The sequence below is a fragment of the Labrys okinawensis genome, from assembly GCF_002982075.1.
In the GTDB taxonomy this organism is placed as follows: Bacteria; Pseudomonadota; Alphaproteobacteria; order Rhizobiales; family Labraceae; genus Labrys; species Labrys okinawensis_A.
Genome location: NZ_PUEJ01000001.1, coordinates 620,253 through 677,332 on the forward strand (window position 1 = coordinate 620,253; position 57,080 = coordinate 677,332).

Consider the following 57,080-nt stretch of genomic DNA (forward strand, 5'->3'; position numbering starts at 1 on the left):
TGCCGGCGCCGATCAGGAAGGCCAGCGGAGCGGAACCGACGCAGATGGCCAGCGCGGTGCGGATGCCGCCGAAGATGACGAACAGCGCGTTGGGCAATTCCACCCGCCACAGGGTCTGCAGCGGCGTCATGCCCATGCCGCGCGCGGCTTCCAGGAGATGGGGCGGGACAGCCCTGAGCCCCGCATAGGTGTTGCGCACGATCGGCAGCAAGGTGGCCGCCCACAGGCCGAACACGGACGGCAGGGTGCCGATGCCGAGCCAGGTCATCGACAAAGCGAGGATGGCGAGAGTCGGGATCGTGCTGCCCAGATTGAAGATCTGCATCACGAATTCGGAGAACCGCCGGAGGGCCGGCCGTGACAGCAGGATGCCCACGGGAACGGCGGTCAGGATGGCGAGCCCGCCCGCCCAGGCCACCAGCTCGACATGCTGCAGGCTCAGATAGGTGATGTCGTCCCAATAAGCGAGGATCTCGCCCGCCATGCCGCTGAGCCACAGCCAGAGACAGATGGCGAGCAGCACCGCCCACATCGCCAGCGGCACCCAGAGATGCGAACGCCTCGGGGCGCCCTGACCGGTCGCAATGGTTGCCGCCGGCCCGCTCATCCCGTCTCTCCGGCGTGGCTGAGGCTGGCGACGATCGAGCGATAGGTCAGGACACCCTTGAGCTGTCCGGCCTCGTCCACGCAGGGCAGCACCGGCATGTCCTGGGCGAACATCGAGGCCACTGCATTGCGCAGGTCCGAATGGAGCGAGGCCGTGGTCTCGACCGGACGCGCATGCTCGCCCACCGTTCCCGCCGCAGTCCTGGCGCGGTCGAGTGCGAGCAGGCCTTGAGGCTTGCCGTCCGCCGTGACCACGATGATGGCCTGCTGGCCCGAGGCCTGCATTTTCTCGAGCGCGAGCGCGATCGGATCCTCGGCCCGCACCGCATCGAACCGGGCGGTCATCGCCTCTCCCGCCGTGACGAGCCGCAGGCGCTTGAGAGCGCGGTCGGAGCCGAGGAAATTCTCGATAAAGGCATTGGCCGGCCTGGCCAGCAGTGCGTCGGGGCTGGCATATTGTTCCAGGCGCCCGCTACGGAAGATGGCGATCTTGTCCGCCATCTTCACCGCCTCGTCGAGATCGTGCGAGACGAAGATGATGGTCTTGCGGATCGCCTGCTGCATCTTCAGGAACTCGTCCTGGATCACCTCGCGGTTGATCGGATCGATCGCGCCGAAGGGCTCGTCCATCAGCATGACCGGCGGATCGGCGGCGAGCGCGCGCAGCACGCCGACACGCTGCTGCTGGCCGCCGGACAGTTCACGCGGATAGCGGCTGAGGAAAAGATCGGGCTGCATGCCCACCAGTTCGAGCAGTTCGCCCGCCCGGGCGCGCGATTTCCTGCGGTCCCAGCCGAGCAGATCGGGCACCACGCAGATGTTCTCGCAGATGGTCTTGTTGGGAAACAGCCCGATCTGCTGGATGACGTAACCGATCGAGCGGCGCAGCTGGATCGGGTCGGTCGCGCTGGTATCCTTGCCGTCGATATAGACCTTGCCGCTGGTGGGCTGGATCAGGCGGTTGATCATCTTCATGGTCGTGGTCTTGCCGCAGCCCGACGGCCCCAACAGCACGCAGATCTCGCCCGCCGGCAGGTCGAGATTGATGTCGTCGACGGCGACGAAGGGCTTGCCCGCGGTTTCGAAGGTCTTGGTGAGATGTTCGAGACGGATCATCGGCTTGCTCCGCCCTTGATGCCCTTGGAAGTCAGCAGCCACTGCACCAGAGCGAGAAGCAGGTCTGCGGCGATTGCCAGGAGAGACACGGCCAAGGCTCCCGTGATCAGCTGCCGCGGATCGGATTGGCTGATGCCGCGCGAGATGAAGGTGCCGAGCCCCCCGGCGCCGATATAGGCGGCGATGGCGGTCACTCCGATATTCATGACCACGGCCGTGCGCACCCCCGCCATGATCACGGGCACCGCAAGAGGTATCTCGACCTGGCGCAGCCGCTGGCCTGTGCTCATGCCCATGCCCGTCGCCGCCTCCCGCAAGGCCGGATCGACATTGGCTATGGCGGTATAGGTGTTGCGGATGATCGGCAGCTGCGAATAGAGGATCACGGCGATCACCGCCGGCACGTAGCCGATGCCGTGGCCGAGCGGCGACAGCAGCGGAATCATCAGTCCGAACAAAGCGATGGACGGCACGGTGATCATGATCGAGGCGAGATAGAGCACGGCGTCGGCAGCGGTTTTGGACTGTGTGATCGCAATGCCGATCGGCACCGCCGTGGCGATGGCGATGCTCACCGCCACGAAGACGATGGAAATGTGCTCGAGTGCCCTGGCACCGATCACGTGGAGATTGTCGGAGATGAAGGTCAGGATTTCCATCATGCCGATGCGCCGCGATCCTCGTTTGTCTTCGTCGTTCGAACCCGCAAACCGCTCCTCAAAGTTCCGCGTAGAGACCGGAGGCATTCTCATAGGTGAAACGCAGGGGCACCGAGCCCTGGACCTGCCAGGCCTCGACCGGCGTGCCCTCGATCAGGCGGCAGGCGTCGTCGGTCGATACCACCGCGCCGCCATAGAGCCGGTTCGCCAGATTGAGGATGGCGGTCTGGTGCATGGCGGTGCTGGCGGTGCCGCAGGCATCCTTGACCAGGAGCACGTGGAAGCCGAGCGCCACGGCATCCTTGACCGTCGCATCGACGCAGGCCTCGGTCCACACCCCCGCGATGGCCAGCCATTCGATACCCTTGCGCCGCAATTCTTCTGCCGGCGAACTGGCACCGAACAGGCTCGGCTCCGATTTGAAGACGACCGCCTCTCCCGCCGCCGGCGCCACTTCGGCGCAGATGGCGATGTTGGGATCGTCCTTGTCGCTGAAGGCCGAGCGTCCGTCGGGTTGCAGCGGATGGAAGGGACGGCCGGGCGCCGCGGGATCGACGATATAGGCGGCGTGGTAGAGTGGCACGCCGTGCCGGCGGGCCGTATCCTGCAGGCGGCGCGCCTGCGCCAGGACGCCGGCATAGCCTTCGACCAGATAGCGCGGATCGGCCCGATGCTCCTCCTGGAGATCGATGAAGATGGCCGCCATCTTGCCGGTGTCGATACGCAGCGTCCGTTTCACTCAGATTGGTCCTTCCAGGAATTCGTCTTCATAGGGAAAGCGCGACAGGAGTTCCGTGCCGGTCTCGGTGATGAGGATCTCGTCTTCGAGCTTGACGCCTTCGCGCCCGCCCTTCTCGCCGATATAGCTTTCCACCGAGACGACCATCCCGGGCACCAGGTGCCCGTCGCGGCCATAGGTTTCGTAGTCCATTGAATGGGCGATGAACGGCGTTTCTCCATGCATGCCGACGCCGTGCATCACCGAGGTATAGCGCTGGTCGACGAAACGCTCTGGGATCTTCCAGGCCTTCTCGGCGATCTCGCGGAAGGCCATGCCCGGCTTCACGACGCCGATATTGTGCTGCACCTGGTCGTAGGACATGCGGTACAGCATCTTCTGATAGGTCGTCGGCTTGCCCGGGCCGCAGCGGAAGGTGCGGGAGAAATCGGAATAGTAGCCGTAGCAGCCGATCGTGTCGGTATCGAGGGCCACCAGCTCACCCGGGCGGATCTTGCGCCCGCTCGCCTCGTTGAACCAGGGATTGGTGCGCTGGCCCGAGCTCAAAAGGCGCGTCTCGATAAATTCGCCGCCCTGCCGGATCACCTCGTGATACATGATGGCGAAGAGTTCGTTCTCCGAAACGCCCGGCTTGATCGCCTCCCGGACCGCGGCGACGGCCGCTTCGGCCCCCGCCATCGAAACCTGGAGGCACTTGACCTCCTCGGGCGTCTTGACGGCGCGCACCGCCAGGATCTCCCCCTGGCAGTCTCTCACATCGCAGCCGCGTTTTTGCAGCGCCAGCGCCTGCAGATGACTGCAGCGGTCGAGGCCGAGCTTCATCGACCCGCCGCCATGGCTTCGCAGAAGCTCGGCGATCTCGTCGGCGAAGGGGCCGGCCGTCTCGTCGTCCCGGCCGGAGACCGACGACCAGACCAGCTTGGAAGGCCTGGCTTCGTCGACCGTGTCGAGCACCATCGAGACATGATAGCTCTGCGGATATTCGAACAGGACGATCGGTCCCTCGGTGGGGACAAAGAAATAGCGCGTGGAGTTGCGTAGGAAATAGCCGAACATATTGCGCGAGCCGGTGGCATAGCGCTGGTTGTAGGGGTCGAACAGCACGACAGCCCCGTAGCCCGCCTCGGCCATCCATCGGCGCAGCCGGGCAAGACGGCCCTTGCGCAGGGCATCGGCGTCGATGAAGGAAGGCTCGGTGTCGGAAAGCCACATGCCGCCGGCCGGATCCGCGGCCGCCGGATGGCGCATGCGATCCTTGAAGTCGACATCCTCGACGCGATCCGGATCGAAAACCACAATGCTCATGAACAGTCTCCTGTCCGTGGACTGTGACCAACCGGCGCGCGCATTGTTTGCCTGCTTTCCGCGAAAACTATGCGCGATTCCGCTAGGCGGGATTTTGTGACCTTGCTGCCCGGATCCGGCAGAGCAGGCGTATATGGATCAATGTTGTCATCCCGGACGCGATGCGGCGCGCAGTGACGCTTCGCAGATCCGGGACCGCCCTCAAAATGGAGCGCCTTTCCCGTCTCGCGGCCCCGTGTCTGCGACGCAGCATTCCATGCTGCATCGCGCACGGGATGACGAGAAAGCTCCATATGCGATCGCCCTCTCATGCTCGCGGCGCCTCCCCCGAGATCGACTTGCGCTGGCGCACCCCCCGGGGCGCGTAGCCGAAGCTGTCCCGGAAGGCCCGGGAGAAATTGGCCGCATTGGCGAAGCCGCAGGCGAGCGCCACCTCGCCGACCCGCAGGCTCGAATGGGTGAGCAGGTCGGCCGCCCGCCTGAGGCGCAGGCTGCGGTAATAGTGGCTCGGCGTCACGCCGAGTTCGGCGCGGAAGGAACGTTCGAGCTTGTCGGCCGATACGCCGAGGCGCCGCGCCAGCGCGTCCATGCGCAGGAGATCCTCGACGCAGTCTTCCATGATCGCCACGGCGGCCAGCACGAGTTCGTCGCCGATCCCGGTGCGCAGGCGCAACGGCATCAGCCGCCGGTCCACGCTCGACCGCAGCGGGCTGTGCACGAACCATTCGGCGACCCCGGCCGAGAGCTCGCCGCCATGATCGCGGCCGATCATCTCCAGCATCATGTCGAGACTGCCCACCCCGCCTGCCGCGGTGAAACGGCGCCGGTCGATGACATAGAGGTCCCGCCGCATGTCGAGACCGGGAAAAGCCTCGCGAAAAGCGGGTTGGCTGGTCCAGTGCAGGGTGCAGGCATGGCCATCGAGCAATCCGGCCCGGGCCAGCAGGAAAGCCGCGTCGGCGACCGATCCGAGATCGGCGCCAGCGCGCAGGTTGCGGCGGATCCAGGCCATGGCGTCCTCGGCGACCAGATGATCGGCATCGCCGCCCGAGCACACCACGATGCGATCGACCACGGGGGCATTCCGAACGCCGAAATCGGGCTCGATATGAATGCCATTTGAGGCCCGCACCTTGGCACCGTCGGGCCCGACCGTGATCCATGAATAGCAGCGCCCGCCCGACAGCGTGTTGGCGGCGCGCAACGGCTCGATCACCGAGCTGAACGCCATCAGCGGAAAGCCCGGAAACATCAGCACGGCAAAGCGGATCGTCTCGCCGACCGGCTTTTCGTTCAGCCTCGTTTCCATGGCATCGATCCCTTCCGCTTTCGCATGCCGAGCCTTGCGCGGCATGCCTCAGGGTTCTCCGGCACCGATCTCAGCGCGCCGGCGGGTGATATAGACCTCGAGCTCCTCGCGAACGGCTTCGTCCATCGCGGGCTCCTGATAGTCCCGCAATGCTTGCTGCCAGAGGCCGGTCGCCCGCTCGAGCGCGTCACGCGCCCCTGCCTCCTGCCAGCTGCCATAGTTCTGCCAATTGGAGAGCATCGGCTGATAGAAGGCGGTTTCGTAGCGCGACATCGTGTGTTCGCTGCCGAAGAAATGCCCTCCGGCCGGCACGGCCTTGATCGCCTCGAAGCCGAGATCATCCTCCTCGAAGGGCATCGGCCGCAGGAACTCCATCATGTTCTGGAGGATCTCGACGTCGAGGACGAGCTTCTCATAGGACGCCGTGAGGCCGCCCTCCAGCCAGCCGGCGGCATGATAGATCAGATTGGCCCCGCCCAGGACCGCGCCCCAGGTCGCCATCTCCGTCTCATAGGCGGCCTGCAGGTCGACGGCGTTGGAGGCATTGGCATTGGAGGTGCGGTAGGGCAGGCCATAACGCCGCGCCAGCTGGCCGGCGATGATGTTGGCCTTGGTGTTCTCGGGCGTGCCGAAGGCCGGCGCACCCGAGCGCATGTCGACATTGGAGGTGAAGGCCCCGTACATCACCGGCGTGCCTGGATTGACGAGCTGCGTCAGCACGACCCCGAACAGGGCCTCGGCATTCTGCTGGCACAAGGCGGCTGCCAAAGTCACCGGCGTCATCGCGCCCATCAGCGTGAAGGGGGTGACCGTCACCGGCTGGCCATGCTCGGCCATGGCCATGAGGCCATCCGCCATGGCGTCATCGAAGAGCCGCGGCGAATTGACGGAGATGATGGTGATGACGCCGGGCGAGGCGCGCATCTCTTCCAGCGTGATGCCTCGGGCGATCGCCATCATATTGATGGCGTCCATGGCACGGCCGCGCCCGATGGCGCTGCAGTGAAAGCTCAGATCGCTGAGGGACAAATTGGCCCTGTAGGTGTCGAGATGGCGCGAATTGGCCGGCAGCTCGATCGGCGCGCAGACCTGGTTGCCTAGGATGTGGATGGCGTTGAAATAATGCGCCAGCCGGGTGAAGTTCTCATAGTCGACGAGATTTCCGGCTCGCCGGCCATTGATGCGGTCATGCACATTGGGCGGCCCGGCCACTAGGCCGAAGACCAGCGCATTGCCGCCGATCTCGAGCTGCTTGTCGGGGTTGCGACCCGTCAGGGTAAAGCGGCGCGGCGCGGTGCGGAGCGCCTCCTTCACCAACGTCTCGTCGATGCGGATGGTCTGGTTCTCCCGGTCGACCAGCGCGCCGGCCTTTTCGAACAGGTCCATCGCCCGCGTGCTCATCACCCGGATGCCGAGTTCGGAGAGGATGCGCATCGAACTGCGATGCAGCACCTCCATGCGCTCCCGGTCCAGCATCTGCATGGGTGAATAGGGATTCGACACACGCTGCCAGGGCAGCTGGGGAATGCCCCCGCCCCGCATGCTCCTCGATCGGCGCCCCCCGCTACGCCTGTCCTGTGTCATGCCCGGTACGCCCACCCTGTTTATTCATCCGACAACTCGGCATGATAGGTGTGGCGGGACAGGCCTTTCACGCGATTAGTTTGGCGGCATTGCCCAAAAAAATTGATGTCATGGCGAAAAGCGGCATTGAATAGGTCGGCGGAGCTGGACTAGCCTCCGGCAAACATCAAGAGCCGCCATGAAGCCTCCTCCTCCGCTCAACTACATCCGCTCCTTCGAATGCTCGGCCCGCCATTTGAGCTTTACCGAAGCGGCCAAGGAACTGGGCTACACCCAGGCTGCCATCAGCACCCATGTTCGGGCGCTGGAACACTATATCGGCCGGCAATTGTTCGTACGCTATCCACGCAGCCTCAAGCTGACGGAGATGGGCGAGGCCTTCCTGCCGACGCTTCGGCAGGCGCTCGACCAGATCGATCATGCCACCGAAGCCATCCTCGCCTCCGTCCGGAACCGGACGGTGGTGATTTCCTGCCCGGCCACACTGGCCACCAACTGGCTCACCGGCTGCATCGCCGCTTTCCACGCCAGGCATCCGGATATCGAGGTGGTCCTGCATGGCACGATCTGGGAGGATCCCAGCGAGCCGGCCGCCGATCTCACCATTGCCGCCAGGCGCTTCGATAACAAGCCGCCGGCGGCGCTTGCCCTGTGGGACGAAAGTCTCGCTCTGCTCTGCGCGCCGCAATTCCTGTCGGGACCGAATGCGATCCGCTCCCCCGCCGATATCCTCAAACAAGGCTGGATCTTCGTGCATAGCCGGCAGGAATATTGGCAATGCATGGGCGCGGCCCTCGGCATCGAGACGTCGGAGCACGAGAAATATCTCAGCACCAACTCCTCCAATATCGCGCTGGAACTAGCCGCCGCGGGGGCGGGCTGCGTCGCCGTGCAGCTCTCGCTTGCGCGTCCCTTCCTGAAGAGAGGGCTCCTGGCCGAACCCTTCAGCGTGCGCCCGCCAAGCCCCTGGGGCTACTATCTTTCCGACAACGCTTCATCCAAGGGCAGCGTGGTGAAAATCGTCAAGGAATGGATCCTGGCCCGCGCCAGGGCGGAGACAGCCTGATACCAAGTTTGACGATACCGCTACGCCGAAGGCGGGGGAGGCCTGGGATCGCCGGCATCCTGCCGGCTCTTGGATACGGGCCGTTGGAGGTGAGGAAGAGCCGGCAGGATGCCGGCGATCCCAGGAAGAGGCGACCTCAACGCCGCTTGGTCTGACGCGATCCGCCGATAGACTTCCCCGATCCGATCCTAGGCCTGACAGGTTCGGCAACAAGCGAAGATCGCGAGGCCAATGACCTCGTTTTATTTGGCCATTCATCGCCGAACACCGCGCTTTTGCCTGGAAGGCCGCCTACCCGCTCCGCCCGCCGCTGCCTAGACTTGGGCGGTCAGGCGAGCGCGCTGCTACGGACCTTCCGACGGCAACTGCTCTTCGCCGGACGAATGTTCATCGGGAAATTCGTTCCATGCGTAGCCATGCCCAGGCCGTCGTGATCGGCGGCGGTTTGATCGGTTGCTCGATCCTCTATCACCTCGCCAAGCTCGGCTGGACCGATGTCGTCCTGCTGGAGCGGGACGAACTCACCTCGGGATCGACCTGGCATGCAGCCGCCAATATCCATGGCCTGCACGATTCCACCAATATCAGCCGCCTGCAGCACTACACCATGGCGCTCTACAAGGAGCTGGAGGCCGAGACCGGGCAGGGCTGCGGCATCTTCCAGCCCGGCTCCCTCTATCTGGCCCAGACCGGCGAGCGCGAGCACCAGTTGCGGCTGCAGGAAGCCAAGGCGCGACGCTACGGCATGAACTTCTATGAGGTCTCGCGCAAAGAGGCCGAAAAACTGCACCCGCTCGTGGATTTCTCGGGCATACGCTGCATCATGTTCGAGCCTGAAGGCGGCAATGTCGATCCTTCGGGCGTGACGGCAGCCTATGCCGCCGGGGCGCGTCAGCGCGGCGCCGAGATCCATCGCTTCACGCCGGTCACGGGCACCGAGGCACAGCCCGACGGAAGCTGGATCGTGCGCACCCCGAAAGGCGATATCCGCACCCGATGGATCGTCAACGCCGCCGGCCTATGGGCCCGCGAGGTGGCGGCCATGGCCGGGCTGACACTACCGCTGATGCCGACCGAGCATCAATATTTCGTCACGCAAACCATCCCCGAGATCGCCGCGCTCGATCGGCGCCTGCCCTCGGTCGCCGACCGCGATGGCGAATACTACCTGCGCCAGGAAGGCCTCGGCCTGCTGGTCGGCGCCTATGAGCGCGACATGCGGTTCTGGGCCGAGGACGGCACGCCTGCAAATTTCGGCCATGAGCTCTTTCCCGACGACCTCGCCCGCATCGAGGACAATATGATGCGGGCGATCGAACGGGTGCCGGTGCTCGGCTCCGCCGGCATCCGGCGGGTGATCAACGGCCCGATGATCTGGTCGCCCGACAGCGCCGTGCTGTTCGGCCCGGTGCCGGAAATGAAGAATTATTTCTGCTGCAACGGCATCATTCCCGGGTTCTCCCAGTCGGGCGGCATGGGCAAGCTCGCCGCGGAGTGGATGATCGAGGGCGAACCCTCGCTCGACATGTTCGCCTGGGACCTCGCGCGTTTCGGCGCCTGGGCCGACAAGGCGTTCACCAAGGCCCGGGTGCGCGATCAATATGGCCATCGCTTCAAGATCCACTTCCCCAATGAGGAGCGCAGCGCCGGCCGGCCCGTACGCACGCGTCCCGCCTATGCGATGCAGCAGGACATGGGCGCCGTCTTCGGCCTGAATTTCGGCTGGGAGCATCCGCTGTGGTTCGCCGCCGAGGGCGAGCCTGGGGAGGAGACGGCCGGCTTCGCCCGCCAGAACTGGTGGGAGCCGGTGGGACGGGAAGCCCGCATGCTGCGCGAGCATGCCGGCATCATCGACATCTCCAATTTCGCCAAATATGAGGTTACGGGACCAGGCGCCCAGGCCTGGCTCGACGCCCTGTTCGCCAATCGCATGCCGGACCGGACCGGCCAGATCCGCCTCACCCCCCTGATCGGCCGGCGAGGCGGCGTTGCCGGCGACTTCACGGTCGCCAAGCTCGCCGATGACAACTACATGGTCTTCGGTTCCGGCATGGCGGAGCGCTATCACCAGCGCTTCTTCAATGCGGTGCCGCTGCCGGAGGGAACCCTGTTTCGCTCGGTGACGCAGGCGATGTGCGGCTTCAGCGTTGCCGGCCCGAAGGCGCGAATACTCCTGCAAAGCCTGACCTCCGAAGACCTTTCCAATAGCGCGTTCCCCTTCATGCAAGCACGCCATCTCAATCTGGCCAGCATCGAGGTGGTGGCCCTGCGGGTTTCCTTCACGGGCGATCTCGGCTGGGAGCTTCACTGCCAGGCCGCTGACCAGGAGCGGCTCTATCGCGCATTGCTCACGGCCGGAAAACAGATCGGAGCCGGCCCCGTCGGTGCGAGGGCGATGACGTCGCTGCGTATCGAGAAGGGCTATGGCAGCTGGGGGCGCGAATATTCGCCCGAATATTGGCCCCAGGAATCCGGCCTGGCCCGCCTCGTCAAGCTGGACAAGGGCGCCTTCCTCAATCGCGACGCCTATGCGGCCGTGGCCGGCAATCCGGCACGCGACCGGCTGGTCACGCTGGCGATCGAGGCCGAGGATGCCGATGCCACCGGCGGCGAACCGATCTTCCTGCCCGATGGCACTCCGCTCGGGCAGGTTACCTCAGGCAGCTACGGCTACTGGGTCGGCCAGTCACTGGCCCTCGCTTATGTCAAGGCCGATCTGGCCAGGCCCGGCGATATCGTGTCGGTGGCCATATTGGGCATCCCGCGCGAGGCACGTATTCTCGCCGAGCCCGCCTTCGACCCGGGCGGCGAGCGCCTGAGAAGCTGAAGCCTCGCCGACCCGCCTATTGCTTGCCGGGCAGGAGGGCGACGGCCGCTTCCGCCGTCAGCAGGCGGAAGGTCAGGCTTTCCTGGAAGTAGAGCTGGACCGATGTCGCCGAATGGCTGGCATAGCCGATGGAGATGTCCTGTCCCACGGACAATTCGAAATCCCCGCCCCGCGTCGTCAGCACCAGCCCGCCCTCGATGGCAGGGGCCCAGATGATCGGCCCGTCCACCAGGCGTTCCATATGCTGGAAGACCGGATAGCCGTCGTCGCTGCCGCCGGCTGCGGCCGTATAGGCATCGGCTCCCAGCACCAGCGCATAGGGTCCTTCCACCCCCGCCAGCCGCAACTGGCTCACCGCCTGGGCGACCACGTCCGGATAGGACTTCACCTGGACCGGAAGTGCCAGTGCCGGATTGCTGAGACCCTGGCGGATGCCCTCGATGCCAGCCGCGGCAAAGCCGTCGAAGACCGCGCGATCCTCGGCGAAGGCGAGCTTGCGCGCCGCTTCCTTCACCGGCGACCAGTCCGAGTCGACTGCCCCCCGCTCCACATCGTCGATCGCCGCGCGGGCGAGCTCGAAGGGGACGCGCAGTTCGACGAAGGCCTTCACCTCCCGCTGCACCGCCTCGACGCCCTCGCCGGGGCCCGCAAGCGGGCGGATATGACCGGTTCCCACCGCCGACGCCGCCAGGCCCTGCGGCCCCTGCAGATCGACAACGCGCCGGGCGGCCAGATGCCGCTTGAGGGTGCGCGCCGCCTCTTCCTCGATCTCGGCCCAGGCGCCGTCGGAGATCGGTGCCAGCTCCCGATGGAGATTATTCATGGTCTGCCTTCCTCTTGAGCGATCCAATACCGAGCGAACCATCGCCGCCGGGCTGCCGCGAACCGGAGCCTTGCGCCGCCCCGGCTCCGGGCGGAGCCGGTGTGAGGGCATCGGGCGCCACATCGTCCAGGAACGTCGCCGAGGGCACGAAGAACAGAGAGCCGGTCACCGCCCGGCTGAAATCCAGCAAGCGATCATAATTGCCCGGCGGCCGGCCGACGAACATGTTCTCGAGCATCTGCTCGATCCTGCGGGGCGAGCGGGCATAGCCGATGAAATAGGTGCCGAACTCACCCTTGCCGGCATCGCCGAACGGCATGTTGTCGCGCAGGATTTCCAAGGTCTCGCCGTTCTCCTCGATCGAGGTCAGAACGTTATGGGCATAGGGCGCCTTGAGCGCATCGTCCTGCTCGATGTCGGACAGCTTGGAGCGCCCTATGATTTTCTCCTGCGCCTCGACAGGCAGCCGGTTCCAGCCCGTCAGGTCATGCAGGTATTTCTGCACGATCACATAGCTCCCGCCGGCGAAGGCGCCATCCTCCTCGCCGATGATGGTCGCCTCCAGCGCCGCCTCGTCGACCGGGTTCTCGGTACCGTCGACGAAACCGATCAAGTCGCGGTCGTCGAAATATTTGAAGCCGTGCACCTCGTCGGCACTGGCGACGGCGTCCCCGATCCGCGCCATGATCTGCGTCGCCAGTTCGAAGCAAAGGTCCATGCGCTGGGCGCGAATGTGAAACAGGATGTCCCCCGGCGTCGAGACCGCGTGATGCCGCCCCTTTATCTCGCGGAAGGCATGCAGCTCCTTGGGCCGGGGTGTTCCGAAGAGCCGGTCCCACATCTGCGAGCCAAACCCCATCACGCAGGACAGCCGCCCCTCGAGATCCCGGAATCCCACCGCCCGCAGCAGTCCCGACAGATCCGCGCACAACGCCCGGATCGCCCCCTCGTGCTCCGGACCGGACTTGACGGTCACAACCAGGAAAATGGCACTGCGCGTAAGGGGAGTAACGACCGGCTGCGAAACGGTAGAGGGCAAACTCGACTCCATGCTTCTATTCATCCGCAGCCATCGCGTGAGCGGGCGATCAGAGACTCACGCCGACAACTCACCATATCCCGAGCCTTGCGCACAAGCCTCTCGACTCCTGGCGCTCATCGCGATGGGCCCGAGGTCGGTACCCCCGCAAGCCCCAGCAGCCCGGCGAGGGGCGACGGTTCCCTGGAGGCGGGCTCGTAGACGCAGGAAGCCGCCAGAATCGCCAGGCCCAGTATGCAAATCGTGATCCGTTTCATTGGAAACCTCACCGGGCGCGGCAATGCCGCGCCCTACGGGTTGCAGATGGAAAAGGCGGGCGAGACGAAGAGCTCCTCCCTCAGGCGAGGGAAAGCTCGACATTGATATTGCCGCGCGTCGCCTTCGAATAGGGGCAGGTCTGGTGGGCTTCCTCGACGATCGCCTGTGCGAGCTCGCGATCGAGGCCGGGCAGGCTGACCTTCAGGCGCGCCTGCAGGAAATAGGCGCCATCGGTGGTGCCGAGATCGACCTCCGTGTCCACGGCCGTGTCGGTCGGCAGCTTCAGCTTGCGCTTGCCGGCTGCGAGGCCCATGGCGCCGATGAAGCAGGCCGACCAGCCTGCCGCGAACAGCTGCTCGGGATTGGTGCCAGGCTGGCTGCTGCCGGGCGGCGACAGCTTGATGTCGAGCCGGGCATCGTCGCTGCGCGCAGCCCCATCCCGGCCACCGGTGGTGTGGGTCCGGCCTGTATAGAGAACCTTGTCGATCTTGGTCATGATACGCTCCTGTTCGTCTGGAGGCTGTCATGATCCATAACAGCCTCTGGGGTTGGCGATACCGCCATCTGCGGCATCGGAAAGACCGGAGTGTCTTGAAGGGAGCGTTTGTCCGCCATGTTTCCGAAAACCCCGGAAGTGTAACAAAGCGTAGCTTCCGGCGAGATCGACATGTTGGCATACCACGACGGCGGAAAATCGCGGCTGGCTCGGAGCGCCACGGGCCGACCCCGCCAACAAAAGGCGCAGCATTACGGTGAGGAGAAACACGTTCTCCCGATCGATACACCGCGAATGTCTTCAGAAAAACCTCGGGCCTTCACCGAATGGCGACTTCCGCCACCAGTCCCCCGCCGTCGCGGTTGTAGAGCCGGACCGTGCCACCGATGGTCCCTGCCAGTTGCTGGGCAATGGCAAGGCCGAGGCCCGTGCCGCCGGTCTCGCGATTGCGGGATTGCTCCAGGCGGAAGAAGGGCTGCATGGCCGCCTTCAGCATGTCTTCGGGTATGCCGGGGCCGCGATCCATCACCGCGATGACGGTCCGGCCATCGGCTTTGCGCTCCACGCCCACCTCGGCGGCACCGGCGAATTTCAGCGCATTGTCGATGAAGTTCGAGAGAATGCGCCGCAGCGCATGCGGCTTGGTCGAGGCGACGCCGTCGACATAACCGATGACGCTCACCGCCTTGCCGGTATCCTGATAGTCATAGGCGATGCTGTCGATGAAGGAGGCGAGGTCGATGCGGGCCGCCTTCTCGCCACTGCTGTGGGAGCTGCGGGCATAGGCGATGCCGTCCTGGACCAGGCGCTCGATCTCGCGCAGGTCTCGTACCAGCTTGTCCTTCTCCGGCGATTCATCGGCCATGTCGGCCCTGAGCCGCATGCGGGTGATCGGCGTTTGCAGGTCGTGCGAGATCGCGGCGAGAATCTGGACGCGTTCCTCCAGATAATGGGCGATGCGCTCGCGCATCCCGTTGAAGGCGCGGGCCGCATGGGCAACCTCGCTCGGGCCTTCCTCGCTGAGTGGTGCGCTCTTGCCGTTGGGATCGAGGGCCTCGGCGGCGGCGGCGAGAGCCCCGAGGGGCCGGATTGCCTGCCTGACGGCGAGCCAGGTACAGAGCAGCAGCAACGCCATCTGCAGGGCGAGGACGTAAGGCAGCCAGTCCGCGATCGGCATGACCCCGCGCGGCGTGATCTCGATGGTCAGCGGGCTGCCGTCGCTCAGGGTGAGATGGGCCTGCAGGCGCCCGCCCTCCCCCGGTATGGCTTCGATGCGCAGGGGGAAACGGGACCCTGCCGCGCTCTCCAGCTTGGCGGCGATCTCCTGGCCATGCCGGGAGGTGTTGGGCACACCGGCAAGGCCCGGCCCCAGAATGATGTTGTAATTGCCGCGGCTCAGCCAATCGGCCAGTTTCGGCCTCTCGCTCGCCGGCGTCCGGTCGAGAACCGCGATCGAGGTTGCCACATCGTCTTTCAACGTGCGCAGCATCATCTCCTTCGCCGATAAGTAGCGTTCGGCAGAAAGGACCGCGAAGGACAGGCCATTGGCGATCGCCAGCCCGGCGAGCAGGATCAGGAACAGCCGGGCGCGAAGGGTCGTCGGCCACAAGGCACGAAAGGCGCCGGCGATCACGTCCGGGGCTCCGAGATCTCGACGGGAACGGCGAGAACATAGCCTTCGCTGCGCACGGTCTTGATGTAGGTCGGCTCGCGGGCGTCGTCGCCGAGTCGCTGGCGCAGGCGGCTGACCAGAAGATCGATCGAGCGGTCGAACAGGTCCGCATCCCGTCCCTGGGTGAGGTTCAGGAGCTGGTCGCGGTTGAGCACGCGCTGGGGGTGATCGATGAAAACGCGCAGCAGCCGGTATTCGGCCCCGCTCAGTGCCACCTCCGTGCCCTGCCCGTCGAGGAGATGGCGGCCCACCGTGTCGAGCCGCCATTCACCGAAGGTCAGCAGCTGGCCGGCCTCGCTGATCTGCAGATTGGGCGGCAGCATCCGGGTTCGCCGCAGGACGGCGTTGATGCGCGCCAGCAACTCGCGGGCGGCAAAGGGCTTCGGCAGATAGTCGTCTGCGCCCATTTCCAGCCCGATGATCCGGTCCATCTCGTCGCTGCGGGCCGTCAGCATGAGGATCGGCGTCGCCTTGTGTTTTCCGGCCCGCAATTCGCGGCAGAGCACGAGGCCGTCCTGGCCCGGCATCATCACGTCGAGTACGATCAGGTCGACGGTATTGGCCTCGAGGAAGCTGCGCATCTGGCGTCCATCGGCAGCGACCGAGGCGCGAAGACCGTTTTTCTTCAGATAGCTCGACACCAGGTCGCGAATTTCGCTGTCGTCATCGACGATCAGTATGTGGTCGACATGTTCCATGCCCGAACTTCCTGCTTCCGCCGGTCAACTGATACCTGCACTCGAATGTGCCGATGCATTCGAGTCTGGCTATTACATTGCAATGCCGTGCCTTGCGAGCAATGCGCGTTTTGGTGAAGGCTCGTATTGCTCCAGCCCACCGGTTTCTGGCGAGGCAGTCGAATCGCAAGAAGGGTTTCGCCTGCTGAAAGCCCCACCCGATGCGCAGAAGCAGGGCCCACGGCACCGGACGGAACTAGACCAGCGCGATGTATCCTGGATATGTCCCACGCCGGCGCCTCCTGCATATGGATGTAGGATCCGGCGGGCACGGATACGTTGCGATACAATCGGAGCCCTTTTGGCGGCGCCTGACTTTTGAGCCCTCGCGTCGCCGCCGGGCCGGCGCCTACACTGCGGTACAAACGCCCACGGCTCCGGACACATTCACGATACTCGCGCACGCCACATCAGCCTCCTTGCTCGGCGGGCCTCCTCGCCCCCCGACCGCTCCCTCCGTTGCACAGGAGACAATGATGCTTCTTCTAGCCATTGCCTATTTCGGCGGCGTGCTGACCATTCTCAGCCCCTGCATCCTGCCCATTCTCCCTTTCGTCTTCGTCGGAACAGGGCTGCCTTTCCTGCGCGGCACGCTGCCCATGCTCTTCGGCATGGCCTTTACCTTCGCGCTGGTAGCGACCCTGGCCGCCGTCGGCGGGAGCTGGGCCATCCAGGCCAATGAGTTCGGGCGCCTGGCTGCGCTCGCGCTTCTGGCCATATTCGGCCTGAGCCTGATCTCGCCGCGCCTCGCCGGTGCTGTCACCCGGCCGATTGCCGACCTCGGCAACCGGCTGCACGGCACCTCGGCCGCCTCGGGAGCCCGGACGGCCGGCAGTTCGTTCATCCTCGGCGTGGCAACGGGCCTGCTCTGGGCGCCCTGCGCCGGGCCGATTCTCGGCCTGGTCCTGACCGGCGCGGCTCTTCAGGGTGCCAATATCGAGACGACGCTGCTGCTGCTCGCCTATGCCGGCGGCGCCGCCACCTCGCTGGCCGGCGCCCTCCTGGTGGGCGGCAGGCTCCTTGCAGGCATGAAACGTTCGCTCGGCGTCAGCGAGCGTATCCGCCAGGGTCTCGGCGTAGCCGTGCTCGCCGGTGTCGGCACCGTTGCTTTCGGCCTGGACACCGGCCTGCTGGCGCGGCTCTCCTATGCCAGCACGGCGAGCATCGAGCAGGCCATTCTCGACAGGCTGCATGTGGACCCGCAAACGGCCATGGCGTCTGGTCTCGCCAGCGGCGGCATGCTGATCGCGAGCGCCAAGGCACAGACGCCCTTCCGCAGCAATCTCCCCGTCGAGGGCCAGGCTCCCTCGCTCGACGGCGCCGTCGCCTGGCTGAATTCGCCCCCGCTCACCACGGAGCAACTGCGCGGCAAGGTGGTGCTCGTCGATTTCTGGACTTATTCCTGCATCAACTGCATCCGCACCACCCCCTATATCCGCGCTTGGGCGGACAGATACAGGGATCAGGGGCTGGTCGTGATCGGTGTGCACGCACCCGAATTCGCCTTCGAAAAGAAGCTCGACAATGTCAGGCAGGCGGTCAAGGATTTCGGCATCGTGTATCCGGTAGCCGTCGATAACGATTATCGCATCTGGCGCGCCTTCCAGAACAGCTATTGGCCAGCCTTCTACCTGATCGATGCCCGCGGCCAGATCCGCTACCACAATTTCGGCGAGGGCAATTACCGCCAGACCGAACAGGCGATCCAGGATCTGCTGCGGGAAGCCGGCAGTAGCGGGCCGGCGAAAGAGGCGGCCGCCCCGGCGGCGAAGGGGGCGGAAGCCAGTCCCGACCTCGCCAATCTCGGTTCGCAGGAGACTTATCTGGGCTATGGCCGGGCCGACAATTTCGCCTCGGCGGAGCGCGTGTCGCCTGACGCGGCCCGAGACTATTCGGTGACGGATCCCGGGCTCAATCAATGGGGCCTTCAGGGCACCTGGACCGTCGGCGCAGAACGGGCGGTGCTCGACAAGCCGGGAGGCGGCATCGTCTACCGCTTCAGCGCCCGTGACCTGCATCTGGTGCTGGGCCCCGGTGCTGCCGGCAAGCCCGTGCGCTTCCAGGTCACCGTCGACGGCAAGGCGCCCGGCCCCGACCACGGGGCCGATATCGATGCCCAGGGAAACGGCCTGGTCACCGAAACGCGGCTCTACCAGCTCGTGCGGCAGTCCGGAGGAGTGGAGACCCGGACTTTCGAGGTCCGCTTTCTCGACCCGGGTGTCGAGGCCTATGCCTTCACCTTCGGATGACCGCCTTCCGCTTCAGTCGCCATCCGCCGTCCGGACGCGCTGTTCCACGTCCCGATACGGGGTGACGCCGACGCGACGGCAAAAGCGGGGCTTCCCTTCAAAATTTTTCTTGAACATCCGTTCCCGAATGTTTAAAGGATCGACATGGCAAGATTGCGGGAATTCGATACCGACGCCGCGCTGGACGCAGCGATCGGCGTGTTCAGGGAACATGGGTTCGAAGGCAGTTCGGCCCAGATGCTCGTGGATGCCATGGGTATCGGCCGGCAAAGCCTCTATGCTGCCTTCGGCGACAAGTGGCAGCTCTATTGTTCGGCCGTGCGCCGCTATGGGTTGGGAGAATGCTCTGCCCATTTCGATGCCCTGCGCAGTGGCGCGCGCGGCATGGATGGCATCAAGGCGATGCTGCGCCGGGTGGTCAATACGGCCGATCAGGCCTGTCTCGGCACCGGTTCGGTCTGCGAGTTCGGTGCGTCCCGCGCCGATCTCGCCGAGATCAATGCATCGCTGGCCCGTAGCCTGAGCGGCGCCATTGCCGGCCGGGTGCGGGACGCCCAGCGCGAGGGCGACGTCGCCGCCGACCTCGATCCGGAAAGGACGGCCGAATTTCTGATCGCCAGCATCTCCGGCATACGCATTGCCGGGCGCAGTGGCGCCGACCGTCGGATTCTGGCCAGCCTGGCCGAAATGGCCTTGAGGGCCTTGCATTAGATTTTTTTGCTGAATTCAGGAACGATCATTCAACATTGGAGACAGGTAATGAAAGCCATCGTCATGAACGGAATCGGCGGAAGCGACAGGCTGTGCCATGTCGAGCGCGCTGAGCCGGTGCCCGGTCCCGGTGAAGTCCTGGTCGAGGTCGCCTTTGCCGGCGTCAATTTCATGGATATCGGCGTCAGGCAGGGCATGGCTTGGACCGAGATGCCTAATCCGAAGATTCTCGGTGTGGAAGGGGCAGGCCGCGTCCTCGCACGAGGTGACGGCGTCGAGGAGTTCAAGCCCGGTCAGCGCGTCGCCTGGGTCTACGCCCCAGGCAGCTATGCGGAACGGATCGCCATCCCCTCCCGTGCGCTGGTGCCTGTGCCCGACGCCATCGATGACCGGACGGCCGCCTCGATCATGATGCAGGGTCTTACGGCCAGTCACTTCGCCACCGACTTCTATCCGGTTCAGCCCGGCGACATCGCCTTCGTCCACGCGGCGGCCGGGGGCGTGGGGTTGCTGCTGACCCAGATCGTCAAGCTGCGGGGCGGCCAGGTCATCGGGCGGGTTTCGACGCCGGACAAGGTGGCCATGGCGAAGGCGGCCGGCGCCGACCATGTCATCGTCGATGCCGAAGGGCGGTTTGCCGAGGACGTCCTGCGCCTGACCAGGGGGGAAGGCGTCTCTGTCGTCTATGACGGCTCCGGCCCTGCCACCTTCCAAGGTTCGCTCGACATCTTGCGCCGGTCCGGCACGTTCTGCTGGTATGGCCCGGTTCTGGGCGGCCCGGGCCCACTCGACATCATGAACCTGCCGAGGAGCATCAAGATCGGCTACGCAGTCTTTTTCGATCATATCCATACGCCCGAACTGCTGCGCATGCGCTCGGCCCGACTGTTCGACTGGCTGGCCGAGGGCAAGCTCGCGATTCGGATCGGCGGCGAATATCGATTGGCGGACGCAGCCAAAGCCCATGCGGACATGGAAAGCCGCAGGACCACCGGCAAGCTGCTGCTCGTCCCCTGACACCGGGGGCCTGCCGTCCGAGGCTCCCCGGGCCTGATGCAGCAGCACCGGCCCGGCGGCTATCCGCAACTTGGTCTTTCCTTGCCGGGCCGCGCCATGCTTTGCTGAGACGAAGCCGAAAAGGAGACTGGCATGGGCGCAGACGGCATTTCCGCATTCGCAACAGCGGCCGAACTCGGCCGCCTGCTGGCAGAAGGGCGCACCACCTCCGAAGCCATCGTGGGCCGCGCCCTGGCGCGCATCGCCGCCCATGACGGCGCACTCCATGCCTTTGTCGGCGTCTTTGCGGAGGAGGCGCTCCAGGCCGCTGCCGCGTCCGATCAGCGCCGCCGTCGCAGCGAGACGCGGGGTTTTCTCGATGGCGTGCCCTATGCCGCCAAGGACTTGTTCCATGTCAGGGGCCGGCCGACAAGGGCCGGCTCCAGGGCTCTCGGCGCCGAGCCCCAGCCTGTGACGGCCAACGCCGTGACGCGCCTCTCGGAGGCCGGCATGGTGCTCGTGGGCAAGGTGCAGACCGTCGAATTCGCCTTCGGCGGCTGGGGTACCAACCATGTCACCGGCACGCCGCTCAATCCACGCGATCCGGACGTGCCCCGGGCACCCGGCGGCTCTTCCAGCGGCTCGGGCGTGGCGGTCGCTGCCGGCCTGGTTCCGGCGGCGCTCGGTACCGACACCGGCGGCTCCATCCGCAATCCCGCCGCCATGTGCGGCATCGTCGGCCTGAAGACCACCGTCGGCCGGATCGGGCGCGGGGGCCTCATGACGCTCGCCCCTTCGTTCGACAGCGTCGGTCCCCTCACCCGCTCGGTCGAGGACGCCGCTTTGCTGTTTGCCGCCATGGCCGGGCGGGACCCGCTCGATCCGGCGACATTCGGCGTGCCGCCGGTCGCCTTGTCGAGCGCACCGGAGCAGGACCTTGCCGGGCTTCGCCTGCGCATCCCCGCCGCGGCAGACCTTGCCGCCGTCGAGCCCCCGGTGCTCGAGCGGTTCCGGGCGGCACTCGCCGATCTCGCGGCACTCGGCGCCGATATTCGTGAAAAGGCGATGCCCCGGCCCCCGGAAGCCTATATGGCGCTGACCGGCGAGCTGATGTCAGCCGAATCCTGGCACCAGCTCGGCCGTTATGCCGGGCCGGACGACAGTCCGGTGCATCCGGACGTACGGTCGCGCATCCTCAAGGGCAAGGAGATCGACGGCGCCCGCTACCAGGACCTGCTGGAGCAGCGGCGCGCCGCACAGATCGAGTTCGCCGCTTATCTGGAGGGCGCGGACGCGCTGCTTACACCCACAGCCCCGATCCTGCCGCCACCGCTGGCCGAGATCGACGAGACGAAGACGCCGCTCGGCACCTTCACGCGCTTCGTCAACCTGATCGATATGGCCGCACTCAGCATCCCGACCGGCTTGGCCGGGAGCCGCCTGCCGACCGCCCTGCAGATAGCAGTGCCGCGTTTCGAGGAAGCGCTGGCCCTGCGCATCGGCCGGGCGCTGGAAATCAGCCGCGGCGGACTGTTCGAGCCGCCGCCCGCCTATCAAGCGCCCTGAGCCATGCCGTCGCGCGAAAGATCGACCGATCACCACGCGAGGCCGGGTGTTCGGACCTTCCCCTTTCAAGGCGTTCGACACCATTGAGCTTTTGTGCCTGTCGTTGAAGTAATTCCAATAGGTTTCGGGCAGAGAGCAAACACCTTGAAAGAGGTGGTCTTCAGACCTGCTCTCCAAAACTGTCACTCCGGGCGATGATCTTCCTTGAGGCAGGCCTTTCATGACCCGGTCTTATTCCCCGCTCGCATAGAGCCAGCGTGCCACCAGCGCATCGGTATCCGTGCCGAAATCGTCGCGCTCGCCTTCGGAAAAGACGGTGCCGTTCTTCACCACATAGACGTAATCGGTGATGGCGAGCGCGGCGCGAATGTCCTGGTCGACCAGCAGCACCGCCTTGGACAGGTCGCGCGCCAGGCCCTGGACGATGTCGTAGATGGTCTCGCTGGTCTGCGGGTCGACGCCGGCCGTGGGTTCGTCGATCAGGTAGACGGAGGGGTCGGCCAGCAGGCTGCGGGCGATCTCGACCTGCCTCTGCTGGCCGCCGGAAAGCTGGCCGGCCGGCTGGCTGCGTTTCTCCCGGATGACGGGAAAGCGCTGATAGGCGCTATCGAGACGCTCGGCCAAGACCTGCTTCCTCGGCCTCGCATGCCACAGGCCCAGCTTGAGATTGGCCTCCACCGACAGGTGGGGAAACAGGCTCGGCCGCTGCGGCAGATAGGCGACGCCAAGGCCGAGCATCCGGAAGGGCGGGCTGCCGGTGATGTCCCTGGTGCCCAGCAGCACGCGGCCGGCGCTGGGGCGCAGGAAGCCGAACAGGGATTTCAACAGGGTCGACTTGCCGGTGCCGTTCGGTCCGACCACGCAGGATATGCGGCCGGGCCAGGCCTTCACCGACAGACCGCGCAGAATGTCGATGTCGCCGGTATAGCCGGCGACGAGATCCTCGCAGGCCAGCAAGCCGGGCATATCGCTCCAGCGTGGCTCGACAGGCACGGAGGCAGTGGCCGAATTCATCTCAGGAGCCTCCCATGCGCGTGCCGGTATAGGCGCGGACCACTTCGGGATTGCGGAGCACGTCCGAAACGGCGCCATCGGCGATTTTGCGGCCCCGCGCCATCACCAGCACGCGCGTGACGACCGAGCGCACGGCATCGAGATTGTGGTCGACCAGCACGATGGTGTGGCCGTCCCGGTTCAGGCTGCGGATATGTTCGACGATCTCGTCGAGCAGGCGCGGATGCACGCCGGCGAAGGGCTCGTCGAGCAGGAGCAGATGCGGCCGCAGCATCAGCGCGCGGCCGAGTTCCAGAAGCTTCTGCTGGCCGCCGGAGAGCGCGCGCGCATACTGGTCGGCAAGGTGCTCGAGCCTGAGGAAGGCGAGCACGCCGCGGGCGCGCTCCTCGGCCGTCCGACGGCGTTCCGACGCGTCCGACAGGGCGGGAACGATCAGGTTCTCCATCACCGTCATGCGCCGGAACAGCCGCGGCACCTGGAAGGTGCGCGCAATGCCGCGGCGGGCATAGAGATGGGCTGGCTGGCCGGCCATGTCGGTGCCGTCGACCTCGATGCGCCCGCCATCAGGCTTCAATGCTCCCGTCACCATGTTGATGGTGGTGGTCTTGCCCGAACCATTGGGGCCGATCAGGCCCAGTATCTCGCCGCGCCGCAGGGCAAAGGATAGATCCTCGACGGCATGAATGCCGCCGAAATGCTTGGCGAGGCCGCTGATGGAAAAGAAGGCTGCGCTTTCATTCGGCATGGCGTTTCCCGGCTGGTTGGCCTGCCTGCACGGACCGGCGTGCCCGGCCCCAGCGCTCGATCATCGGATAAAGGCCGTTCTGGGCGAAGCGTTGCACCAGGATCAGCACCAGCCCCATCAGGACGAAGCGCCATTCGCCATAGGCCCTGAGGAATTCGGAGAGCACGAAAACGACGACGGCGCCGATGACCGCGCCGGGCAGGCTCTCGATACCCCCGATCACTGCCATGGCGATCACCAGGCCCATCTCCGGCAGGATGGCGATGTTGGGCGTGAGAATGCCGATGAAATGCCCGTAATAGATGCCGGCCACGGCCGCGATCATGCTGGTGACGACGAAGACCAGGATCTTGTAGCGGGTCGTGTCGATGCCGCTGGCGCGCGCAGCGCCTTCGTCCTCGCGAATGGCGCGCAGGAACAGGCCGACGCGGGTCGCCAGCAGGCCGTTCATCGCCAGCATGGCAGCGACCACGAGGCCGAGCCCCAGATAGTAATATGGCAGATCGGACCGGCCGGCGAACAGGGTCGGCACCGGTAGGCCGAGCATGCCGCGGGTAATGCCCTCCTCGGCCACCAGCACCATGCGAAAGATCTCCGCGAGGGCGAGCGTGAACAACGCCAGATAGGGGCCGGACAATCGCAGCACCAGGGCGCCGATCAGCGCGCCGGCGATCGCGGCGAGGAGGACGGCCAGCAGCATGGAGAGGGCGAGCGGCAGGCCGAGCAGGCTCGTGCCGAGAGCCGAGGCATAGCCGCCGAGGGCAGCGAAGGCGACATGGGCGAAGGAGAACTGCCCGGCAAAACCGGCCAGCATGGCCCAGCTCGCCGCCAGCAGGGCGTAGTACCAGGCGATGGCGCCGACATGGATCCAGTAGGTGCCGGCGCCGAGCGGGGCGAGCAGCGCGGCGATCAGCAGGATCGCCTGGACGGCCTGGGACAGGGAGAAGCGCACCGTGGTCCTCCCCAGCCTATTCAAGGCGCAGATGAGAACGGCCGAAAAGGCCGGTCGGCCGCAGCAGCAGCGTGATGACGAGCAGCAAGGCGCCGAAAGCCTGGGTATAGGCCAGCGCCCGGTTGGGATCGGGCAGGTAGCCGACTCCGAGGCTCTGAACGAGGCCGAGCAGGATGCCGCCGATGATCGAGCCGCCGACCGAGCCCATGCCGCCGAGCACGATGATGATGAAGGCTTGCACGCCGGGCAGGTCGCCCATCGAGGGCGAGAGCGCGAAGACCGGGGCGATCAACGCCCCGGCGCCGCCGGCGAGGGCCGAACCGAGCCCGAAGGCGACGGTGTACATGCGATGCGGGTCGATCCCGATGACGGCGGCGGACTCGCGGCTCTGGCTGACGGCATCGAGCGCCTGGCCCAGCGTGGTGCGCTTGAGAAAGAGGGCCAGCCCAACCAGCAGGATCGCCGCGACGACGGCCGCGATCAGGCGGTCATAGGGCAGGATCAGCGGCCCGGCGATCAGAACCCCCGCCATGAAGGAGGGCGGCGATTTGGCGAACGGTCCGAAGACGACGAGACCCAGATTGGTGAGCAGGATGGTAAGCCCGAAGGTGACGATGATGGCGTATTCGTCCTTGCGCTCTACCTTGTCGGTATACATCGGCGCGATCACCAGCCGCTCGAAGGCCACGCCGAACAGGAACAGGGCGATCATCGCGCCGATGACGCCGAGCAGCGGATGCAGGCCGAGGCCGGTAATCAGGTAGTAGGAGGCGTAGCCGCCCAGCATGTAGAGCGAGCCATGGCCGAAATTGACCACCTTCAGCACCGAGAAGACCAGCGTCAGGCCCGAGGCGATGAGCGCGTAGATGAGGCCGATCACCAGCCCGTTCACGGCGAGGAGAAGAAAATAGCTCATGATCGGCTTACGTCTCCCGCCACTCATTTCCAACTTCGCAAACGCAGCCTGTCATTGCCGGCGCGGCTACAGGCGGCGGGAGGGGAATCCAGGGGTCACAGGCATACCGCATGCCCGGGGTCCCCTTCCCCTCGCCCTCTCTCGCTACACTCGTAAGTGGCTCGGCCGGGGATGAAAGCTCAAATTCTCCAGACGTCCGGCGCACCCTCAAGGCAGGATCTTGTCCGTGGTCGCCCAGTTCTTGGGATAGACGATGGCCGCCTCCTCCGGGCTCTGGTTCTCCGCGGTGTATTGGATGATGGTGAACGGCACATCCATGAATTGGTGGAAGGCCCAGGCCGGCGACTTGGTCGCCGGAAAGTTGTAGGTGGCGTTTGCGCCTTCGAACTTCACCGCCTCCAGGGCCTTGACGATGGCGCCGCGATCGGCGGACCCGGCCTTGCGGATGGCTTCGACCACCACGCCGAGCGTGTCATAGGCCTCCAGGGCGACGCCGGTGGGCGCCCGCTTGTAGCGCTCGGTGAAGGCCGTCACGAAGGCCTTGGCCTTGTCGTTCCATTGCGACTTCGGCTGGGCGACATTGACGATCAGGAGGTTCTTGGCGCAGCTGCCCGTGACCTCCCAGACCTCCTTTTGCAACAGGCCTGACGAGCCGACCAGTTTGGTCTCGGCCGTCGGGGCGAGGCCGAGCTGGCAGGCCTGTTTCACCAGCTGGTACTGGGCCTGGCCGGCGATGACCATCTGGATGGCGTCGGGGCGCGGGCTCTGGCTCATCAGGCGCAGCAAGGCAGGGGTGAAATCCTGCTGGTTGAGGTCGATCGTCACCAGTGTATTGGCGACGTTCTTGGCCTGGAGCTCATTGGCGATGATCTTGGCGCCACCCTGGCCGAAATCGGTATTCTCGGCAATGATCGCGACGTTCTTGAAGCCCTGTTCCGCCGTCCAGTCCGCGGCCTTGACGTAGACCAGCGAGTTGGCGGGGGAGACACGGAAGACTTCCGGATATTGCTTGGCGGTGACGTCGTCGGCCCAGACATCGGTGCCGACCCAGGGCACGCCATATTTGTGCGCCTCTTCGATTTCCGCGAGCGCCACGGAGGAATGGAACTCCCCGAAGATCGCCGACACATTGTTCTTGGTGATCAGCCGGACCGCCGCCGCGCTGCCTTCCGCCGGCTGGCCCTTGGTGTCCTCATAGGTGACCTGGAGCTGACGGCCGAGCACGCCGCCGGCCTTGTTGATCTCGTCGACCCCGAGCTGCACGGCCCATTGCATCTCCTGCCCGCCGGAATAATTGCCGGGCGGCGACAAGGGGCCAACCCAGCCGAGCGCGATGGGTTCCTCGGCCAGAACCGGCGTCACGGCCAGCGAGGCGGCGAGAATTGCGAGCGCCCCGAGACGCCTGCGGATCGAGCGGTTCATGCCGATGTCCCCCTTCCTGCTTGTATTTTTCTCAGACAATTACACCCGTTCGTGAATTGCAATAAAAATCGCTCCCGCAACGCAAGGTCCGGGGGATGCTCAATAATGCCGCCTCATGTGCTGCACAGGTAAGATAGTGGTCGCTTCGAACTCGGCCTGCTTCTGGTAAGCAAAGCCATCTTTCTTGTGAGACTTGCTGGGAAACATCCACAGCCAGGTCGCTCAATCCTTTCGGCGCGATTGACCGAACCTATCGCAGGGCGTCCCGGATCCCTTTACAGTCCATTGTTGCCTGGTGCCGAAGCGGCACTTTCTGGTCCGCGGCAATCCGGGCCGTCAGCGGCGTTCCGGCGCCCGCTCGATGGCAGGCGCCGGGGAGAGCTGCCTCAGCGCAGCGACCGGAAGGCAGCGCGGACTTCCTGCACGAAGAGGTCCGGCTGTTCCCAGGCCGCGAAATGGCCGCCATTCCCAGCCTCGCTGAAATAGACCAGGTTGTGATAGCAGCGCTCCGCCCAGCTGCGGGGGGCGCGATAGATCTCGCCCGGGAAGACCGTCACGGCCACCGGCAGCTCGGGAATGTCGACGGCGTTGAAATTGTTGGAATGGTCTTCCCAATAGATGCGCGCCGCCGAAGCGCCCGTCTGAGTCAGCCAGTAGAGGGAGATGTCGTCCAGCATCTCATCTTTGGTCAGCACCTTCTCCGGATCGCCGCCGCTATAGGTCCAGGTGGCGAATTTCTCATACATCCACGCGGCCATGCCCACCGGCGAATCCACCAGGGAATAGCCGATGGTCTGCGGACGGGTGACCATCATGGTCGCGTAGCCCGAGCTGTCCTTGTAGAAGACATCGAGAGCGTCGAAGGCCCGCCGCTCGTCCGGCGTGAGGCTTGCCGGCGCCTGGCCGCCCGCCGTCAGGATCGCAGCGATCTCCTTGGGCACCGTGCCCGGCATGTTGACATGGATGCCGATCAGACCGGGCACCTTCTGCAGGGCCATGCGGTGGGAAATCACCGAGCCGCAATCGCCGCCCTGCGATACATAGCGCTCATAGCCCAGGCGCCGCATCAGCACGGACCAGGCGCGGCCGATATGGTCGGAACCCCAGCCCTTGGCCGTCGGCTTGCCCGAGAAGCCGAAACCGGGGATCGAGGGAACCACCAGGTGGAAGGCGTCGTCGGCCTTCCCGCCATATTTGGTGGGATCGACCAGCGGATCCATCACCTTCATGAATTCCAGTATCGAGCCCGGCCAGCCATGGGTCATGATCATCGGCATGGCATTGGGGTGGGGCGAGCGGATATGGATGAAATGGATGTCGAGGCCGTCGATCTGCGTCACGAACATCGGCAGCGCATTGAGCCTGGCTTCCACCTTGCGCCAGTCATAGGAGGACGCCCAATAGGCGACCAGCGGCTTCAGCCTTTCCAGCGGCACCCCTTGCGAGAAATCCGACACCGTTTCTTCCGGCCAGCGCGTGGCGTTCAGGTGCCGGCGCAGGTCCACGATGTCCGCCTCGGCGATGGAAACCTTGAAGGGCCGGACATCACTTCCGGCCTCCGCCGCGTAGAGCGCGGTGGGAATCAGACCGACGAGCGCCGCAGCGGCGGCCGATTGCAGCAGGCTGCGCCGGGACGTGTCGAAATCATTTAAAGGCATGTTGGTCAAGGGCATGGGGCAACTCCATTCATTTCACGGCAGCCCTGCTGCCGGTGCCCCGTCTTTGGCGATGCCATGTTTGCCCGATATGTCTCCGCCGCCCCCGATCGGCATCCTGCTGTATCCGGCCGGCCCGCAGATACATTGCCATACAGGCGGCGCCCGCCCGGGAGGCCCGGACCAGCAGCGGCAGCGGGCCGATTGTATCATTGTGTATCGCGGGGGATGGGGCTTACACAGCCTTTCAAATCCAGCCGATGGCGACATAAGGCCGATACAGTCTTGCGGCTTTTTACGGCCACAACTTCAGCAATCGGGATTCAGTCGATGTCGGAACAAATCGATCAATCGCGCCGCGGCCTGCTCGGCACCATGGCGTTCGGCGCCGTTCTCGCCCAGCTCGGCGCGATCGGCGCCGCCAGCGCGCAAACCAACGCCACCCCGGCCGCATCCGGCCGCGGCGCCCACACCTCCTTCACCTCGCTCAAGCAGATCAAGGCCGGTGTGCTCGACGTCGGTTATGCCGAGGCCGGGCCGGCCGATGGCGCTCCCATGCTGCTGCTTCATGGTTGGCCCTATGACATCCACAGCTATGTCGACGTGGCGCCGATCCTGGCGGCGGCCGGCTACCGCGTGATCGTGCCCTATCTGCGCGGCTATGGCAGCACCCGCTTCCTGTCGTCCGACACGCCGCGCAATGGCCAGCAGGCAGCGCTGGGGAGCGATGTCATCGCCTTCATGGACGCACTGAAAATCGAGAAGGCGGTCATCGGCGGCTATGATTGGGGTGCCCGTACGGCCGACATCGTGGCTGCCCTCTGGCCCGAACGCTGCAAGGCCCTGGTCTCGGTGAGCGGCTATCTCATTGGCAGCCAGGCATTGAACAAGGCCCCCCTGCCCCCAAAGGCGGAACTGCAGTGGTGGTACCAGTTTTATTTCGCCACGGACCGCGGCGAAGCCGGCTATGCGAAATACACCCATGATTTTGCCCGGCTGATCTGGGAGCTCGCCTCGCCGCAATGGAAGTTCGACGATGCCACCTTCGCCCGCTCGGCGCAGGCCTTCGACAATCCCGACCATGTCGCGGTCTCGATCCACAATTACCGCTGGCGGCTCGGCCTGGCGCAGGGCGAAGCCAAATATGACGCGCTGGAAAAGAAGCTCGCCACCCTGCCGACGATCGCCGTGCCGACGATCACCATGGAAGGCGATGCCAATGGCGCGCCTCATCCGGAACCGGCCTCCTATGCCAAGCGGTTCTCCGGGCGCTACGAGCATCGCCTGATCACCGGCGGCATCGGCCACAACCTGCCGCAGGAAGCCACTGAAGCTTTCGCCAAGGCAATGCTCGACGTCGCCCGTTTCTGAGCCGGACCAAGGACCTCCATGATGAAGACATCAATGATCATGCCCCTGGCCGGGGGCCTTCTGGTGGCGGCTGTCGTCGCCACGGCCGGGGCACTCGCCCAAAACACCGACAATGCCGCGAATAAAGCGGCAGAATCCCCCGCGCCCCCATCAGGGAATGCATCCAAGCCGGCTTCGCCGATCTATGGCGTCACTATCCCGGACGGCTACCGGCAATGGGAACTGGTTGCACCGGCGCTGGAGCACGAGCCCCTCAACGAGCTGCGCACCGTCCTCGGCAACAAGACCGCGCTCGATGCCTATCGCGCCGGCACCCTGCCCTTTCCCGACGGGACGGTACTGGTCAAGCTTGCTTGGAAATATGTTCAGTCACCCGAATTCGAATCCGCCTTGGTCCCGGGACAGGCGACCACAGTGCAGGTCATGGTCAAGGATTCCAAGAAATATTCCGCTACCGGCGGCTGGGGCTTCGGGCGCTTCGTCGACGGCAAGCCGGTGGACGAGGCCCAGCACGAGACCTGCTTTGCCTGCCACGAGGCGCGCGTGAAGGCGCGTGACTATGTCTTTACCAAGCTGGCGCCATAAAGCGCCTTGCTCCAGAGGGTCCGGGAATTTCCATGCCGTTTCATCTCATCCTGTTCGTCGTCGCCGCCTTTGCCTGGCGCCTGCTCACGCTCGCGATTTCGACGCGGCACGAAAAGGCCCTGAAGAAGCACGGCGCGACGGAATATGGCGCGAAGAACAGCATCCTCCTCGCGATCTTCCACGTGCTCTATTACATCTGCGCAGTCGTGGAGGCGGCGGCCGGCACGCGTGAGCCGAACACGCTCTTATCCGCCGGCGGCATCGTCATTTACATCGCTTCCGCCCTCGTCCTGGTCTCGGTGATCCGCTCGCTTGGCGGGCTATGGACGATCAAGATCATCATCAGCCCCCAGCATCGGCGCGTCCAAAGCGGCCTGTTCTCGCTCGTGCGACACCCCAACTACTTTCTGAACATCCTGCCGGAACTCATTGGTTTTGCTCTAGCTCTTAACGCCTATTGGACGCTGGTGATCGGCATTCCCCTTTATCTCGTCCCCCTGGTGACCCGCATACGGCAGGAGGAGGCTGCGATGCGAGAGACCTTCGCCCCCGATCTGTAACAGCCCTATTTCATCGCCGCATCCGGCGTCAGGAGCGGCGGCAACCTGAAGGAACATCCGATGAAGAACTTCGTGAAGGGGCTGGCCGTCGCCGGCGCCCTGCTGCTGAGCGTGCCCGCGCTGGCCGAGACCGCCAAGCCGACCGTCGTCCTCGTGCATGGCGCCTTTGCCGATGCCTCGAGCTGGAACGGCGTGATCCAGCGCCTCGAAAAGGATGGCTACCCCGTCGTCGCGGCTGCCAATCCGCTGCGCAGCGTGCGCGGTGACGCGGACTCCGTAGCCAGCGTGATCGACAGCATCAAGACGCCTGTGGTCCTGGTCGGCCACTCCTATGGCGGTTCCGTCATCAGCGAGGCCGCCACCGGCAAGACCAACGTCCAAGGCCTCGTCTATGTCGCCGCCTTCGCGCCCGATACGGGCGAGACCGCCATCGGCCTCACTGGAAAATTCCCCGGCTCGACGCTCGGGCCGACGCTTGCTCCGCCGGTGCCGATCCCGGGGGGCGGCAAGGATCTCTATATCCAGCAGGCGAAATTCCCCGCCCAGTTTGCCGCGGATGTCCCGGCGGGCGAGGCGAAGCTGATGGCCGCCACGCAGCGGCCGATCGCCGAGGCCGCACTGGGTGAAGCCTCGACCGAACCCGCCTGGAAGACGATTCCCTCCTGGTTTGTCTATGGTGACAAGGACCGCAACATCCCGCCGCAGGCCCTCGCCTTCATGGCCGAGCGGGCCCATTCCAAGCAGACCGTCGTGGTCAAGGGCGCCTCGCATGTGGTGATGGTCTCGAACCCCGCAGCCGTTGCCAAGCTGATCGAGACGGCGGCGCAGGCCGCACCGGCCAAATAAACCGGAAATCGGCGCCGACAGCAAACGGACGGGCGACGAACTATTCGCCCGTGCCGCCTGCCTCAATTGTCCCGCGCGGCCCTGACGACACGCCCGAGGAACTCGACCAGCCGCGGCTCGAACCGTTCGCCAAGCAGGCACAGGCAGTCATGGCGGTCGTAGATGATCTCATAGCCGAGCTTTTCGAGAAACTCGCCGATCGCCTGAGAAGCCTCGGCCGAGAGCGCGACATGCTCGAACAGGATCGCCGAAGGGCGGTGGCGGTCGAAATCAAAAGTGCGCAAGACGATGTCGTCGCAGCCCTCGACATCGACCACCAACAGGTCCGCCATCTCGAATCCGGTTTCCCGGCAGAGCGAGTCGAGCCGGCGCGTTACCACCGGCACGGTCTCGATCATGCCGGGCAGATCATCATATTTGAGCTCGTGCATCATGATCGTCGGCAATGAGAAGCTGCTCAACACGTCCTCGCCGCGGACAATGTGGAAGTCGCGCCTGCCCTCCTCCGACCAGATCGCCTCGCCGCGAAAAACCAGGCCCTGGCATGTGCTGTAATGGGCCCGCAGTCTTTCCATTGCAGCCGGTACCGGCTCGACCAGCAGTCCACGCCATCCGCCCTGGATGACATGCCGGCTGATGGGATCGCCCCGCTCTCCGTCATTGGCGCCGACCTGCACGAAGGTGACCGGCTCCCCGTCGGGCCTGATCACGGCAAGCACATAGTCGACGATCTCGGCAAACACGAACTTGGTGTTGCGCGGCTCCTTCTTGCAGAACACCGAACTCGAAAGGCCGGCAACGCCGGGATAGGCAGGTCGGTTCATCGCAATTCGTCACTTTCTTTCATCGTGGTGAGCGGCATGCCACTCCGCAGGCGATGAGCCCTCGGGTGCGACTGCGTGCCGGGCGCCGGCGGCTGGTTGGAGACTGGACCGAGACGTTGCCTCCGCCATCCACGACCGCCGGGAAGATGCGGCACCATAGAAAACCGCTGCCGAGATTACCAGGGTAACGCCAATCTTGGGGTTGCGGTGGACACTGTGCCGGCCGCAATGTCTCACGCCGCGTCACGATTGCCAGGCTTAAGAGGCACGGGACATGCGCGTTACGGCAAGCCACGCGAGAAGGATCCGAGCATGGTTCGTGAAAGCGAAATCCGGCGAAACGAGGTGGCGGTCATCCCTCCCGAGCCGAGCGATGCGGGGCTGATATTCATCGGCCGGATACGGACGCCATGGACGTCCAGGCTGATGGCCCCGCGGCAGGGCCGGCCCGACGGACCGGTCTGCCGTATCGAGATCTTCGAGCCATGGCAGGCAGCGCTCGACGGCATCGAGCGCTTCGAACGCCTGGAAGTCCTCTACTGGCTGCACCTGTCGCGCCGCGACCTTGTCCGCCAGAGCCCAGGCGACAACGGCACCACCTATGGCACATTCGCACTCCGCTCGCCGGTCCGCCCGAACCCGATCGGCACCTCGATCGCCATGCTGGTGGCCCTTGAAGGATCAACGCTACTGGTCCGAGGGCTCGATTGCCTCGACGGCACTCCCTTGCTGGATCTCAAGCCCGATCGCACCCTGTTCAAGCCGATCGCACCGGAGCAACCGGGCGATCGGCAGACGCAGGCTTGAGCGGCATTTCACCTCGCAGTCAAAGGCATGAGGAGGGTCGATCTGGAAAGGCCCGCAATTCGTTCTTCATCGCCCCCCTCACGGTCTCGACACGATCAACCGCAGGGACCCTTCAAAGAAGGGCTGGCGGCGCAGGTCGCCGTATCGGTCGTCCCAGGTGCCATCCTCGAGGTCGCGGCTGAGATCGGCAACGAAACGCTCGCCGACGGCAGGTTCGACGAAGCTCCAGGCCGAGTTGGCAAGCCGCGCGCCAGGGTCGAGAAGACGCTCCGGCCGGCCGTAATAGGCCTCGCCGAAGCCGTCGACGCAATTCAGGGGGATGGGGACCGGCCTGATCTCGACGTGGCCGGCGAGCGCTCCGGCAATGGCCGTCATGGCCGGATAGCGCCGCGCCTCGACGGCGATCATCTCCGGCGCGTAGACATGCAGCCACGAGCCCTCCAGCGCGTCGGGATCGCAGCTAAGAACCACAACCGGCCCACGCGTGACACGGCGCATCTCCCTGAGCCCCCGCCCGAGATCGGCCCATTGATGCACCGTGAAGGTCGCCATGCTGGCATCGAAATTCCGGTCGGGAAAAGGCAGGCGTTCGGCCGTCGCATCGATTGCCGGCGACAGATGAGCCGGTCGCTGCGCCCGCATCGAGGCGGAGGGCTCAACTGCCGTCACCTTGCGGTCGACCGGTTCGTAGGACCCCGCGCCGGCGCCGACATTGAGTACGGTCGCCGCATCGCCCAGGGCATCCAGGATGAATTGCGCGATGTGGGGATCAGGCTGGCGGTAGGTCTTGTAGCCGCTGCCGATCGCGCCGTAATTCGCGTCACCGGCGCTGCCATCCTCATGTCTGCCGTACATGCTCTCTCTCCTGTCTGACGTGGACCAAGGCGGGAGGCCGTTCGCCCGCCATTCCTCTGTGTTCCAAAATCGCAATTCCTGCCTTTCCAGGGGTAGAAAGCGCAATGATTTACATGATGAAAACCGATATGATCGAACACCTTTTGTTCGGAAAGTGCACATGGTCAGGCACATCCCCTCGCTGAATGCCTTGCGTGCTTTCGAGGCGGCGGGCCGCCACGGCCGGATGACGCGCGCCGCCGAGGAACTCAACGTCACCCACAGCGCCATCAGCCGGCAGATCCAGCATCTGGAGCAGGTCCTGGGCGTACCTCTTTTCGAGGGCCCCAAGAACAGGCTGCGCCTGACCGATGCGGGCTCCGCATTGCTGGCCGGCCTCGTGAAGGCGTTCGACCAGATCGACATTTCGGTTCGCTCGGTCGCCGACACCGAGCAGGGCTCTCTGGACATCTCATGCCCAGGCACCTTCACCATGCGCTGGCTCATCCCGCGGCTCTATCGCTTCCAGGCCGCTTTTCCCGAGATCGAGGTGCGCCTGACGGCATCCTCCCGGCCCGTCGATTTCAGCCGGGACGGCTTCGATGTCGCCATTCGCGTCGGGATAGCCCCATGGCCTGAAGGAGCCGACGTCATCGACCTGTTTCCCGAGCAGACCGGCCCCGTGCTGGCTCCCTCGCTGGCTGCGGCATCGTCAGCCGGACTTGCGGGCGTTCCGCAGCTTCACACGCGAACGCGCCTGCGGGCCTGGGGCGACTGGCATGCGCGCTCCGGGCAGTCGATCGCGGCCGGGCCCCGCGTCGATTATGAGCATTTCTACTTCATGCTGGAGGCAGCCCGAGCCGGCCTCGGCGTCTGCGTCGCGCCATGGCCCTATGTCAGCGAGGACATCCATTCCGGCCGCCTGCTGGCACCGATGGGCTTCCTCGACAGCGGACACACCTATGTCGCCCTGCGCCGGGCGAGCCGCAATCGCAAGTCGAGCCTGTTTTGCGACTGGCTTCGCGCCGAAGCCACCGAATTCCTGAAAGCCGACCCGCCGATGCCGCCGGGCTGAACAGAGCTCCGTCCCGGACGCCAGCGCTTCGATAAAGGGACGCCAGCGCCCCGCAACTATGGCTTAATTCGCCCTCCCCTGTCCGACTTCGGAGAAGGTGCAATGGCCGCTATCGATCCCCTCACCGCCGGCGCCGTGCTGCTGGCAACCGCCGCCACGGATGCGGTGTATGTCATGTTCACCGCTGCGGTTGTGGCGCGCAAGCGCGTCCCGGCCGCGACCTGGAGCAGTGTCTGGTATCTGCTGTCGTCCTATGCCGTCATCAGCTACACCGAAAACTGGATCTATGTCGCCTTTGCCGCGCTGGGGTCATGGCTCGGCGCCTATGCCTCGATTACCTTCCTGCACCGCCCACCCGGCGGACCACCGATCGGCGCGGCACCGGACTAGAGCGATAGTCGACTGCGGAGCATCGAATATCGCTCATGATTTCAAAAAGATAGACGCGTTTTTCGGTCCGATTGTATCGGGAAAGGCTGCGGGAATTGCAACCTCGGATCTGGTTACGAGGCATGCGAGAGCCATCGGAATCTTGCGAACACGGGCCGAGTCTTGCCGTGGAAGGCACCCGCGGCGAGATCCGGTTCTCGCGGGTGCCAGGCATCGGTGTTTGGCAGTGGGCGCGGCAGCCCGTCCAGGTCGTCGATCGCGACGCGGCGAAACCGGAATGCTTCCGGATCCTGCACGTCGGATGAGGAGGCGGGACGGCTTCCATTGGCCATCACCCTGCCGATCCTGCCGAACGCTTTCCAACGTTATCCCCCGCATCTGTTCGCGCTGCCTCGCCGCGTGAATTTATAGTTCTCTTAGAGGAAAGATATCGAATACTTTCTAATATAGAGAAGAGATTTATTGTAATTTTGGAGAATCAGGTTGACATGATTAATTTTGAGTGATGATCTATTGAAGTCGTGACTGCCTTTCATACCAACAAAGGAGTGTATGCCTTGTCAAATCTACAAACTCATACCCCTGTTCTTGGAGAAGCAGAGCTTCGCCTGCTCGACAGCAATGAAATCGACGCCGTAGCAGGCGGCGCAACCTATGACGAGGCCTGGGCGAACTTCGTAGCCGGCGGCGCTGCGATCGGCGCGGGCGCTGCCCAGTTGGTTGCCTCCGCCTGGACGGGCATTGCGTTGACACCCGGCCTCATCCTGGGATCGTCCGGCCTTGGCGGCATTGGCAAGATCAGCTGAAGCCAGCTTCATCACCGAAGGCTTGCCAGCGTTGAACCTGGAATGACAATCGAGGCCAGAGCGCGTTCAGCTCTGGCCGCCTTCGTCCGCCCTTCAGTTCAGGGGGTCGCCTTTCTTGGCCCGCTCTCTCGACAAGCTGTTCAGACGCGAGGTGCAGGAAGCTCGCTCGCTGGCATGGCTCGGGCGTCCCGTGCTGCCTCCCGCTCGATTAATGCGTGGCGCGGCGATTATGGCGATCATTCTGATCGGCCTGTTCTGTCTCTTCATCGTTTTCGGCAGCTATACCCGACGTGTGCGCGTTCAGGGCGTGGTGCTGCCGACGGAGGGCGTCACACGTATCATCGCCCCGGTGCAGGGCTGGATCAGCAACCAGAAAGTGAAGGAAGGCGATAGCATCCGGCAGGGGGACGTCCTCTATACGATCACCCTCGAGCGTACGACCTCGCTTGGAAGCACCGAGGGCGCCGTCGTCGATCTGCTCAGACGCCAGCATATGACGCTCAAGGCCGATCTCAGGCGACAGGACGCCATCGATCGAAGCCGCAGGGAAAGCCTGCAGGCGCAGCAAGCCGTCTTGACGCGCGAAGCTGAACAGATCTCCAACCAGATCGCGATCGCCCAACAGAACACCGATACCTTCAAGGAAATGACGGCCCAGCGCAAAGACTATCTCTCGCGCGGAATCTCGACCTTGAATAATTTCCAGGCACTGCTGCAGAGCTACATGAACCAGCAGACGCAATTGGAGCAACTCAAACGCGAGCGCGTTCAGATCGATGCAAAGCTCGCGGACATTCGCGATCAGCTTTCTTCATTCGACCTGCACGCCGCCGCTGAGCGCAGCAAGCTGCAGCAGCAGGTCATCGGCGTCGAACGGCAGATCGCCGAGGACGAAGCCCAACGCGAAATCGTCGTCACGGCACCTCGCAGCGGCAAGGCGACCTCGATCATCACCCAGCTTGGCCAGACCGTGGCCGCCGGCACGCCGCTTCTTTCGATTCTTCCGGAAGGAATGCCCTCGGAGGCTCAATTGCTGGCGCCGACGAGTGCCATCGGCTTCGTCCAGAAAGGCAATCGCGTGCTGTTGCGCTATGCGGCGTTTCCCTATCAGAAGTTCTGTCAATTTCCCGGGACGATTTCGTTGATCTCGCGAGTCACCCTGCGCCCCGAGGAAGTTTCGCAGTTCTTTTCAGGCGGGTCCGAGAAGTATCAGGGCCAATCCTTCTATCGCGTGACCGTGCGCCCGGATCAGGACTATGTGCTCGCCTATGGCAAGCGCGAGCCCCTCCAGATCGGCATGCAGCTCGAGGCCGACCTGCTGGCCGACAGCCGCCCGCTTTATCAATGGGCGCTGGAGCCCCTCTATGGCCTGCGCGGGAGCTTCATTTCAACGGGAACCGGATCTTGAGCAGCGTAAACACCTTCTCACGCCTGCTCGAACAAATGGCCGGCAATCTGCGCTCGAAGACGCCGGTCGTCATCCAGACGGAGACTGCCGAATGCGGCCTGGCGAGCCTGGCCATGATAGCGGGACATTACGGTCACCCCATCGACCTCACGGCCATGCGCCGTCGCTTCACCGCCTCGCTCAAAGGGATGACCTTGCGCGACCTCATCCAGCTCAGCGATGGCATGCGCCTGACCACCCGCGCGCTGCGTCTCGACCTTGCGGGCCTGAGGCAACTACGCCTGCCTTGCATCCTGCACTGGGACCATGCGCATTTCGTGGTGCTGACGAAGGTCGGGCACAACAGCGTGACAATTCACGATCCTGCGGTGGGACGGCGAACGATACCGCTCGCCACGGTCTCGGATCATTTCACGGGGGTCGCACTGGAAGCCTGGCCGGCCGAGAAGTTCGAACGCAAGACGGAACGCGTCGGCATCAATCTCTTCGACATGGTCCGGCGTACCGTCGGCATTCGCCGGGCTATGGCGCAGGCCATGGCCGTGTCACTACTCCTGGAGGCGGTAATCATTGCCATGCCGATCGCCTTCCAGCTCGTGGTCGACGAGGTCGTAGTCGCCAACGATACCGACTTGCTCGTTCTCGTCGTTTTCGCGCTCGGCCTGCTGTTGCTCGCCAAGGTGGTCGCCACTTTCGTGCGATCCTGGTCTATGATGATCTTCGGTTCGAGTCTGGTGCTGCAATGGAAGGCCAGCCTGTTCGACAAGCTCATGCGCCTGCCGCTGGATTTTTTCGAGAAGCGCCATGTCGGTGACGTGGTCTCCCGCTTCAGTTCGCTGGACACGATTCAGAATACCGTCACCACCAAGTCAATCGGCATCCTGTTCGACGGCGTAATGTCGCTGGCGCTGGTTGCCATGATGTTCATCTATGGCGGCCCATTGGTGCTGATCGCGGTCGCTGCCACCGCGCTCTACACGACCCTGCGCCAGGCAAGTCTATCGCATTATCGCGCCCTCTCCGAGGAGGCGATCGTCCATCAGGCAAAGGAAAACTCGCATTTCATGGAAAGTGCGCGCGGGATCGCCAGCCTCAAGGTGCTCAACCTCGAACAGCGGCGAAGAGGCGTATGGCTCAACCATCTGGCAGACCGGGTCGGCGCTCAGCTCCGCATCGAGAAATTCAACATCGTCTTCTCGGCAGCCTCCCAATTGCTGGCCGGCGCGGATCGCATCCTCCTGATCTATCTCGGCACCAGGGCGATCTTCGCCGGGGACATGACCGTGGGCATGCTGATCGCCTTTCTTGCCTACAAGGACCAGTTTACCGAGCGGGCGAATGGCTTCGTCGATACGCTGATGTCGATGCGGATGCTGAGCCTGCATGGCGAGCGCATCGCCGACATCGCACTCGCCAGAACCGAGGACGAGGGCCTTGCCCCGCCGGTACGGCACGCCGACGAGGTCCATCCGAGCGCCCTGTCGGTTCGCGGCGTCCACTTCCGTTATGCTGACAACGAGCCTTACGTCCTCAAGGATCTGAGCTTCGATATCCAGGCAGGCGAATGCATCGGCATTGTCGGTCCATCCGGTGTCGGAAAGTCCACCCTTTTGAAGATCATGGCAGGCTTGATCAGCCCCAGCGAAGGACAGGTCCTTGCCGACGGCGTTCCAATCCAGGCCGCGGGCCTGGCCGCCTATCGCGACCGCGTCGGCTGCGTGCTGCAGGAGGATTGCCTGTTCGCCGGCTCGATCGCCGACAATATCAGCGCATTCGATCCGGCCATGAACCCCTTGCATGTGCAGGCGTGCGCCCGAATGGCAGCGGTCCATGATGAGATCGTTCGCATGCCCATGGGCTATGAAACCCTCGTCGGTGACATGGGCAACGCATTTTCGGGAGGGCAGCGCCAAAGGCTCATCCTGGCGCGTGCACTTTACCGCAATCCCAGGATTCTTTTCCTGGATGAGGCGACAAGCCATCTCGACTCGGAAAACGAAGCGTTGATCAATGCCGCTATCCGGCATTTATCCATCACCCGCGTGATCGTTGCCCATCGCGCCTCCAGCCTTCTTCCCGCCGATCGCATCCTCGACCTCACGCCAGGCAGGCGGCTCTTTCAAGAAGCGATCGCAAACCAAGCTCCGGCGCCTCGTCACGTGGAGCATCCGCGTCCTTGATCCGTATCAAGGCTGACCGAGGGGGCTCGACTAGAGTCGGCCCGCGGTCACGGAGCAGGCGGACATTCTGGCCGCGCCGGGGCCCGAAGCCGGGAACATCGCGGCCAGGCAACTCATTTACCGAAGGGCAGACGTGACGGGTCGCACCCCCGGCCGCATGCCCATCATTTCCGCCGGCAGACGGACGCCGTCGACGTCATCCTGCCTCATCGTGCGTGCAAACTGACGGCCCAAGGAAAGTCCTCTCGATGACCGGCATTCTCCTCACCTGCAATCCCGGCTCCTCCACCATCAAGCTGGGGTTGTTCAAGCGCAAGGACGGGACACTCGAACGCCTGGGCATGGGTATCATCGACCTTCGTCGCAAACCGCTCGGCCTCCACATCACCGAGGGCCCCGAAATCGTAGACATCCTCCTGAAAGCCGCGGTGACCGAGGATTTCCACGAGGTAATCGACGAGACCCTCGGCCTGCTCACCGAACATTTTTCTCTCGCCGAGCTGGTCGCCGTCGGGCACCGCGTCGTCCATGGCGGCGACGTCTTCTCGCAGGCAACTTTGATCGACGATGCCAGCTTGCGCGCCATCGAAGACCTGGTTCCGCTGGCGCCGCTTCACCAGCCCCAAAGCGTGAGGCTGATCAAGGCCATCCGGCACCTTCGCCCCCATCTGGTGCAGACGGCATCCTTCGATACTGCCTTCCATCATGCCCAGGCCGATATCGTCCGGCGCTTCGCATTGCCCCGCGAACTTTTCGAGCAGGGCATCAAGCGGTATGGCTTTCACGGCCTCTCCTACCAGTTCATCGCCGGCAGGCTGAGGGAAATCGCGCCCCGCCTGGCCACGGGCCGCGTGGTGGTCGCCCATCTGGGCAGCGGCGCGAGCCTGTGCGCGCTCGCCAATGGGGTCAGCCGCGATACCTCGATGGGGTTTTCGACCTTGGACGGCATTCCCATGGCGACCCGCTGCGGCGCTCTGGATCCCGGCGTCCCGCTGCACCTGATGAAGCAGCGCGGCTATTCGCCCGAAGCCCTGGAGGACTTGCTCTATCACCGCTCGGGCCTGCTCGGCGTCTCGGGTCTGAGTGCCGATACGCGCGACCTCCTGGCCAGCGATGCCGCCGAAGCGGCCGAAGCCATCGATCTGTTCTGCCTGCGCATCGCCCGTGAAATCGCCGCGCTGGCAACGACCATCGGCGGATTGGATGCCCTGGTCTTTACGGCCGGCATCGGCGAACACCAGCCGCTGATCCGTGAGAAGGTCTGCGACCACCTGGCCTGGCTTGGGCTCGATCTCGATTTCGAGGCCAACAACGAGAATGCGCGCCGGATCAGCGCCGACAGCAGCGAAATCTGCGCCCTGGTGATAGCGACCAATGAGGAACAGGTCATGGCTGAGGATACCCTGCGGCTTCTCGCCAGGCTGGAAGGCGAATAGAGGGAGCCGGCGATCTCCGCCCCGGGGGCGGGCTCAGCGCGTGCTCGCCAGATAGCCGACCGCCCCGCCCGCCATGATGGCAAGAAGGCTGATCGCTCCGAACGGAAAGGCACAACGCCATCCCCCGGCATAGGCGGCCATGCCCACCTTTGCCAGGGCATTCACGGCGACGGCGAGGCCGATGGCCAAGGCGGCGGAGCCGGTACCGAGATCGGCAAGGCTCATGCGGGCGATCGAAACGGTGACCGCATCGACATCCGCCAGTCCCGACACTGCCGCGAGCATCATGACGCCTGCGCCGCCATAGGCCTGCTGCAGCAGTTTGCCCACCACCAGGACGACAGCCATGAAGGCCGCCAGCTTAAGTGCCGAGCCGAGCTCGAGCGGGTTGGCGAGCTCCAGCTTCGGCGCCTCGTGGTCCGCGCGCCTCAAGGCCAGAACCGCGGCGCCGATCGCCTGGACTGCGGCGGCAGCCAGAACGGGAGAGAGAAGGCTGGCGAGCAAGGCCGGATTGAGCAGGGCGGCGATGAGGCCGACCCGCAGCACCATGACGGCGCCGGCCGACAGCATGCCTGCAACCAGGATCGACCAGGATTGTGGATGGGCACCGGCCATCCGGGCGAGTGCCATCGTCGTGGCCGTCGAGGACGACAGGCCACCGGCGACGGAGGCCAGGATGACGCCGAGCCTGTCGCCGAACAGGCGGATCGCGACATATCCGCCGAAGGAGATCCCGGCGATGAGGATCGCAAACAACCAGAGCTGCCACGGATTGAGCGTCTGCCATGGGTCGACGGCCCGGTCCGGCAGCACGGGCAACAGCACGCAGGACATGGCGAGGAGCACCAGCACGGCCTTGATTTCCGGCCAGGTCAGGCCTCGCACCCAACCATGCAATTGCTCCCGCAAGGCGAGCAGGATCGTCGTCGCCACGCCGCCGGCGGCGGCGATCTGGACCTCGCCCGTCACCGCATAGGCACCAAGGACGAAGGTGAGCAGTGCCGCGATCAGCGAGGTCGCGGAAAATTTGCCCTCGGCCTTCGCCTCCAGCCAATGGAATGCCGTGAAGGCCCCGGCAAACCCCAGGAAGACGAAGCCGAGAACGAGCGGTCCCGCCGATACGGACAGAGCGCCGGCGACCCCTCCGGTAAGCCCGGCAAGCGCGAATGTGCGAAGCCCGGCCACGCGGTGATGATCCTCCTCCTCGCGAGTCCGCCACCCCCTTTCCAGGCCCACGAGGAGGCCGATGCCGAGTGCGACTGCGAGGCGGGCGAGGATCTCGGTCTGGCTCATGCCGACCTTGCCCCGCCGGGCGTTTCTTCGCCCGGCTCAGCCGTTGCGTGACCGGCCATCCGCGCATCTGAGGGCCAGGCACGACAGGGCTTCATCTTCGATATCCTTACGCGGCAACGTGGCGTCCAGACGATGCCATGAAATGCGCCCGAGATCATAGCCCGCCTGTTTGCGGACCACGTCGACATCGGCATCGGAGGCATCGTTCCTGCGGCTGGATACGCGCCGCTCCATCACGGGCAGCGGCGCGTGCAGCCAGAAGCCGGTGAAGCCGGCGCCGGCGCGCAGGGCAATGCCCTCCGCGACGTGCCGCTGAGGTAAATTCGCATAGACCGCATCCAGGACGACGCTGCAGCCCGCATCCAGGGCGATATCCGCCTTGCGGCTGAGCGTGTCATAGACAGCCGTGCTGGAGGACGGCGAATAGGCCGCCGAGGACAGCTTCTGCGTCTGGGCGATGCCGGCCAGGCGCTTGCGCTCGATATCGCTGCGCAGGATGACGGCGCCGGGTGCCCTGCCCAGGAACGGCGCCAATGCCAGCGCCAAGGTGGTCTTTCCCGTCCCCGAGAGCCCGCCGATCGCCACCAGCCGCGGCGGCACCTCGACCAGGAACCGGCGCGCCAGCCCGAAATAGCGCCGGGCGTCCGCCCGGCTTGCCTGGGCCTCGGAAGGCGCCTGGACCATCGCCGCGGCGGCAGCGATCTTGGCCCGCAAGGCCGCCCTGATGGAAAGGAACAGAGGTAAGGCCGCCAGGCCGGCAAGATGGGCTTCGGATGCCTCCCACAGATATCGATTGAGCACCCTGTTGGCGTGGCGATGCAGGCCGCGATCCCACAGGTCCATCAGGAGGAAGGCCAGGTCGTACAGCACGTCGCAGGTCGCGATGCTCTCGTCGAATTCGATGGCGTCGAACAAGGTGGCACGGCCATCGATGACGGCGATGTTGCGCAGGTGCAGATCCCCATGGCAACGCCTGACGAAACCAGCCTTGCCGCGCTCGACGAGAAGATCGAAGCAGCTGCGATAAGCTTGTTTGGCTGCCGCGGTCAGCGCCTCGATTTCCTGCGGCGGAAACAGGGACGGGCTTTCGCGAAACGCACGGTCGTTCTGCCGGATATAGCGCTCCAGGCTGCGGGTTGCCTCAAGCCCGTCGCGGACCGGAGCCTTTTCATGAGAAGCCAGCACTGCCGCGACGATATCGGCCAGCAGGCTATCGCCGATTGCATCTCGGTCGGCGAGGCGATCGAGTGTCCCGGTCTCGTCGAAGCGTTTCATCCGCACGACCCAGTCGACGACCGCTCCTTCGCCGCGCAATTGCAGGCCGTCGCCGGACCTGGTGATCGGGACGGCGTCGAGATAGATCTCAGGCGCATAGGCGCTGTTGACTTCGACTTCCCGCTCACAGGCCCGGCCCCGGCGGTCCACCGTAGACAGGTCCATGAATGGGAATTGGACGGCGCGCTTGAGCTTGTAGACGCGATCTCCCGCCAGGAAGACGATCGCGCCGTGGGTATCGATGCGTTGCACCGGCTCTGTCCTGCCATGCGTGCAGGGCGAAAGCAGAAAATCGATCACCTCATTTTGATCGGCGACGACGTGGGTGGCCGCGGGAGGGGAGATTTTCAAGATCGTGGAGACTGCCATGGCTCATCCCTCTTCAACGATGCCGAGTCGATACATCGCTCCATTGAAGGGGTTCTGCGGTCCGAACGAATTGATCCAGCGCAATATTGTCGAATTGGATACCGGCGACACGAGCGGTGCAGCCAGGAAGAAGGCAGCGCGCGAGGACTTGGCAGGCAACCATCGGAGGCTTCGACGACCACGCCGCTTTGCGAAGAAAGTCTGCGAGGCCTGCCGGACAAGATCATCACCGTCCTGCTTCGAACAATTCTTCTTGAAAGATCATGCCTGCCTCTCTCTATAGAGGAAATCCCTCGCGGAGGCCGGACGTGGTCGAACCATTGCAGCATGGGTCTGTCCCAGACCAGGAGGATCGTGCGATCCGAACGGGCCTCGCTTGCACGGGCATCGGCACCTGGACTTTCGAGATTGCCTCCCAGACCCTGAAGGTGTCGGAGACGACCCGCGTGCTTCTCGGATATGGGGCCGATCAGCCACTCGACTACCGCACCTTCCTCTCATTGCTCGATCCCGGGGACGTCGAGGTGGCGACCGCGGCCCTGAATGCCTCGATTACATCCGGTGCCGCCTTCGACATTGCCTGCCGCGTCAGCGCTGCGAGCAAAGCCAGCCATTGGTTGCGGCTTCGCGGAGGCGTCCTGACAGCGGAGGACGGCGCGCCCGTCTGCCTGGGCGGCATCGTGATCGACATCGACGAGGAAAAGCGGCTGGAAGAAGCGGTGCGCACGCGCGAGGAGCATCTCCGCTCGATCCTCGAGACGGTTCCCGATGCCATGGTCGTCATCGACGAGGCCGGCATCATGCAATATTTCAGCCGGGCTGCGGAGAGGCTGTTTGGATATGCCGGCTCGGCAGCCATTGGCCAGAACGTCAAGCTGCTGATGCCGGAGCCCGACCGCTCGCGGCATGACGGCTATCTGCATCGCTATCAGGATACCGGCCACCGCCACATCATCGGCATTGGCCGCATCGTCACCGGCAAGCGCGAGGATGGTTCCACCTTTCCGATGCATCTGTCGGTCGGCGAGATGCAGTCGGGCGGGCGCCGCTACTTCACCGGCTTCGTGCGGGACCTGACGGAATATCAGCAGACGCAGGCCCGCCTTTCCGAACTGCAGTCGGAGCTGGTTCATATGTCTCGGCTGAGCGCCATGGGAGAAATGGCGTCCGCTCTCGCCCATGAACTCAACCAGCCCCTGGCGGCGATCAGCAACTATCTCAAGGGCTCGCGACGCTTGCTGAGCGCCTCCAACCTGGAGGGCCTCGACAGGATCGAAACCGCGCTGGACCAGGCTGCGGAGCAGGCGCTGCGGGCCGGGCAGATCATCCGGCGCCTGCGCAGTTTCGTGACCAGAAGCGAGACCGAAAAAAGGATCGAGAGCATCGCCAAGCTCGTGGAGGAGGCGGGGGCGCTCGGCCTTGTCGGCGCCCGCGAGCAGGGAATCGTCCTGCGTTTCGATCTCGATCCTTCCTGCGACCTCGTTCTGGCGGACCGGGTCCAGATCCAGCAGGTCCTGGTGAACCTCTTCCGCAATGCGCTCGAGGCCATGCAAGGGTCCGCGCGACGCGAGCTGACGGTCTCCAATGCCCCGATCGATGACGACATGATAGGCATCCGCGTCGAGGATACCGGCCATGGTTTTGCCGACGACGTCCGGTCCAACCTGTTCCAGCCTTTCTTCACCACCAAGCAGACGGGAATGGGCGTCGGCCTTTCCATCAGCCGCTCCATCATCGAAGCCCATGGCGGGAAAATGTGGGCCGAAACCAATCGATCCGGCGGCGCCACATTCCACTTCTCGTTGCCAATCGGCACCCTCGCCGACCCCCAGAACTTGCCAGAGACGTCTTCCGATGCCGATTAATGCCAGAGTGTTTATCATCGACGACGACGCGGCCGTGCGGGATTCGCTGGCCTTTCTCCTGTCGACCTCCGGCTTTGCCGTCACTCCCTTCGAGACGGCGGAGCACTTTCTCGATGCCCTGCCCCGGCTCGGCTTCGGTTGCGTGATCACCGATATTCGCATGCCAGATATCGACGGCATCGAACTGCTCAAGCGCGTGAAGGCCACGGCCGGTCATCTGCCGGTCATCGTTATGACCGGCCATGGCGACGTCCCCCTCGCCGTCGAAGCCATGAAGCTGGGAGCGATAGATTTCATGGAAAAGCCGTTTGAGGACGAGCGGCTCATCAATGTCCTGCATGCGGCGTTCGAACAAAGCACCAAGGCCACGAAGGTCGCCGCCGATGCCAGCGAACTCGCCGCCCGTCTCGCCTCTCTCAGCCCGCGCGAGCGCCAGGTCCTGAACGGCCTGGTTGCCGGTCTCTCCAACAAGGAGATCGCCAGAGAATACGAGATCAGTCCCCGCACGGTCGAGGTCTACCGTGCCAATGTCATGACGAAGATGCAGGCAGGCAGCATCTCGGAACTGGTCAGGCAGGCGATACGCAGCGGTGCCTTGGGCGACTGATCGGTCGCATATCTCTTCGGGCACCGCTGGAGAGGCCCTGCGTCAGGTCAGACCACGACCAGATCGTTGAGGACCTCCGTCACTCCCGGCGCCCGCCAGGCCGTTGCGGCAGCAATCTGGCGTTCATGCAGCGACTGGACCGTGCCGCTCAATCTGACTTGGCCGCCTTCGGCCCTCACCTCGATGGTCTGCGGATCGAAAAACCATGACCTGTTCAGGGCATGGGTGATATCGTCCCGGATATTGAAGACGTCTACCGCGGGCTTGATGGTTATCAGATTGGTGACGCCCACAATAGCTGGCAGTCGCCACACACATTGCTCCGCCGCTTCCTTCTGATAGTTCCAGGCCACCTCGCCATTGAGCGTGATCCAGCCCTCCTCGACCACGACCTGAACGCTATCCTTGGGCACATGGACATCTGCGCTCAGGCACGCAGCCGCCGAGGCGGCAATCTCGTCGTCGGTGATGCGAACGTCACCTTTAAGCTTGATCTTGACATGTTCGATGACAGCCCTGACACCCTTGACGCGCCGGGCCGCCGCTTCCGCGGTGCTCTTCTCGGCAAAACTCGAAACATGTCCCGTGAGCGTCACCACGCCATCCTCGGCCGTCACGCCGACATGGCCGGCCGCGACGCTCGGCTCCCAGGCGAGTTCGTCAAGAACGGCCTGCTGCAGCTTGCTATCGTTCGACATCGGCTTTTCCTCATCATCCCATCGCCGGCCCAAGGCGCTCCGCGCCGCCGACATGCGGGAAGCTCTCATCGGGCGGAGGAACCCGCCTTGATGCCGATCAAGCGCTGGGGCAGGCGGGGCCGCCCACACCTTGCGCTGTATCAATTCCGGCCGTGCAGGAAGGGGTATTCTCCGCGATTGCACCGCCCCGCCCGGGCCATCGCGGTGCCGGGAACCGCCATGACGTCCACTCAGCCCCTCTTCGTAATTGCCGTCATTGATGACGACCGCGACGTGCTCGGATCGCTTCGTTTCCTTTTGGAGGCCGAGGACTTCAAGGTCAGGACTTATCTGAGCGGTGCCGCCTGCCTGTCGCAGATGGCCTCTTTCGCACCCGATTGCTTCGTCATCGACTATAAGATGGACGAAATGGACGGCCTCCAGCTCGCGCAGCTTCTGCGCGAAAGGGGGCAGCACGGCCCGGTGGTCCTGATCACCGGCTATCCCGACGATATGATCGAACACAAGGCTCATCGGGCCGGCATCCAGCATGTCGTCCTCAAGCCCCATATCGCGGAAAGCCTGGTCGCCAATGTCCGGGCCGCCATCGCAAACAAAGGCTTCCCCAACGACATCCGTTAAAGCCCCTAGGGGCTGTTCCCTAGGGGGTCGACCGAAATTTTCGACGGGCCCATTCAGGCCTACGACTTGGCCATCCGCCACGCCCAGGAGATGGCCCCGATGTTCCCAAGCAACCAAATGCCCGCCCGGTCGAATGCCGCTGGCCCCCATGCGCTTCCGCCCATCGCGGCCGACATCGCTCCTGTCGGCTCTTCCTGCTTCACGCTTCTGCCCAGCCTGCTCGGCACGGTGCATGGCTACGACAAGGGCGAGGAGATCTATGGCGACGATGAACCCGCCGACTATGTCTACGAAGTCATCAGCGGCGCGGTTCGCACCTGCAAGCTCCTGGACGACGGCCGCCGGCAGATCGGCGCCTTCCATCTGCCCGGCGACATTTTCGGCCTGGAAACGGAAGCGACGCATCGCATGACCGCCGACGCCGTCACCGATACCACACTGCGCCTGGTGCGTCGCAAGAGCCTGGAAGCGGCGGCCCTCAAGGATATCGGCGTCGCCAATGCCCTGCGCACCCTCGCCTTGCGGGATCTCAGGCACGCCGAAGATCACATGATCCTGCTTGGCCGCAAGACGGCGCTCGAACGTGTCGTCACCTTCCTGCTCGAAATGGATCGGCGGCTGGCCGTCGCCGGCATGTTCGAACTGCCGATGTGCCGGCGCGATATCGGCGACTATCTCGGCCTGACGCTCGAAACCGTGTCGCGCGTCATCTCCCAGCTCCACGGCAGGAGCATCCTCGGCCTGTCCAATGCCCGCAGGATCGTTTTGCGCAATCGGCAACTTCTCGGCGCGATGGCCGTTTAACTGGAAGCACCTTCGACCAGCGCCCTGTCCCGCCCTCCCGGAAATCTCGAAGACCTTGCCATGACCGCAGCCCTGAAGCCCGAAGAACTCGCCCTCATCGACCGCTATTGGCGCGCCGCCAACTATCTATCGGTCGGCCAGATCTACCTTCTCGACAATCCGCTCCTGCGCGAGCCCCTGACGCTCGACCATGTCAAGCCGCGCCTGCTCGGCCATTGGGGCACCACGCCCGGATTGAACTTCCTCTATGCGCATCTCAATCGCATCATAAAGCGTGACGATCTCGACGTCGTCTTCATCTGCGGGCCGGGTCATGGCGGGCCAGCCATGGTGGCCAACACCTATCTGGAAGGCAGCTACAGCGAAATCTATCCGGAGATCGCCGAAAGCGAGGACGGGCTGCGCCGCCTGTTCCGGCAGTTCTCCTTCCCAGGCGGCATCCCCAGCCACGCCTCGCCGGACACACCCGGTTCGATCCACGAGGGCGGCGAACTGGGTTATGCCCTGGTCCATGCCTATGGCGCGGCTTTCGACAATCCGGACCTGGTAGTGGCCTGCGTGGTCGGCGACGGCGAGGCCGAAACCGGGCCCCTCGCCGCCTCCTGGCATTCCAACAAGTTCGTCAACCCCGTCCATGACGGCGCGGTGCTGCCGATCCTTCATCTCAACGGCTACAAGATCGCCGGCCCCACCATATTGGGGCGCCTCGGCGACGAGGAAATCCGCAAGCTCTTCGAGGGCCTGGGTCACGAAGTCCTCTTCGTCGAGGGCTCGGAGCCGGCCTTGATGCACCAGGCCATGGCCGCGGCCTTCGACCAGGCCTTTGCCCGTATTCGCGCCATCCAGCAGGCGGCTCGCAGCAAGGGCGAGACGGAGCGCCCCCGCTGGCCGATGATCGTGCTGCGCAGCCCCAAGGGCTGGACCGGCCCCAAGGAGGTCGACGGCCTCAAGACCGAAGGTTTCTGGCGCTCGCACCAGGTGCCGCTCAGCGGCCTTGCGGAAAAGCCCGGCCATCTGGCTTTGCTGGAATCCTGGATGCGAAGCTACGAACCCGGCCAGCTTTTCGATGCCGAAGGCCGGCTGCTGCCGGAGCTGAAGGAACTGGCTCCCAAGGGGGACCGGCGCATGGGCGCCAATCCCCACACCAATGGCGGCCGGAAATCTCATCTGCACTGCCCGGACCCGCGCGCCTTTGCCGTGACGGTGACCTCGCCGGGTCAGACCAGCGCGGAAGCGACCCGGGTGCTCGGGCATTATCTGGGCGAGGTGATGCGCCTGAGCGCCGAAGCCCGCAATTTCCGCATCATGGGGCCGGACGAGACCACCTCCAACCGGCTCGATGCCGTGCTGGAGGTGACGGACCGTACCTGGATGGAACCCCACTTGCCGGAAGACATCCATCTGTCGCCCGACGGGCGCGTGATGGAGGTGCTGAGCGAGCATCTGTGCCAGGGATGGCTGGAAGGCTATCTGCTGACAGGGCGTCACGGCCTGTTCAATTGCTACGAGGCCTTCATCCACATCGTCGATTCCATGTTCAACCAGCATGCCAAATGGTTGAAGGTGTCGCGCGAGCTCGCCTGGCGTCAGCCGATCGCCTCGTTCAACTATCTGCTCAGTTCCCATGTCTGGCGCCAGGACCATAACGGCTTCAGCCATCAGGATCCGGGCTTCGTCGACCTCGTCGCCAACAAGAAGGCGGACATCGTTCGGGTCTACCTGCCGCCGGATGCCAACACGCTGCTCTACGTCGCGGACCACTGCCTGCACACTTATGACCGCATCAACGTCATCGTCGCGGGCAAGCAGCCCGCTCCCCAATGGCTGGACATGGAAGCGGCGGTGCGTCATTGCCGCGCCGGCATCGGCCTGTGGGATTTCGCCTGCAACGATCAGGACAGCGAACCGGACGTGGTGATGGCCTGCGCCGGAGACGTGCCGACGCTGGAAACGCTGGCCGCCGTCGACCTGCTGCGCCAGCATTGCCCCTCGCTGAAGATCCGCGTCGTCAACGTGGTCGATCTCATGGCCCTGCAGGATCCCAGCCAGCATCCGCACGGGCTCGATCAACGCGAGTTCGATGGGCTGTTCACCACCGACAAGCCGGTGATCTTCGCCTATCACGGCTATCCCTACCTCATCCATCGCCTGACCTACAGGCGGACCAATCACGAGAACTTCCATGTCCATGGCTTCAAGGAAGAGGGCACGACCACGACGCCTTTCGACATGACGGTGATCAACGGTCTCGATCGGTTCCATCTCGCCATTGCCGCCATCGATCGCATCCCCGGGCTTTTGCCCGCCGCCGCCCATGTGAAGCAGGCCTTGCGCAACAAGCTGATCGAGCATGAGGACTATGTCCGCCGCCATGGCGACGACATGCCCGAGATCAAGAACTGGGTCTGGCCGCATGGCCCGAATTGAGGCGCGGACTTTCAGGCCACGGCGCCGCGACAGAGGTTTGCGTGAGATCAACGCGGCCTACGCTTCAGCGCGGTATCCAGAAACAACCACCCCGTCGAGCCCTATCCCGGCCGGCCACAGATCAGCAAGGAGGCTACCATGCGGGTCGCAGATGTGATGACACGCAACATCGTCAGCGTGACGCCCCGAACCCTTTTGTCCCAGGCGATCGACCTCATGGTCCGCTCGCATATAAGCGGCCTGCCGGTCATCGAGGAAGACGGCCGGCTGGCCGGCATCCTCAGCGAAGGGGATCTGCTTCGCCGCCCCGAGCTCGGCACGGAAAAGATCGGGGCGAGCTGGTTCAGTTCCCTGTTCAAGGCGGGGCATCTGGCTCAGGCCTATGCGCAGACCCATGGGCGGCGGGTCGATGAGGTGATGACCAGGGACGTCATCGTCGTCGCCCCGAACGAGCGGCTCGAGGAAGCCGTGCTCCTCATGGAGCAGCACGGCATCAAGCGCCTGCCGGTCGTCGAAAACGACAGGGTCGTCGGCCTGCTGTCCCGCGCGGATCTGGTGCGGACCCTGGCCGAGTTCCTGCGCCAGCCCTATGAAGAGCAACCGGTGAGCGACCAGGGCATCAAGGCTGCGATCGAGGCCGAATTCGAGGCCCAGCCCTGGGCACCGGCCGGTGCCATCCGGGTCGAGGTTCAGAACGGGCGGGTGGAACTGAGCGGTGTGATCACGGATGAAAACCAGCGCAACGCCATCCGGGTCATCGCCGAGAACACGCCCGGCGTGCAGTCGGTGCGCGACAATATCAGCTGGGTCGAACCGATGACGGGTATTGTCCTGTCTGCCCCGGAAACCCAGGACAAGACGAACTGAGCCGGACCTTACTTTGCACCAGAGCAAAACGCGTTCAAGTGTGAACGCTTATTGTCTCTAACTCTTTGTTCCGACGCGTCTTTGCGATTCGAAGTGATTCCGTCAAATCGCAAAACGCTTTAGCTGAGGGAAACGCGATCGGCTGTTGCGGTTAGGCCGAGCCACGGCCGTCGCGTATCATCGAAAAATAATCGTCGCCGCCGACCTGCCCGCCTTTGAGGGCAATCTCCAGACCATCGAAGGCGGGTGCGGCCGCATAGGCCGTACACAGCGGGGAGCCCGGACAGGAGGGCAAAGGCAGTCTCGTCGTCAGCGCGAAAATGCCGAGTTCGCGCAAGGCATGGCTCGACGTATCGCCGCCGGCAATGACGGCCCGGCGCAGGCCCGCCCGTTCGACGAGGGCCTTCTGGATCCGGCCCAACGCCACACCGATGCGGTTGCGGTCCCCTTCGTTCTCGAACCCGTCGCCAATGTCGGTGCTCGGTCCGAGCGCCGTATAGAGGATGACGCTTCGTCCCTGCCCAAGGCTTGCAAGGCCGGTGGCAATGGCCTCGGCAATTGCCGCCTCTCCACCACGGATGAGTGCGCGCGGATCGAGCGCAACGCCGTCGAACCCATTGGCAGTGGCATGGCGGATCTGCCGCTCCGTGGTGGGCGAACAGCTCCCCGACACCACGGCGATGCGATCGGCAATGCCGGGCGCGGCAAAGGAGGCTTTCCCGCCGACGAGGCCGGTTTCCTGCCAGGCGCGCAGCAGCGCATATTCGACCCCCGACGAGCCTGCCACGAAGGGCCCGAGCCTTGACTGCAGGCGCAGGAGCTGGCGCCCCGCCCGCAATTGCGTGGCATCGTCATTGACATCGAGGAGAACGATATCCTCGCCTTTCGCCAACACGGCGTCGATGATGCCGTCGGCATCGACGGCCGCCAGCGCCGCGATGTCGACGAGGCCGATGCTGCTCCGCGTCTGCCGGGCGAGATGCAGGCGAAGGTCCGCCTCATCCATCGGCGTCACCGGATGACGGCTCATCACCGGATGGCGGTCGATGCGATAGACTTCGCCCTGATAGGCGGCGAACAAAGTGCCGAAGCTGGTATAGCGCCGGAGCTGAGGGGCGCCGACCACCAGCGGGACCTGCCGCTGCCCGAAGACCTTGCTGCCGATCTCGATGGCGCGACCGATATTGCCGATCGTCGGGCTGGAGTCGAAGGTGGAGCAGACCTTGTAGTGGCAGGTGGCGGCACCGAGCTGCTTCAGCCATTCGAAGGCCGGCGTGAGCTCGGCATCCATCCAGGCCGGCCCTTGGCTGCGGCTGGTGCCGGCAAGGCCGATGGCATCGCACGCGCCGAGCCGCTCGCGCTGCGCCGAGGTAGGCGGCTGCAGGAACAGGGCAGTACGCACGCCGTGCGAGGCCAGCGCCTCCATCACATCGGTGGAGCCGGTGAAGTCGTCGCCATAATAGGAGAGCAGCAAGCCCGACATCGTTTTTCCTTGGGCGCTCAGGACGCAGAGGCGTCGGCGCCGAATTTCTGCAGGGATTGGGCGAGCTCGTGATGCTCGCGGGCATAGGTTTCGAGCGGCACGCCCTCGACGGCCGCCTGCCAGGCCTGCCTGACCGCGCGCACGCCCGCCGCCGGGCCACCGGGGTGGCTGACCACCCCGCCGCCGCACAGATAGAGCAGGTCCACCGTCTTTCCGGTGCGGGCATAGGTATCCGGCGCCTGGCCGCCCCATTGCCCCGAGCAGACCACCGGCACGGGGCAGACGTCGCCCTCGAACAGAGGCGTCGTCACTGCCTTGAAGGAGCGTATGAAGGAGTCGTCCGACTCCCAGTATTTGGCGCGGATGCCGTTGATCTGGAACTGATCGATGCCGAGCAGACGCCAGAACTGCTGGTAGACCTCGAAATCCATGCCAAGGCCGGGGTGCCGGGTGAGGATGTCCCAGCCATTGCGATGGGCATGCAAAGCCAGATGCGAGCGCTTGCGCAGAAAGGACAGGCCGCCAAGGCCCACCGAATTGATATTAATCACCGCGGCATTGCCGCCGGCCCGGACGACGATGTCGTGGTTGCGCATCATCTCGTCGGGATCGCTGTGCGAGATGCCGAAGGCATACATCACCTTCTTGCCGGTCTTCTGTTCATGATCGAGGATGACGGGCATGATCGCCTTCACCCGATCCTCAAGGCTGGAATAGGCCGGACTCGTCAGCTTCTCATCGTCCTTGATGAAGTCCACCTCGGCCTCGACGAGTTCGCGCACCTGCTCGGCCGATTCGGGCGGGCGCAGTCCCAAGGCAGGCTTGACGATCGAACCGATCACCGGCCTGTCCTCCACGCCGGTCAGCCGCCGGGTACCCGCCATGCCGAATTGCGGGCCGGGATAGGCAGCCGTGAAGGCCTCGGGTAATTGCATGCCGGTGACGCGGATGCCGCTGAATCCCTTGATCGAGTAGACGCCGCCGATGCTGATCGTCATCAAAGCCGCCAGATCCGTGCCGATCGCCTCGATGGGAAAATCGATATCGACATCGGCACGCCTGTAGATCGCGCCGGCCGGTGCCGACGGATCTGGGATGGAAGGAACCTCCAGCGCTTCCAGGGGCCGGATCGCCACCACGCGCGCCGCCACGCGCGCCTTGAGCTCCGGCGTCTCGCCCGGCAGGCTGACGAAGGTGCCGGTCGACTGATCGCTTGCAATCTTGGCCGCCAGCTTTTCGACATCGCCGGCCGTCTCGATGCGATAGGTCATGCGGATGACGGACATGGCACCCATTCGGTCTGAGGGCTCTCGTATCGGCCCTGCCTGGATTTGCGTAACAGGTATGATGAGTATATCATGACTTGAGTTGAAGCAACGGAAATTCGCCTTGTCTGTTTCCAGACGGCGATGGCACTCTTGCAGCCGCAAACTTGCCTTGCGGAACTACAGACGGCAAAGACCGTCGAACACACGGCCTCAATCGGAATGCCTCATGCCCCTCACCGATCAACGCATCATCCGTCGCAAGCTTTCCGATGAGGTTTTCGACCGCCTCAAGGCGCTGATCACCAGCGGAGAATTGCAGCCGGGTGATCCCTTCCCTTCCGAACGCGAACTGATGGACCGCCTCGGCGTCGGCCGCCCCGCCATCCGCGAGGCCATGCAGCAACTCAGCATTTTCGGCCTGCTCACCATCTCCCATGGCGAGCGCGCGCGCGTTCGCCAGCCGACCGCCCGGTCGATCTTCCAGCAGGTCGACGATGCCGCCAGCGTGCTCCTGTCGAGTTCCCCGGCCTCGCTGGAGCATCTGAAGGAAGCGCGCCGCTTCTTCGAGCTGGGCATGGTCCGCCAGGCGGCCCAGAAAGCCGATGCGCAGGCGGTCGCCGGCCTGCAGGAGGCCCTGACGCGCCAGCGCGCCAGCCTTGGCGACGCGGATGCCTTCATCAATGCCGACATGCAGTTCCATACGCGAATCGCCGCCATCTCCGGCAACCCGCTGTTCGAGGCGATGAGCGAGGCCATGCTCGGCTGGCTGAAGCAGTACCACACCGACTTGCTGATCTGGACCGGCAAGGAGAACTACACCTTGTCCGAGCACGAGGACATCCTCAACCGCATCATCGCCCATGATCCGGACGGGGCGGAACAGGCGATGGTCAGGCACCTCGATCGTTCCGCCTCGCTCTACGTTCACCAGACCGCTGCTTCGGCCTGAGAAAGCGTCGAAGAACAAACGAATTGAATTGGTTTGACCTTTGTCATTGCCGGGCTTGACCCGGCAATCCAGCTCCCCATCCAGTCTTTCGAAGACGGGGCCAGTGGATGCCTGGGTCAAGCCCGGGCATGACAAAGGCAGCGTTTCAGTTATTTCCAGACAATTCCTAAACGCCCCAGCGGGAGGAACGAGGCGCCAGGAATGCCGACGCCTCGTGGCTCATGGCCCGGGCAGCATTAGATCGAAGCCATCTCGATCGTCCGGTGACTGGCTGCGCTGGCATAGGCCGCCTCGACCAGGGCCATGGTGGCGATGTTGTCCCGGCCGCTCGTGGAGGGTTCCTCGCCGTTGCGCAGGCAATGCAGCCAATGGCGCTGGATGGCGAGTACACTCTCCTGGATGTTGTGCCAGGGACGCGAGGCCCAGGGCAGCAGCGGCGGCGACAGGTCGACCTCCTCCCGCCCGCCTGCTCCGTTCACGACAAGGCGATAGCCTGCGCCGAGCCGCAGCGTGCCCGTCGAGCCGTCGATCTCGATGAGAGTCTCGGGGAAGGGATCGACCGGCAGCCTGGTGGCATAGCTGCAGTCGACCACCGAGGACAGCCCGTCCTCATGATCGAGCAGCATCGTGGCGACGTCTTCGCCCTTAATGGCGGGGTTGACGCGCTGGGTGCGCGCACTAAGCCGCGTCACCTCGCCAAACAGGAAGCGGGCGATGTCGAGGATATGGATGCCGAGATCCTCGATGATGAAACGCTTGCCTTCGGCGAGATAAGGCTGGCCGCTGAAGACGTCGAAACCCGAACGGAAGGACACGCGCGCCCAGAAAGGCCGGCCGATGGCACCGGCGTCCAGGCGGGCCTTGACGGCCTGGATCGCACTCTGCCAGCGGAAATTCTCGTGCACCATCAGTGGCACGCCGGCCACGCGGCAGGCCTCGACCATCGCGCGCGCATCCGCCATCGAAAGCG

At 64.5% G+C, this 57,080-nt stretch carries 50 protein-coding genes (2 of these 50 cut by a window edge); 24 read left to right on the forward strand and 26 right to left on the reverse strand.

Features of this window, described 5'->3' with window-relative positions:
* The 7 genes from C5L14_RS02855 to C5L14_RS02885 form a co-directional block, all read right to left on the reverse strand.
* A protein-coding gene (locus tag C5L14_RS02855; protein WP_281062556.1) for an ABC transporter permease crosses the window boundary here: on the reverse strand, nucleotides 1–607 show its 5' portion. The gene continues 158 nt to the left of window position 1, outside the view; 607 of the gene's 765 nt are visible here — the first part of the coding sequence; its start codon is at nucleotides 605–607; the stop codon falls past the left edge of the window.
* A complete protein-coding gene (locus C5L14_RS02860) occupies nucleotides 604–1,722 on the reverse strand; it encodes an ABC transporter ATP-binding protein (protein WP_105860486.1) in 1,119 nt (372 codons plus the stop codon). The genes C5L14_RS02855 and C5L14_RS02860 overlap by 4 nt, the downstream gene beginning before the upstream one ends.
* The gene (locus C5L14_RS02865; protein ID WP_105860679.1) at nucleotides 1,719–2,381 is read right to left on the reverse strand and encodes an ABC transporter permease; all 663 of its coding nucleotides are present in this window, start codon (nucleotides 2,379–2,381) and stop codon (nucleotides 1,719–1,721) included. The genes C5L14_RS02860 and C5L14_RS02865 overlap by 4 nt, the downstream gene beginning before the upstream one ends.
* A 58-nt stretch (nucleotides 2,382–2,439) precedes the next feature.
* Nucleotides 2,440–3,120 carry an isochorismatase family protein gene (locus C5L14_RS02870; RefSeq protein ID WP_105860487.1) on the reverse strand — a complete coding sequence of 227 codons (681 nt, stop codon included), beginning with the start codon at nucleotides 3,118–3,120 and terminating at the stop codon, nucleotides 2,440–2,442.
* Entirely contained in the window at nucleotides 3,121–4,425 is a 1,305-nt protein-coding gene (locus tag C5L14_RS02875) for a M24 family metallopeptidase (RefSeq protein ID WP_105860488.1), read from the reverse strand.
* A 307-nt stretch (nucleotides 4,426–4,732) separates the two neighbouring features.
* Entirely contained in the window at nucleotides 4,733–5,734 is a 1,002-nt protein-coding gene (locus tag C5L14_RS02880; RefSeq protein WP_181160990.1) for a GlxA family transcriptional regulator, read from the reverse strand.
* 48 nt (nucleotides 5,735–5,782) lie between these two features.
* Nucleotides 5,783–7,318: a trimethylamine methyltransferase family protein gene (locus C5L14_RS02885; RefSeq protein ID WP_105860489.1), complete on the reverse strand. Its 1,536-nt coding sequence runs from the start codon at nucleotides 7,316–7,318 to the stop codon at nucleotides 5,783–5,785.
* Nucleotides 7,319–7,496: 178 nt separating this feature from the next.
* Between C5L14_RS02885 and C5L14_RS02890 the strand changes: the two genes are divergently transcribed.
* Entirely contained in the window at nucleotides 7,497–8,384 is an 888-nt protein-coding gene (locus C5L14_RS02890; protein WP_105860490.1) for a LysR substrate-binding domain-containing protein, read from the forward strand.
* Nucleotides 8,385–8,790: 406 nt separating this feature from the next.
* Nucleotides 8,791–11,211, forward strand: coding sequence for a GcvT family protein (locus C5L14_RS02895; protein WP_105860491.1), 2,421 nt, complete (start codon nucleotides 8,791–8,793; stop codon nucleotides 11,209–11,211).
* 16 nt (nucleotides 11,212–11,227) lie between these two features.
* Here C5L14_RS02895 and C5L14_RS02900 read toward each other — a convergent pair whose 3' ends face one another.
* The 5 genes from C5L14_RS02900 to C5L14_RS02920 form a co-directional block, all read right to left on the reverse strand.
* Entirely contained in the window at nucleotides 11,228–12,034 is an 807-nt protein-coding gene (locus C5L14_RS02900) for a family 1 encapsulin nanocompartment shell protein (RefSeq protein ID WP_105860492.1), read from the reverse strand.
* Nucleotides 12,027–13,085, reverse strand: a complete 1,059-nt coding sequence (locus C5L14_RS02905; RefSeq protein ID WP_181160991.1) for a Dyp-type peroxidase — start codon at nucleotides 13,083–13,085, stop codon at nucleotides 12,027–12,029. Before C5L14_RS02905 ends, C5L14_RS02900 begins: the two co-directional genes overlap by 8 nt.
* 325 nt (nucleotides 13,086–13,410) lie before the next feature.
* Complete coding sequence (locus tag C5L14_RS02910) at nucleotides 13,411–13,827, reverse strand: organic hydroperoxide resistance protein (protein ID WP_105860493.1); 417 nt, start codon at nucleotides 13,825–13,827, stop codon at nucleotides 13,411–13,413.
* A 319-nt stretch (nucleotides 13,828–14,146) separates the two neighbouring features.
* Entirely contained in the window at nucleotides 14,147–15,460 is a 1,314-nt protein-coding gene (locus C5L14_RS02915; protein WP_105860494.1) for a sensor histidine kinase, read from the reverse strand.
* Nucleotides 15,457–16,197 (reverse strand): response regulator, encoded by a 741-nt coding sequence (locus C5L14_RS02920; protein ID WP_105860495.1) that lies wholly within the window; start codon nucleotides 16,195–16,197, stop codon nucleotides 15,457–15,459. Before C5L14_RS02920 ends, C5L14_RS02915 begins: the two co-directional genes overlap by 4 nt.
* A 515-nt stretch (nucleotides 16,198–16,712) precedes the next feature.
* Between C5L14_RS02920 and C5L14_RS02925 the strand changes: the two genes are divergently transcribed.
* The 4 genes from C5L14_RS02925 to C5L14_RS02940 all read left to right on the forward strand — a co-directional run bounded on the left by C5L14_RS02925 (nucleotide 16,713) and on the right by C5L14_RS02940 (nucleotide 21,758).
* Nucleotides 16,713–18,485, forward strand: coding sequence for a cytochrome c biogenesis protein DipZ (locus tag C5L14_RS02925; RefSeq protein ID WP_181161009.1), 1,773 nt, complete (start codon nucleotides 16,713–16,715; stop codon nucleotides 18,483–18,485).
* Nucleotides 18,486–18,629: 144 nt separating this feature from the next.
* The gene (locus C5L14_RS02930) at nucleotides 18,630–19,196 is read left to right on the forward strand and encodes a TetR/AcrR family transcriptional regulator (protein ID WP_105860497.1); all 567 of its coding nucleotides are present in this window, start codon (nucleotides 18,630–18,632) and stop codon (nucleotides 19,194–19,196) included.
* Nucleotides 19,197–19,244: 48 nt separating this feature from the next.
* Nucleotides 19,245–20,213: a quinone oxidoreductase family protein gene (locus C5L14_RS02935; protein ID WP_105860498.1), complete on the forward strand. Its 969-nt coding sequence runs from the start codon at nucleotides 19,245–19,247 to the stop codon at nucleotides 20,211–20,213.
* Nucleotides 20,214–20,345: 132 nt separating this feature from the next.
* Nucleotides 20,346–21,758, forward strand: coding sequence for an amidase (locus C5L14_RS02940; protein WP_105860499.1), 1,413 nt, complete (start codon nucleotides 20,346–20,348; stop codon nucleotides 21,756–21,758).
* 231 nt (nucleotides 21,759–21,989) lie between these two features.
* On the opposite strand, the gene C5L14_RS02945 is transcribed toward C5L14_RS02940, so the two are convergent.
* The 6 genes from C5L14_RS02945 to C5L14_RS02970 all read right to left on the reverse strand — a co-directional run bounded on the left by C5L14_RS02945 (nucleotide 21,990) and on the right by C5L14_RS02970 (nucleotide 28,480).
* Nucleotides 21,990–22,772: an ABC transporter ATP-binding protein gene (locus tag C5L14_RS02945; protein ID WP_181160992.1), complete on the reverse strand. Its 783-nt coding sequence runs from the start codon at nucleotides 22,770–22,772 to the stop codon at nucleotides 21,990–21,992.
* A 1-nt stretch (nucleotide 22,773) separates the two neighbouring features.
* Entirely contained in the window at nucleotides 22,774–23,517 is a 744-nt protein-coding gene (locus tag C5L14_RS02950) for an ABC transporter ATP-binding protein (protein WP_105860501.1), read from the reverse strand.
* Nucleotides 23,507–24,469, reverse strand: a complete 963-nt coding sequence (locus C5L14_RS02955; protein WP_105860502.1) for a branched-chain amino acid ABC transporter permease — start codon at nucleotides 24,467–24,469, stop codon at nucleotides 23,507–23,509. The genes C5L14_RS02950 and C5L14_RS02955 overlap by 11 nt, the downstream gene beginning before the upstream one ends.
* A gap of 16 nt (nucleotides 24,470–24,485) precedes the next feature.
* Complete coding sequence (locus C5L14_RS02960; RefSeq protein ID WP_105860503.1) at nucleotides 24,486–25,385, reverse strand: branched-chain amino acid ABC transporter permease; 900 nt, start codon at nucleotides 25,383–25,385, stop codon at nucleotides 24,486–24,488.
* Nucleotides 25,386–25,592: 207 nt separating this feature from the next.
* On the reverse strand, nucleotides 25,593–26,807 hold the full coding sequence (locus tag C5L14_RS02965; RefSeq protein ID WP_105860504.1) for an ABC transporter substrate-binding protein: 1,215 nt from the start codon (nucleotides 26,805–26,807) through the stop codon (nucleotides 25,593–25,595).
* A 386-nt stretch (nucleotides 26,808–27,193) separates the two neighbouring features.
* Nucleotides 27,194–28,480, reverse strand: a complete 1,287-nt coding sequence (locus tag C5L14_RS02970) for an epoxide hydrolase family protein (protein WP_245443199.1) — start codon at nucleotides 28,478–28,480, stop codon at nucleotides 27,194–27,196.
* Nucleotides 28,481–28,792: 312 nt separating this feature from the next.
* Here C5L14_RS02970 and C5L14_RS02975 point away from each other — a divergent pair, with 312 nt between their 5' ends.
* The 4 genes from C5L14_RS02975 to C5L14_RS02990 are packed head-to-tail and all read left to right on the forward strand — an operon-like array spanning nucleotide 28,793 to nucleotide 31,824.
* On the forward strand, nucleotides 28,793–29,833 hold the full coding sequence (locus tag C5L14_RS02975; RefSeq protein WP_105860505.1) for an alpha/beta fold hydrolase: 1,041 nt from the start codon (nucleotides 28,793–28,795) through the stop codon (nucleotides 29,831–29,833).
* Between the two features lie 18 nt (nucleotides 29,834–29,851).
* Complete coding sequence (locus C5L14_RS02980) at nucleotides 29,852–30,418, forward strand: cytochrome P460 family protein (protein ID WP_245443201.1); 567 nt, start codon at nucleotides 29,852–29,854, stop codon at nucleotides 30,416–30,418.
* A 32-nt stretch (nucleotides 30,419–30,450) separates the two neighbouring features.
* Nucleotides 30,451–30,978 carry an isoprenylcysteine carboxyl methyltransferase family protein gene (locus tag C5L14_RS02985; RefSeq protein WP_105860506.1) on the forward strand — a complete coding sequence of 176 codons (528 nt, stop codon included), beginning with the start codon at nucleotides 30,451–30,453 and terminating at the stop codon, nucleotides 30,976–30,978.
* Nucleotides 30,979–31,038: 60 nt separating this feature from the next.
* Nucleotides 31,039–31,824 carry an alpha/beta fold hydrolase gene (locus C5L14_RS02990; protein ID WP_105860507.1) on the forward strand — a complete coding sequence of 262 codons (786 nt, stop codon included), beginning with the start codon at nucleotides 31,039–31,041 and terminating at the stop codon, nucleotides 31,822–31,824.
* Nucleotides 31,825–31,886: 62 nt separating this feature from the next.
* On the opposite strand, the gene C5L14_RS02995 is transcribed toward C5L14_RS02990, so the two are convergent.
* On the reverse strand, nucleotides 31,887–32,648 hold the full coding sequence (locus C5L14_RS02995; RefSeq protein WP_105860508.1) for an FkbM family methyltransferase: 762 nt from the start codon (nucleotides 32,646–32,648) through the stop codon (nucleotides 31,887–31,889).
* A gap of 312 nt (nucleotides 32,649–32,960) precedes the next feature.
* Between C5L14_RS02995 and tsaA the strand changes: the two genes are divergently transcribed.
* Nucleotides 32,961–33,455 (forward strand): tRNA (N6-threonylcarbamoyladenosine(37)-N6)-methyltransferase TrmO, encoded by a 495-nt coding sequence (tsaA, locus tag C5L14_RS03000; RefSeq protein ID WP_105860509.1) that lies wholly within the window; start codon nucleotides 32,961–32,963, stop codon nucleotides 33,453–33,455.
* A 78-nt stretch (nucleotides 33,456–33,533) separates the two neighbouring features.
* Here the strand turns inward: tsaA and C5L14_RS03005 are convergent, their stop codons facing one another.
* Nucleotides 33,534–34,310 carry a class I SAM-dependent methyltransferase gene (locus C5L14_RS03005; RefSeq protein WP_105860510.1) on the reverse strand — a complete coding sequence of 259 codons (777 nt, stop codon included), beginning with the start codon at nucleotides 34,308–34,310 and terminating at the stop codon, nucleotides 33,534–33,536.
* 160 nt (nucleotides 34,311–34,470) lie between these two features.
* On the opposite strand from C5L14_RS03005, the gene C5L14_RS03010 reads away from it, so the two are divergent.
* The 6 genes from C5L14_RS03010 to C5L14_RS03040 all read left to right on the forward strand — a co-directional run bounded on the left by C5L14_RS03010 (nucleotide 34,471) and on the right by C5L14_RS03040 (nucleotide 41,584).
* Entirely contained in the window at nucleotides 34,471–35,364 is an 894-nt protein-coding gene (locus C5L14_RS03010; RefSeq protein WP_105860511.1) for a LysR family transcriptional regulator, read from the forward strand.
* A gap of 102 nt (nucleotides 35,365–35,466) precedes the next feature.
* Nucleotides 35,467–35,754 carry a hypothetical protein gene (locus C5L14_RS03015; RefSeq protein WP_105860512.1) on the forward strand — a complete coding sequence of 96 codons (288 nt, stop codon included), beginning with the start codon at nucleotides 35,467–35,469 and terminating at the stop codon, nucleotides 35,752–35,754.
* 557 nt (nucleotides 35,755–36,311) lie between these two features.
* Entirely contained in the window at nucleotides 36,312–36,560 is a 249-nt protein-coding gene (locus C5L14_RS03025) for a hypothetical protein (RefSeq protein ID WP_105860513.1), read from the forward strand.
* Between the two features lie 151 nt (nucleotides 36,561–36,711).
* Nucleotides 36,712–37,968, forward strand: a complete 1,257-nt coding sequence (locus tag C5L14_RS03030; RefSeq protein ID WP_146126816.1) for an HlyD family secretion protein — start codon at nucleotides 36,712–36,714, stop codon at nucleotides 37,966–37,968.
* Nucleotides 37,965–40,148 carry a peptidase domain-containing ABC transporter gene (locus C5L14_RS03035; protein ID WP_245443203.1) on the forward strand — a complete coding sequence of 728 codons (2,184 nt, stop codon included), beginning with the start codon at nucleotides 37,965–37,967 and terminating at the stop codon, nucleotides 40,146–40,148. The genes C5L14_RS03030 and C5L14_RS03035 overlap by 4 nt, the downstream gene beginning before the upstream one ends.
* Before the next feature lie 248 nt (nucleotides 40,149–40,396).
* Nucleotides 40,397–41,584, forward strand: coding sequence for an acetate/propionate family kinase (locus C5L14_RS03040; RefSeq protein ID WP_105860515.1), 1,188 nt, complete (start codon nucleotides 40,397–40,399; stop codon nucleotides 41,582–41,584).
* A gap of 33 nt (nucleotides 41,585–41,617) precedes the next feature.
* On the opposite strand, the gene C5L14_RS03045 is transcribed toward C5L14_RS03040, so the two are convergent.
* Entirely contained in the window at nucleotides 41,618–42,877 is a 1,260-nt protein-coding gene (locus C5L14_RS03045) for an MgtC/SapB family protein (RefSeq protein WP_105860516.1), read from the reverse strand.
* 36 nt (nucleotides 42,878–42,913) lie between these two features.
* Nucleotides 42,914–44,521: an AAA family ATPase gene (locus C5L14_RS03050; protein WP_105860517.1), complete on the reverse strand. Its 1,608-nt coding sequence runs from the start codon at nucleotides 44,519–44,521 to the stop codon at nucleotides 42,914–42,916.
* Nucleotides 44,522–44,784: 263 nt separating this feature from the next.
* Between C5L14_RS03050 and fixL the strand changes: the two genes are divergently transcribed.
* Nucleotides 44,785–46,386, forward strand: a complete 1,602-nt coding sequence (gene fixL / locus C5L14_RS03055) for a sensor protein FixL (RefSeq protein WP_105860518.1) — start codon at nucleotides 44,785–44,787, stop codon at nucleotides 46,384–46,386.
* On the forward strand, nucleotides 46,376–46,993 hold the full coding sequence (fixJ, locus tag C5L14_RS03060) for a response regulator FixJ (protein ID WP_105860519.1): 618 nt from the start codon (nucleotides 46,376–46,378) through the stop codon (nucleotides 46,991–46,993). The genes fixL and fixJ overlap by 11 nt, the downstream gene beginning before the upstream one ends.
* Before the next feature lie 47 nt (nucleotides 46,994–47,040).
* On the opposite strand, the gene C5L14_RS03065 is transcribed toward fixJ, so the two are convergent.
* Nucleotides 47,041–47,691 carry a BON domain-containing protein gene (locus C5L14_RS03065; protein WP_105860520.1) on the reverse strand — a complete coding sequence of 217 codons (651 nt, stop codon included), beginning with the start codon at nucleotides 47,689–47,691 and terminating at the stop codon, nucleotides 47,041–47,043.
* Nucleotides 47,692–47,781: 90 nt separating this feature from the next.
* Between C5L14_RS03065 and C5L14_RS03070 the strand changes: the two genes are divergently transcribed.
* The 4 genes from C5L14_RS03070 (at nucleotide 47,782) to C5L14_RS03085 (ending at nucleotide 52,410) form a co-directional block, all read left to right on the forward strand.
* A complete protein-coding gene (locus C5L14_RS03070) occupies nucleotides 47,782–48,312 on the forward strand; it encodes a response regulator (protein ID WP_342588380.1) in 531 nt (176 codons plus the stop codon).
* A 99-nt stretch (nucleotides 48,313–48,411) separates the two neighbouring features.
* Nucleotides 48,412–49,116, forward strand: a complete 705-nt coding sequence (locus tag C5L14_RS03075; protein ID WP_245443205.1) for a cyclic nucleotide-binding domain-containing protein — start codon at nucleotides 48,412–48,414, stop codon at nucleotides 49,114–49,116.
* 60 nt (nucleotides 49,117–49,176) lie between these two features.
* Nucleotides 49,177–51,543, forward strand: a complete 2,367-nt coding sequence (locus C5L14_RS03080) for a phosphoketolase family protein (protein ID WP_105860522.1) — start codon at nucleotides 49,177–49,179, stop codon at nucleotides 51,541–51,543.
* 138 nt (nucleotides 51,544–51,681) lie between these two features.
* On the forward strand, nucleotides 51,682–52,410 hold the full coding sequence (locus C5L14_RS03085; RefSeq protein ID WP_105860523.1) for a CBS domain-containing protein: 729 nt from the start codon (nucleotides 51,682–51,684) through the stop codon (nucleotides 52,408–52,410).
* A 151-nt stretch (nucleotides 52,411–52,561) separates the two neighbouring features.
* Here C5L14_RS03085 and C5L14_RS03090 read toward each other — a convergent pair whose 3' ends face one another.
* A complete protein-coding gene (locus C5L14_RS03090; RefSeq protein WP_105860524.1) occupies nucleotides 52,562–53,893 on the reverse strand; it encodes a four-carbon acid sugar kinase family protein in 1,332 nt (443 codons plus the stop codon).
* A gap of 17 nt (nucleotides 53,894–53,910) precedes the next feature.
* On the reverse strand, nucleotides 53,911–55,179 hold the full coding sequence (oiaX, locus tag C5L14_RS03095) for a 3-oxo-isoapionate-4-phosphate decarboxylase OiaX (protein WP_105860686.1): 1,269 nt from the start codon (nucleotides 55,177–55,179) through the stop codon (nucleotides 53,911–53,913).
* Between the two features lie 208 nt (nucleotides 55,180–55,387).
* On the opposite strand from oiaX, the gene C5L14_RS03100 reads away from it, so the two are divergent.
* Nucleotides 55,388–56,110 (forward strand): transcriptional regulator NanR, encoded by a 723-nt coding sequence (locus C5L14_RS03100; RefSeq protein WP_105860525.1) that lies wholly within the window; start codon nucleotides 55,388–55,390, stop codon nucleotides 56,108–56,110.
* A 236-nt stretch (nucleotides 56,111–56,346) separates the two neighbouring features.
* Here the strand turns inward: C5L14_RS03100 and C5L14_RS03105 are convergent, their stop codons facing one another.
* Nucleotides 56,347–57,080: the 3' portion of a Gfo/Idh/MocA family protein gene (locus C5L14_RS03105; RefSeq protein WP_105860526.1), read on the reverse strand. It continues 295 nt past the right edge of the window; the window shows 734 of its 1,029 coding nt (coding positions 296–1,029); its start codon lies beyond the right edge, outside the window — the gene reads right to left on this strand; its stop codon occupies nucleotides 56,347–56,349.

Bases quoted from the DNA above. Each gene is read 5' to 3' on its own strand.
- C5L14_RS02985 (WP_105860506.1), top strand. From the start codon at position 30,451: ATGCCGTTTCATCTCATCCTGTTCGTCGTCGCCGCCTTTGCCTGGCGC.
- C5L14_RS02960 (WP_105860503.1), bottom strand. From the start codon at position 25,385: ATGAGCTATTTTCTTCTCCTCGCCGTGAACGGGCTGGTGATCGGCCTC.
- C5L14_RS02920 (WP_105860495.1), bottom strand. From the start codon at position 16,197: ATGGAACATGTCGACCACATACTGATCGTCGATGACGACAGCGAAATT.
- C5L14_RS03070 (WP_342588380.1), top strand. From the start codon at position 47,782: ATGCCGATCAAGCGCTGGGGCAGGCGGGGCCGCCCACACCTTGCGCTG.
- C5L14_RS03010 (WP_105860511.1), top strand. From the start codon at position 34,471: ATGGTCAGGCACATCCCCTCGCTGAATGCCTTGCGTGCTTTCGAGGCG.
- C5L14_RS02945 (WP_181160992.1), bottom strand. From the start codon at position 22,772: ATGAATTCGGCCACTGCCTCCGTGCCTGTCGAGCCACGCTGGAGCGAT.
- C5L14_RS03050 (WP_105860517.1), bottom strand. From the start codon at position 44,521: ATGGCAGTCTCCACGATCTTGAAAATCTCCCCTCCCGCGGCCACCCAC.
- C5L14_RS02910 (WP_105860493.1), bottom strand. From the start codon at position 13,827: ATGACCAAGATCGACAAGGTTCTCTATACAGGCCGGACCCACACCACC.
- C5L14_RS03100 (WP_105860525.1), top strand. From the start codon at position 55,388: ATGCCCCTCACCGATCAACGCATCATCCGTCGCAAGCTTTCCGATGAG.
- C5L14_RS03080 (WP_105860522.1), top strand. From the start codon at position 49,177: ATGACCGCAGCCCTGAAGCCCGAAGAACTCGCCCTCATCGACCGCTAT.
- C5L14_RS02950 (WP_105860501.1), bottom strand. From the start codon at position 23,517: ATGCCGAATGAAAGCGCAGCCTTCTTTTCCATCAGCGGCCTCGCCAAG.
- C5L14_RS02965 (WP_105860504.1), bottom strand. From the start codon at position 26,807: ATGAACCGCTCGATCCGCAGGCGTCTCGGGGCGCTCGCAATTCTCGCC.
- C5L14_RS02935 (WP_105860498.1), top strand. From the start codon at position 19,245: ATGAAAGCCATCGTCATGAACGGAATCGGCGGAAGCGACAGGCTGTGC.
- C5L14_RS03085 (WP_105860523.1), top strand. From the start codon at position 51,682: ATGCGGGTCGCAGATGTGATGACACGCAACATCGTCAGCGTGACGCCC.
- fixL (WP_105860518.1), top strand. From the start codon at position 44,785: ATGCCTGCCTCTCTCTATAGAGGAAATCCCTCGCGGAGGCCGGACGTG.
- C5L14_RS02925 (WP_181161009.1), top strand. From the start codon at position 16,713: ATGCTTCTTCTAGCCATTGCCTATTTCGGCGGCGTGCTGACCATTCTC.
- C5L14_RS02970 (WP_245443199.1), bottom strand. From the start codon at position 28,480: ATGCCCTTGACCAACATGCCTTTAAATGATTTCGACACGTCCCGGCGC.
- C5L14_RS02995 (WP_105860508.1), bottom strand. From the start codon at position 32,648: ATGAACCGACCTGCCTATCCCGGCGTTGCCGGCCTTTCGAGTTCGGTG.
- C5L14_RS02940 (WP_105860499.1), top strand. From the start codon at position 20,346: ATGGGCGCAGACGGCATTTCCGCATTCGCAACAGCGGCCGAACTCGGC.
- C5L14_RS02885 (WP_105860489.1), bottom strand. From the start codon at position 7,318: ATGACACAGGACAGGCGTAGCGGGGGGCGCCGATCGAGGAGCATGCGG.
- C5L14_RS02865 (WP_105860679.1), bottom strand. From the start codon at position 2,381: ATGGAAATCCTGACCTTCATCTCCGACAATCTCCACGTGATCGGTGCC.
- C5L14_RS03090 (WP_105860524.1), bottom strand. From the start codon at position 53,893: ATGTCGGGCTTGCTGCTCTCCTATTATGGCGACGACTTCACCGGCTCC.
- C5L14_RS03075 (WP_245443205.1), top strand. From the start codon at position 48,412: ATGTTCCCAAGCAACCAAATGCCCGCCCGGTCGAATGCCGCTGGCCCC.
- C5L14_RS02895 (WP_105860491.1), top strand. From the start codon at position 8,791: ATGCGTAGCCATGCCCAGGCCGTCGTGATCGGCGGCGGTTTGATCGGT.
- C5L14_RS02880 (WP_181160990.1), bottom strand. From the start codon at position 5,734: ATGGAAACGAGGCTGAACGAAAAGCCGGTCGGCGAGACGATCCGCTTT.
- C5L14_RS02900 (WP_105860492.1), bottom strand. From the start codon at position 12,034: ATGAATAATCTCCATCGGGAGCTGGCACCGATCTCCGACGGCGCCTGG.
- C5L14_RS03065 (WP_105860520.1), bottom strand. From the start codon at position 47,691: ATGTCGAACGATAGCAAGCTGCAGCAGGCCGTTCTTGACGAACTCGCC.
- C5L14_RS03045 (WP_105860516.1), bottom strand. From the start codon at position 42,877: ATGAGCCAGACCGAGATCCTCGCCCGCCTCGCAGTCGCACTCGGCATC.
- C5L14_RS03005 (WP_105860510.1), bottom strand. From the start codon at position 34,310: ATGTACGGCAGACATGAGGATGGCAGCGCCGGTGACGCGAATTACGGC.
- oiaX (WP_105860686.1), bottom strand. From the start codon at position 55,179: ATGTCCGTCATCCGCATGACCTATCGCATCGAGACGGCCGGCGATGTC.
- C5L14_RS03015 (WP_105860512.1), top strand. From the start codon at position 35,467: ATGGCCGCTATCGATCCCCTCACCGCCGGCGCCGTGCTGCTGGCAACC.
- C5L14_RS02975 (WP_105860505.1), top strand. From the start codon at position 28,793: ATGTCGGAACAAATCGATCAATCGCGCCGCGGCCTGCTCGGCACCATG.
- C5L14_RS02905 (WP_181160991.1), bottom strand. From the start codon at position 13,085: ATGGAGTCGAGTTTGCCCTCTACCGTTTCGCAGCCGGTCGTTACTCCC.
- C5L14_RS03040 (WP_105860515.1), top strand. From the start codon at position 40,397: ATGACCGGCATTCTCCTCACCTGCAATCCCGGCTCCTCCACCATCAAG.
- C5L14_RS02990 (WP_105860507.1), top strand. From the start codon at position 31,039: ATGAAGAACTTCGTGAAGGGGCTGGCCGTCGCCGGCGCCCTGCTGCTG.
- C5L14_RS02980 (WP_245443201.1), top strand. From the start codon at position 29,852: ATGATGAAGACATCAATGATCATGCCCCTGGCCGGGGGCCTTCTGGTG.
- C5L14_RS02930 (WP_105860497.1), top strand. From the start codon at position 18,630: ATGGCAAGATTGCGGGAATTCGATACCGACGCCGCGCTGGACGCAGCG.
- C5L14_RS02875 (WP_105860488.1), bottom strand. From the start codon at position 4,425: ATGAGCATTGTGGTTTTCGATCCGGATCGCGTCGAGGATGTCGACTTC.
- C5L14_RS02890 (WP_105860490.1), top strand. From the start codon at position 7,497: ATGAAGCCTCCTCCTCCGCTCAACTACATCCGCTCCTTCGAATGCTCG.
- fixJ (WP_105860519.1), top strand. From the start codon at position 46,376: ATGCCGATTAATGCCAGAGTGTTTATCATCGACGACGACGCGGCCGTG.
- tsaA (WP_105860509.1), top strand. From the start codon at position 32,961: ATGGTTCGTGAAAGCGAAATCCGGCGAAACGAGGTGGCGGTCATCCCT.
- C5L14_RS02860 (WP_105860486.1), bottom strand. From the start codon at position 1,722: ATGATCCGTCTCGAACATCTCACCAAGACCTTCGAAACCGCGGGCAAG.